44 protein-coding genes and 1 pseudogene (2 of these 45 cut by a window edge) are annotated in these 57,671 nt (G+C 40.9%); 26 read left to right on the top strand and 19 right to left on the bottom strand.

The features are described 5' to 3' along the window. Both V7L31_RS19450 and mtnA read left to right on the top strand, forming a co-directional pair. Positions 1–740 carry the 3' portion of a cytochrome P450 gene (locus tag V7L31_RS19450; protein WP_334697752.1) on the top strand. The gene continues 601 nt to the left of window position 1, outside the view, so the window shows 740 of its 1,341 coding nt (coding positions 602–1,341); its start codon lies off the left edge, out of view; its stop codon occupies positions 738–740. 187 nt (positions 741–927) lie between these two features. Next, complete coding sequence (gene mtnA, locus V7L31_RS19445; RefSeq protein WP_334697751.1) at positions 928–1,989, top strand: S-methyl-5-thioribose-1-phosphate isomerase; 1,062 nt, start codon at positions 928–930, stop codon at positions 1,987–1,989. Positions 1,990–2,213: 224 nt separating this feature from the next. Here mtnA and V7L31_RS19440 read toward each other — a convergent pair whose 3' ends face one another. Continuing rightward, positions 2,214–3,635, bottom strand: coding sequence for an NADP-dependent isocitrate dehydrogenase (locus V7L31_RS19440; RefSeq protein WP_334697750.1), 1,422 nt, complete (start codon positions 3,633–3,635; stop codon positions 2,214–2,216). A 274-nt stretch (positions 3,636–3,909) separates the two neighbouring features. Here V7L31_RS19440 and V7L31_RS19435 point away from each other — a divergent pair, with 274 nt between their 5' ends. The 7 genes and pseudogenes from V7L31_RS19435 to V7L31_RS19405 all read left to right on the top strand — a co-directional run bounded on the left by V7L31_RS19435 (position 3,910) and on the right by V7L31_RS19405 (position 8,538). Continuing rightward, complete coding sequence (locus V7L31_RS19435) at positions 3,910–4,638, top strand: GUN4 domain-containing protein (protein WP_334697749.1); 729 nt, start codon at positions 3,910–3,912, stop codon at positions 4,636–4,638. Positions 4,639–4,672: 34 nt separating this feature from the next. Next, positions 4,673–4,921: pseudogene (locus V7L31_RS19430) on the top strand (BrnT family toxin); the annotation flags it as partial. Positions 4,922–4,928: 7 nt separating this feature from the next. Next, positions 4,929–5,174 (top strand): hypothetical protein, encoded by a 246-nt coding sequence (locus V7L31_RS19425; RefSeq protein ID WP_334697748.1) that lies wholly within the window; start codon positions 4,929–4,931, stop codon positions 5,172–5,174. Between the two features lie 51 nt (positions 5,175–5,225). Next, positions 5,226–6,377 carry an ABC transporter ATP-binding protein gene (locus V7L31_RS19420; RefSeq protein WP_334697747.1) on the top strand — a complete coding sequence of 384 codons (1,152 nt, stop codon included), beginning with the start codon at positions 5,226–5,228 and terminating at the stop codon, positions 6,375–6,377. A 32-nt stretch (positions 6,378–6,409) separates the two neighbouring features. Then, positions 6,410–6,559: a hypothetical protein gene (locus V7L31_RS19415; protein WP_334697746.1), complete on the top strand. Its 150-nt coding sequence runs from the start codon at positions 6,410–6,412 to the stop codon at positions 6,557–6,559. Between the two features lie 154 nt (positions 6,560–6,713). Further along, the gene (locus V7L31_RS19410) at positions 6,714–7,337 is read left to right on the top strand and encodes a Uma2 family endonuclease (protein ID WP_334697745.1); all 624 of its coding nucleotides are present in this window, start codon (positions 6,714–6,716) and stop codon (positions 7,335–7,337) included. Between the two features lie 445 nt (positions 7,338–7,782). After that, positions 7,783–8,538: a superoxide dismutase gene (locus V7L31_RS19405; protein WP_334697744.1), complete on the top strand. Its 756-nt coding sequence runs from the start codon at positions 7,783–7,785 to the stop codon at positions 8,536–8,538. A 158-nt stretch (positions 8,539–8,696) separates the two neighbouring features. On the opposite strand, the gene rsmG is transcribed toward V7L31_RS19405, so the two are convergent. Both rsmG and V7L31_RS19395 read right to left on the bottom strand, forming a co-directional pair. Next, positions 8,697–9,431 carry a 16S rRNA (guanine(527)-N(7))-methyltransferase RsmG gene (gene rsmG / locus V7L31_RS19400; RefSeq protein WP_334697743.1) on the bottom strand — a complete coding sequence of 245 codons (735 nt, stop codon included), beginning with the start codon at positions 9,429–9,431 and terminating at the stop codon, positions 8,697–8,699. Between the two features lie 90 nt (positions 9,432–9,521). After that, complete coding sequence (locus V7L31_RS19395) at positions 9,522–10,196, bottom strand: ABC transporter ATP-binding protein (RefSeq protein ID WP_334697742.1); 675 nt, start codon at positions 10,194–10,196, stop codon at positions 9,522–9,524. A 293-nt stretch (positions 10,197–10,489) separates the two neighbouring features. Between V7L31_RS19395 and V7L31_RS19390 the strand changes: the two genes are divergently transcribed. From V7L31_RS19390 to V7L31_RS19380, 3 genes are all read left to right on the top strand, one after another. Next, a complete protein-coding gene (locus tag V7L31_RS19390; protein ID WP_334697741.1) occupies positions 10,490–11,449 on the top strand; it encodes a Sll0314/Alr1548 family TPR repeat-containing protein in 960 nt (319 codons plus the stop codon). A 100-nt stretch (positions 11,450–11,549) separates the two neighbouring features. Continuing rightward, complete coding sequence (locus tag V7L31_RS19385; RefSeq protein WP_334697740.1) at positions 11,550–12,002, top strand: DUF3531 family protein; 453 nt, start codon at positions 11,550–11,552, stop codon at positions 12,000–12,002. Positions 12,003–12,010: 8 nt separating this feature from the next. After that, positions 12,011–12,442, top strand: a complete 432-nt coding sequence (locus V7L31_RS19380) for an NUDIX hydrolase (protein WP_334697739.1) — start codon at positions 12,011–12,013, stop codon at positions 12,440–12,442. A 151-nt stretch (positions 12,443–12,593) separates the two neighbouring features. Here V7L31_RS19380 and V7L31_RS32660 read toward each other — a convergent pair whose 3' ends face one another. The 4 genes from V7L31_RS32660 to mfd all read right to left on the bottom strand — a co-directional run bounded on the left by V7L31_RS32660 (position 12,594) and on the right by mfd (position 17,138). Next, positions 12,594–12,788 (bottom strand): hypothetical protein, encoded by a 195-nt coding sequence (locus tag V7L31_RS32660; protein WP_442944459.1) that lies wholly within the window; start codon positions 12,786–12,788, stop codon positions 12,594–12,596. Positions 12,789–12,985: 197 nt separating this feature from the next. After that, positions 12,986–13,231 (bottom strand): type II toxin-antitoxin system RelE family toxin, encoded by a 246-nt coding sequence (locus V7L31_RS19370; RefSeq protein ID WP_334697829.1) that lies wholly within the window; start codon positions 13,229–13,231, stop codon positions 12,986–12,988. A gap of 14 nt (positions 13,232–13,245) precedes the next feature. Continuing rightward, positions 13,246–13,458 carry a hypothetical protein gene (locus V7L31_RS19365; protein ID WP_334697738.1) on the bottom strand — a complete coding sequence of 71 codons (213 nt, stop codon included), beginning with the start codon at positions 13,456–13,458 and terminating at the stop codon, positions 13,246–13,248. A gap of 119 nt (positions 13,459–13,577) precedes the next feature. Further along, positions 13,578–17,138: a transcription-repair coupling factor gene (mfd, locus tag V7L31_RS19360; protein WP_334697737.1), complete on the bottom strand. Its 3,561-nt coding sequence runs from the start codon at positions 17,136–17,138 to the stop codon at positions 13,578–13,580. A 240-nt stretch (positions 17,139–17,378) separates the two neighbouring features. Between mfd and V7L31_RS19355 the strand changes: the two genes are divergently transcribed. Next, a complete protein-coding gene (locus tag V7L31_RS19355) occupies positions 17,379–18,707 on the top strand; it encodes a hemolysin family protein (protein ID WP_334697736.1) in 1,329 nt (442 codons plus the stop codon). A 112-nt stretch (positions 18,708–18,819) separates the two neighbouring features. Here V7L31_RS19355 and V7L31_RS19350 read toward each other — a convergent pair whose 3' ends face one another. After that, positions 18,820–20,001, bottom strand: a complete 1,182-nt coding sequence (locus tag V7L31_RS19350) for an aldo/keto reductase (protein ID WP_334697735.1) — start codon at positions 19,999–20,001, stop codon at positions 18,820–18,822. Between the two features lie 401 nt (positions 20,002–20,402). Beyond that, positions 20,403–26,327 carry an amino acid adenylation domain-containing protein gene (locus V7L31_RS19345; RefSeq protein ID WP_334697734.1) on the bottom strand — a complete coding sequence of 1,975 codons (5,925 nt, stop codon included), beginning with the start codon at positions 26,325–26,327 and terminating at the stop codon, positions 20,403–20,405. A 1,424-nt stretch (positions 26,328–27,751) separates the two neighbouring features. Here V7L31_RS19345 and V7L31_RS19340 point away from each other — a divergent pair. The 7 genes from V7L31_RS19340 (at position 27,752) to V7L31_RS19310 (ending at position 39,645) form a co-directional block, all read left to right on the top strand. Continuing rightward, entirely contained in the window at positions 27,752–29,191 is a 1,440-nt protein-coding gene (locus tag V7L31_RS19340; RefSeq protein WP_334697733.1) for a sugar transferase, read from the top strand. A gap of 368 nt (positions 29,192–29,559) precedes the next feature. Beyond that, entirely contained in the window at positions 29,560–30,993 is a 1,434-nt protein-coding gene (locus V7L31_RS19335) for an oligosaccharide flippase family protein (protein ID WP_334697732.1), read from the top strand. 63 nt (positions 30,994–31,056) lie between these two features. Beyond that, entirely contained in the window at positions 31,057–32,055 is a 999-nt protein-coding gene (locus V7L31_RS19330; protein ID WP_334697731.1) for a glycosyltransferase family 2 protein, read from the top strand. A 452-nt stretch (positions 32,056–32,507) separates the two neighbouring features. Next, a complete protein-coding gene (locus tag V7L31_RS19325; RefSeq protein ID WP_334697730.1) occupies positions 32,508–33,764 on the top strand; it encodes an O-antigen ligase family protein in 1,257 nt (418 codons plus the stop codon). A 514-nt stretch (positions 33,765–34,278) separates the two neighbouring features. Next, the gene (locus V7L31_RS19320) at positions 34,279–35,580 is read left to right on the top strand and encodes a UDP-glucose/GDP-mannose dehydrogenase family protein (protein WP_334697729.1); all 1,302 of its coding nucleotides are present in this window, start codon (positions 34,279–34,281) and stop codon (positions 35,578–35,580) included. Continuing rightward, the gene (locus V7L31_RS19315; protein ID WP_334697728.1) at positions 35,564–36,775 is read left to right on the top strand and encodes a glycosyltransferase family 4 protein; all 1,212 of its coding nucleotides are present in this window, start codon (positions 35,564–35,566) and stop codon (positions 36,773–36,775) included. Before V7L31_RS19320 ends, V7L31_RS19315 begins: the two co-directional genes overlap by 17 nt. Before the next feature lie 623 nt (positions 36,776–37,398). Next, positions 37,399–39,645 carry a GumC family protein gene (locus tag V7L31_RS19310; protein WP_334697727.1) on the top strand — a complete coding sequence of 749 codons (2,247 nt, stop codon included), beginning with the start codon at positions 37,399–37,401 and terminating at the stop codon, positions 39,643–39,645. Between the two features lie 273 nt (positions 39,646–39,918). Here V7L31_RS19310 and V7L31_RS19305 read toward each other — a convergent pair whose 3' ends face one another. The 5 genes from V7L31_RS19305 to fabI all read right to left on the bottom strand — a co-directional run bounded on the left by V7L31_RS19305 (position 39,919) and on the right by fabI (position 46,946). Further along, on the bottom strand, positions 39,919–41,349 hold the full coding sequence (locus V7L31_RS19305) for a choice-of-anchor Q domain-containing protein (RefSeq protein ID WP_334697726.1): 1,431 nt from the start codon (positions 41,347–41,349) through the stop codon (positions 39,919–39,921). An 855-nt stretch (positions 41,350–42,204) separates the two neighbouring features. Then, positions 42,205–43,677: an SLBB domain-containing protein gene (locus V7L31_RS19300; protein ID WP_334697725.1), complete on the bottom strand. Its 1,473-nt coding sequence runs from the start codon at positions 43,675–43,677 to the stop codon at positions 42,205–42,207. Positions 43,678–44,192: 515 nt separating this feature from the next. Beyond that, entirely contained in the window at positions 44,193–45,176 is a 984-nt protein-coding gene (locus V7L31_RS19295) for an ABC transporter ATP-binding protein (RefSeq protein ID WP_334697724.1), read from the bottom strand. Positions 45,177–45,360: 184 nt separating this feature from the next. Then, entirely contained in the window at positions 45,361–46,002 is a 642-nt protein-coding gene (gene hisB, locus V7L31_RS19290) for an imidazoleglycerol-phosphate dehydratase HisB (protein WP_334697723.1), read from the bottom strand. A gap of 167 nt (positions 46,003–46,169) precedes the next feature. Next, a complete protein-coding gene (gene fabI, locus V7L31_RS19285) occupies positions 46,170–46,946 on the bottom strand; it encodes an enoyl-ACP reductase FabI (protein WP_289795800.1) in 777 nt (258 codons plus the stop codon). Positions 46,947–47,325: 379 nt separating this feature from the next. On the opposite strand from fabI, the gene ntcA reads away from it, so the two are divergent. The 3 genes from ntcA to V7L31_RS19270 all read left to right on the top strand — a co-directional run bounded on the left by ntcA (position 47,326) and on the right by V7L31_RS19270 (position 50,550). After that, the gene (gene ntcA, locus V7L31_RS19280) at positions 47,326–47,997 is read left to right on the top strand and encodes a global nitrogen regulator NtcA (RefSeq protein WP_292854711.1); all 672 of its coding nucleotides are present in this window, start codon (positions 47,326–47,328) and stop codon (positions 47,995–47,997) included. Positions 47,998–48,446: 449 nt separating this feature from the next. Next, entirely contained in the window at positions 48,447–49,937 is a 1,491-nt protein-coding gene (locus tag V7L31_RS19275; RefSeq protein ID WP_334697722.1) for a DUF3084 domain-containing protein, read from the top strand. Positions 49,938–50,097: 160 nt separating this feature from the next. After that, positions 50,098–50,550 carry a resolvase gene (locus V7L31_RS19270; protein ID WP_334697721.1) on the top strand — a complete coding sequence of 151 codons (453 nt, stop codon included), beginning with the start codon at positions 50,098–50,100 and terminating at the stop codon, positions 50,548–50,550. Between the two features lie 104 nt (positions 50,551–50,654). On the opposite strand, the gene V7L31_RS19265 is transcribed toward V7L31_RS19270, so the two are convergent. Then, the gene (locus V7L31_RS19265) at positions 50,655–50,918 is read right to left on the bottom strand and encodes a DUF3146 family protein (protein WP_179067550.1); all 264 of its coding nucleotides are present in this window, start codon (positions 50,916–50,918) and stop codon (positions 50,655–50,657) included. 337 nt (positions 50,919–51,255) lie between these two features. Next, positions 51,256–51,807, bottom strand: coding sequence for a hypothetical protein (locus V7L31_RS19260; RefSeq protein ID WP_334697720.1), 552 nt, complete (start codon positions 51,805–51,807; stop codon positions 51,256–51,258). Positions 51,808–52,163: 356 nt separating this feature from the next. Here V7L31_RS19260 and V7L31_RS19255 point away from each other — a divergent pair, with 356 nt between their 5' ends. Continuing rightward, positions 52,164–53,030, top strand: coding sequence for an aldo/keto reductase (locus V7L31_RS19255; protein WP_334697719.1), 867 nt, complete (start codon positions 52,164–52,166; stop codon positions 53,028–53,030). Positions 53,031–53,135: 105 nt separating this feature from the next. Continuing rightward, positions 53,136–53,675, top strand: coding sequence for a GNAT family N-acetyltransferase (locus tag V7L31_RS19250; RefSeq protein ID WP_334697718.1), 540 nt, complete (start codon positions 53,136–53,138; stop codon positions 53,673–53,675). 8 nt (positions 53,676–53,683) lie between these two features. Here V7L31_RS19250 and V7L31_RS19245 read toward each other — a convergent pair whose 3' ends face one another. Continuing rightward, positions 53,684–54,031, bottom strand: a complete 348-nt coding sequence (locus V7L31_RS19245) for a hypothetical protein (RefSeq protein ID WP_334697717.1) — start codon at positions 54,029–54,031, stop codon at positions 53,684–53,686. 2 nt (positions 54,032–54,033) lie between these two features. Continuing rightward, a complete protein-coding gene (locus V7L31_RS19240; RefSeq protein WP_334697716.1) occupies positions 54,034–55,437 on the bottom strand; it encodes an amidase in 1,404 nt (467 codons plus the stop codon). 208 nt (positions 55,438–55,645) lie between these two features. Between V7L31_RS19240 and V7L31_RS19235 the strand changes: the two genes are divergently transcribed. After that, positions 55,646–57,151, top strand: a complete 1,506-nt coding sequence (locus tag V7L31_RS19235; RefSeq protein ID WP_334697715.1) for a hypothetical protein — start codon at positions 55,646–55,648, stop codon at positions 57,149–57,151. An 84-nt stretch (positions 57,152–57,235) separates the two neighbouring features. On the opposite strand, the gene map is transcribed toward V7L31_RS19235, so the two are convergent. Further along, on the bottom strand, positions 57,236–57,671 hold the 3' portion of the coding sequence (gene map / locus V7L31_RS19230) for a type I methionyl aminopeptidase (RefSeq protein ID WP_334697714.1). Its footprint extends 392 nt past the window's final position; 436 of the gene's 828 nt are visible here — the last part of the coding sequence; its start codon lies beyond the right edge, outside the window; its stop codon occupies positions 57,236–57,238.

Raw genomic sequence — 57,671 nt, 5'->3', positions numbered from 1 at the left:
CTATTGCCCAAATGGATGAAGCTATTTATAAACTGATTCAAGAACGTCGCAATAGTGCAGAAAAAAGCAATGATTTGTTGACAATGTTAATGGAAGCAAAAGACGAACAAACTCTTCAGCAGATGGATGATAAATTGCTGCGGGATGAAGTCGCTACTTTAATGTTGGCAGGGCATGAAACTACTGCAAATACTTTATCCTGGACGTGGTTGCTCTTGGCGCAAAATCCCGAAGTGCGTGAAAAATTACAATCAGAGTTAAATCAAGTCCTGCAAGGAAAATTACCAATACTGGAAAACCTTGGACAGTTAGTTTATACACAGCAAATTATCAAAGAATCAATGCGGTTATATCCTCCAGTACCTCTGATGGGGCGAGAAGCAGCAGTAGATACGCAGATTGGTGATTATGAAATTCCCCAAGGTATGGCAATCATGATTAGCCAATGGGTAATGCACCGTCATCCCAAGTATTTTGAGAATCCTGAAGCTTTTCAACCAGAAAGATGGACACAGGAATTTGAAAAGCAACTACCGAAAGGAGTATATTTTCCCTTTGGAGATGGGCCAAGAATTTGTATTGGTAAAGGTTTTGCTCAGATGGAAGCGGCTTTATTATTAGCAACTATCGCTCAAAGTTTCCAAATGGATTTAGTACCAGGATACCCAATCGTGCCACAGCCTTCAATTACCTTACGTCCAGAAAACGGACTAAAGGTACAACTCAAACAGGTTGCTTAAGAAGTCAGGAGAAATCCCCATAAATAAATTTAGGCGTTCCGTAAGCGTCAGCCAAAGGGAAATTTAACAAGGACGCTGTATTTTAAGACGTATGACTCAAAATACGAAGTCTGTTTACTTGCCCCTAAATTTATTTATAGGGATAATTAATTTTTAATTTTTAATTTTTAATTCGGAGCAAAGCAACGTGACACTTTCCACAAACCAGGTTTATCCCGTTATTTGGCACAACGATTCGGTGTCACTAATTGACCAAACGCGCTTACCTAACGAATATACCTTTGTGGAAATTCACCGCAGTGAAGATATGGCGCGGGCGATTAAAACGATGATTGTCCGAGGTGCGCCGGCAATTGGTGTGGCTGCTGGTTATGGTATGTATCTTGGCGCGAGGGAAATTGAGACTAGCGATCGCACCGAATTTTTGCAACACTTAGATCGAGTAGCCCAGTTGTTGCGTTCTACTCGTCCAACGGCGGTAAATTTATTTTGGGCAATTAGCCGGATGATCAAAGCCGCCAAAGAAACCCTGGGAACAGTAGAAGAGATTAAGCAAACACTTTTGCAAACTGCCCAAGCAATTAATATTGAAGATTTGCAAACCTGTCAAGCGATCGGCGACAATGGTTTGACAGTGTTGCCTACTACCCCAGAAAAGCTGACGATCCTTACTCACTGCAACGCTGGGGCGCTAGCTACTGCTGGATATGGCACTGCTTTAGGTGTTGTACGTTCCGCTTGGAGGGAAGGACGTTTAGAACGTCTATTTGCCGACGAAACCCGTCCCCGCTTACAAGGTGCAAAACTCACCACTTGGGAATGTGTGCAAGAAGGTATTCCTGTGACATTAATTACTGATAATATGGCAGCCCATTGCATGAAACAGGGTTTGATTCATGCTGTAGTTGTGGGTGCTGACCGAATTGCCGCTAATGGCGACACTGCTAATAAAATTGGTACTTATAGTGTGGCGATCGCAGCTAAAGCTCATAATATCCCTTTCTTTGTCGCTGCACCCCTTTCTACCGTCGATTTTGAATTAACCGATGGTAGCAAAATTCCCATTGAAGAACGTGAACCAACAGAAATTTATCAAGTTGGCGATACTATTCTGACACCTGCGGGTGTAGATTTTTACAACCCAGCTTTTGATGTGACTCCAGCTGAGTTGATTACAGCCATCATTACAGAGAATGGAGCGATCGCACCTCATCATTTAGCAAAATCACAGCTAAAGCAAGTAGTGTGAGTTCGACGAACCTCTCCCTGCCTTAAATTAAAATTCAAGTCTTTCCCTCTCCGACTCGGAGAGGGAAAGATTTTGCGTAGTAAAACCAGAGAGAGGTCTTTTTACTCGACTAATTAGCCCTAGTAGTCCGTCAAGAAAGAATTGAGGGATGAATTACCTGTAGAGACGGCGATTTATCGCGTCTCTCTAACCGTCAAAATAAATTTGACAGACTACTAGTAGACTTAACCAAAATGCTGAACAATCGCGTCGGCAAATTCAGAACATTTTAAGGGTTCAACTGGCGGTTCTAGCAATCGGGCTAAATCGTAAGTGACTTGACTATTTGCGATCGCATCGCTTAAACCTTTCTTAATTAGGTCTGCGGCTTCTTGCCAACCCAAAAATTCCAGCATCATCACACCAGATAAAATCACTGAACCAGGATTAATCCGATCCAATCCGGCGTGTTTGGGTGCAGTGCCGTGGGTAGCCTCAAATATCGCACTAGAATCGCCAATATTTGCCCCTGGCCCCATTCCCAATCCCCCAACAATAGCAGCAGCAGCATCAGACAAGTAATCGCCGTTCAAGTTCATCGTCGCCAAAATCGAATACTCATCCGGTCTGGTTTGGATTTGTTGAAAAATACTGTCAGCAATCCGGTCATTCACCAAAACTTTCTCTTTCCATTTACCGTCGCCGTGGGTTGACCAAATTGTGTTAAGAACAGTTTCAACTTCCTTGACAATTTGCGCTTTCTTCTCTTCGGTGAGACTATCAAACCCAGGATCAATCTCGTGGGCGTTTTCTTCTAAGGAAATATTGGGATTTTTCTCTTTGTTACTCAAAATCCAAGATTCTCGTTCTGTAACAGTTTCTTGGCGAAATTCACTGGTTGCTAGTTCATAACCCCAGTCGCGGAAAGCGCCTTCGGTGTACTTCATGATGTTGCCCTTATGCACCAAAGTCACTTGTCGCTTATTTTTTGGCAATAGCAAAGCGTGTTTAATAGCACGTCTAACTAGGCGCTGGGAACCAGTTTTGCTGATGGGTTTGATGCCAATGCCAGAATCAAGAGGAATACGTTTTTTCCCGTGTTCTGGGGTAGCGGGGATTAGTTCTTCATTGAGAATTTTAATTAAGCGATCGCCGATTTCGCTACCTTGTCGCCACTCAATCCCTAAATATATATCTTCTGTATTTTCCCGATAAACAATTACATCCAACTTTTCGGGATTTTTGTGGGGTGAGGGCGTACCTGCATAATAACGGCAAGGACGCACGCAGGCATATAAGTCAAAAATTTGTCGCAGCGCCACATTTAAAGAACGAAATCCCCCACCAATGGGAGTAGTCAAAGGCCCTTTAATAGCTACACCATATTCTTCAATTGCCGTGAGAGTATCTTGAGGCAAATACTGATAAGTACCGTATAAATCACAAGCTTCGTCTCCAGCGTAAACCTTAAACCAGCTAATTTGACGCTGACCCTTATATGCTTTGGCTACCGCAGTATCGAGAACTTTTTGGGTAGCAGGCCAGATGTCTATACCTGTGCCGTCGCCGCGAATAAAGGGGATAATTGGATTGTCCGGTACGATTGGTTCACCATTTTTGAAGGTGATTTTTGCTCCGGCTGCGGGGGGGGTAATCTTTTCGTACATCGTTCACACACTCCTAATCGATACGCTGCTATTCAAAAAATCTTTATGTGGCAGACTTGTATATTTTGCTATGTTTTTTGTTCGCCAAGCCGTAAGGCACAGATTTTCCCCCTATTTCCCTTGTACATTATTTGGGGATTAAGTGTGGGATTCAGTGAAGCGATCGCAATTTTGTACGATCAAAAATAGTAAACTACTTTTCGCTATCAGTGCTTCACTTTAAAGAAGCCCAATAGCTTACCGCTCTTTCACTGACCGCTAAAACGAGAATGGCATGACAGACCCAATGATTTTATCAGACCCGGCAAATGACATCGACTCCCTGCGACGACCGTTAATCGCTGGGTCTGAAAAAGTCCAACAACAGATAATCCCACAATTAGCTGAGTTGGGTAATGAGGGATTAGACGTGTTGATGGAATTTTTACTGAAACGACGTGATAACCCAGCAACTTGGATTGATGGCAAAGCTTACCAAGTCCTCTATAACTCTGATGCACCTCAAGTCCAAGAATTTCTGCGCTCCTCTTTTCCTGAGGGAATTGTACCTCTAAAATCAGAGTGCGGGATTAACTATAATTCTTTGCAACAGCTACTTGCTGCTCAAGACTTTCAAGCAGCTGATCGCGTCACCATCGAAAAAATGTGTGAACTATCAGGGCCAACGGCTGTACAACGAAAATGGTTGTACTTTACTGAGGTAGCAAAGACCTCGGCTGTTGACTTGCAAACCATTAATAACCTCTGGTTAGTCCACTCGGAAGGTAAATTTGGTTTTTCAGTGCAGCGAGAAATCTGGTTGAGTTTGGGTAAAAATTGGGAGAATTTCTGGCCGAAAATTGGCTGGAAAGCAGGTAATACCTGGACGCGATACCCTAACGAGTTTACCTGGGATTTGAGCGCCCCTAGAGGTCACTTACCCCTCTCTAATCAACTCCGGGGAGTACGAGTCTTTGCTTCTTTACTCTCTCACCCTGCTTGGTTGAAGAATCCAGAAAAATGATTATAATTTCATGAAGTTTTAGTGGGATGAAAACAAAGCGACAATAAATCTTTTAAAGCATCAGGTTTCTTTTGAAGAAGCCAAAACTGTTTTCGACGATCCGCTCTATGTTGACTTCTATGATCCAGACCACTCTGATGCTGAGGAGCGTTACCTTATTATTGGAGAGTCAAGTCGGGGACGCTTACTAATAATTTCGTATACGGAGAGAGGAAATTCGATTCGTTTCATTAGCGCAAGAGAAGTAACGCGATCCGAGCGAGAAGCATATAAAAAAGGGTAAGCCAGAAATGGAAGACGAACTGCGATCAGAGTATGACTTAAATAGTCTAAGAGTGAGAAAGCTCGGCCCTGAACGAAAGAGCTTCGGTGAAACAACAATTCGTTTAGAACCTGACGTAGCAGAGGTTTTTCCCAATGCCGATACGGTCAATGAGGCTCTAAGATTTCTGATTAGAATTGTACAAGAAAAAAAAGTTTCTACACATATAAAACAGCCTCATAGTTTATTAGAGGAGGTGGGTAAAAACTCCTAATATTGAGTTGAAAATGCCGCAGATTCCAAACTGAAAATATTAAATTAGATAATGGCAAATGTTCGTCTAGAAGATATTAAGCGTAGATTTAACAATGTCACCGCTATTGAGGATATTACCTTTGAAATTCCTGATGGCGAATTTTGGGTTTTAGTCGGGCCATCGGGTTGTGGTAAGTCTACAATTTTGCGAACGATCGCAGGTTTAGAAACCGCTACATCTGGCAAACTCTTTATTGGCGATCGCTTGGTGAATAATATCCCCGCCAGACAACGGGATGTGGCGATGGTGTTCCAAAACTACGCTCTCTATCCTCACATGAGCGTGGCCCAAAACATCGGCTTTGGCTTGCAAATGCGGAAGGTTGACCGAAAAATCATTCAAGAACGGGTGATGAATGTGGCGCGATCGCTTTCTCTGGATCACCTGCTGGATCGTAAGCCCAAACAACTTTCCGGGGGACAACAACAACGGGTAGCATTAGGAAGAGCGATCGCTCGTGAACCCCAAGTGTTTTTACTTGATGAACCTTTATCTAATTTAGATGCCCAATTGCGCGATGATACCAGGGCAGAATTGAAACAGTTACATCAAGAATTAGGCATTACAACTATTTACGTCACTCACGATCAAGTTGAAGCGATGACTTTGGCTGATAAAATTGTCGTGCTAAATCGCGGACGGATTCAACAAATCGGCGATCCCCAAACTATTTATGCAAGTCCTGCTAATCAGATGGTGGCAACTTTTTTAGGCAGTCCGCCAATGAATATTCTGCCTGCAATCTATCAAGACAATGGTTTTGATGTCAGTGGACAGTTATTAGTAATTCCAGCGGATGTGAAGGAAAAATTAAATTTGCGTCAGGGATATAGTTTTGATTTGGGGATTCGTCCAGAGCATATTTTTATTAACGAATCGCCCTCCGGGTTCACAGTCGCCTACGGTGGGAAACCCGCCTACAGCGCTGATTCACCAAAACGCCAAGAAGGAAATGAGAGTCAGCTGATTGTGGAAGTGAAGGTGGTGGAACCTTTGGGAAGGGAAACTTTGATTCGTGCTGGTTTACCTGGTTCGGCGGTGGTATTGAATATTCAGGTAGGTGGGGATGTGCGTCCGCGTCCAGGCGATCGCCTTTCTCTACAACTAGATTTAAATTACTTGTTTGTGTTTGATCCCAAAACTGGGGACAGAATATTATAAGCGCTTCGGAGTGTAAAATATAATTGTTTTGTGTGCGATTGTTGTACTTGGTGGCGAGGGATAGGTTAGCGATCGCATCCAGAATCATCACCACACCGCCATTAATCCAAGTTTTGACCGTAACTCTGACCTTGCGTGGTGCGATGCCTGCGGCGGGCGTAGCCATCGCGGTCATTTGTTAATCAAATAGCGAAAATTTGCTGTATCTTTTGCTGAGTAAGAACCTTGGCTAGTCCATGCCGATTTACTTTCACCTTTGGCCGCTATACCCCGTTAACTCTTAATTTTCAGGTTACAGCAGTGAGAAGTTTTTATATCCATAATCAGGATGAAATAATGATTCAATCACTACAAAAACTATTTACATTTGATGAATATATTGAGTTTTTAGAAACACAACCGGAAAACATTCGTTATGAATTACATGATGGAGATATTATTCAAATGCCGCCACCATCAGGGAAACACGAGCAAATAATAGCATTTTTAACAATGATGTTAGGGTATGAGTGTCTTCGCCTTAAACTTTATTACGGCATACCTAAAACCGCCACAGTGAAGCCAGAAAATAGAATGTCAGGGTACTATCCTGATGTTTTATTAATGAATTTTTCTAACTTGGATAATGAACCATTATGGGAGAAACAATCTATCCTTAGTAAACCGGCTTCAATTCCATTAGTGATTGAAGTAGTCAGTACTAACTGGAGAGATGATTATCATAAAAAGTTTGCCGATTATGAAGAAATGGGTATTCAAGAATATTGGATTGTGGATTATGCTGCTTTGGGTAGCAAGGAATTGATAGGCGACCCCAAACAGCCAACAATCACAATTTACTCTTTAAGTGATGAGGGTGAATATCGTGGTAAACAGTTTAGAGGAGACGACCGTATAGAGTCGCCAACATTTCCAAATTTAAATCTAACTGTTGAACAAATATTTTCAGTGCGTTATTGATGAATTAGACCGTAACCGCCACAGGCAACGTACTGAGAAGCGCTCTAAAAATCCTGTTGAGGGTAAACAACAGCCTAAACCTATCTCAATGTCTCACCCGTCCCTAGCCACATATCACAAGCTACAGGACATGCTAAAAGAGGCTGGACTATACGAAGAACTCGATTAACCACCCAATACCCCATAATTCCCTTAACACCCCGTAGCGCCTCTTGTGGCGACGGGGTTTATTTTTGGTGGTTGGGTGCGAACCTATAATTAGTTGTAAAAAGATAGTTTAAGTAAAAATACATAACGTTTTGAATATTAGTACTTAATATTACAAGTCTAAAAAAAGTTTCTTATACTGCCAGCAATAATCGCCAATCCCCAATTTTTTTGTAGCCATAATCTAAGAAAATAAAAACTGCAATAGAGACTTAATCGATTCGCGGCAAAAACTTATATGACTATTAATCGACGCCATTTCTTGTTCATATTCACAGTAGGTGCGGGTGCTTTTGCATTAGATGCTTGTGCATTAGCAGAAAAATCTTCTGAGGGTAATACTGTAACTCCCGACGCAACACCAAATACAACAGGTGCTATCCAACTGCCCTCTTTAGCTTACGCCTACGAAGCACTGGAACCGCACATCGATGCCAAAACAATGCAGTTTCACCACGATAAACACCACGCAACCTATGTGAAAAACCTGAATGCAGCCTTAGACAAACACCCAGAACTCAAGGGTAAAACTGTTGAAGAACTGTTGCAAAAACTTGACAAAGTACCACAAGATATTCGCAAAACAGTACGTAATAATGGGGGTGGTCATGTCAACCACTCAATGTTCTGGAAAATTATGAAGCCAAAAGGTGGGGGAGAACCAACGGGAGATATAGCCTCTGCTATTAATAAAAACTTTGGCTCTTTTGCAGCTTTCAAAAAACAGTTTAACGAAGCTGGCGCTGGTCGTTTTGGTAGTGGTTGGGTTTGGCTAGTGCGTAACAAAGATGGCAAGTTGGAAGTGACAACTACAGCTAATCAAGATAGTCCTTTAAGTGAAGGCAAATATCCTATCCTGGGTAATGACGTATGGGAACACGCCTATTATCTCAATTACCAGAATCGCCGCGCCGATTATTTAGATGCTTGGTGGAACGTGGTTAATTGGGATGAGATTAACAAGCGGTTTGCAGCCGCAAGTAAATTTGCTTAAACATTGAGACAAGGAGAAAAGCAGGAAGAGAGAGAAAAATAAAAACTTGATCTTCCGCTCCTGTCCAAATAATTTGTGTTTTCGAGACGCGATAAATCGCCCTCTCTACAAGTGTTTTGGTCTTGTCTGAACTGTATTGCTTTATAATTACGAATTAGTTAAAGAGGCTTTTGGGTAGGTACACCAATAGCACGGGGAAACTGAACTGGTGTGGTGGCTACCTTACGCAAATAGACACAATGGCGGATGCTGTGACTCAGGGGTGTTGTAAATTGTTCGATTGATTCAATCACGCCACCCAACTGCTTCACAGCATTCTGCAAAGCAGTTGTTTCATCTTCTGTCCAATTACCGCGATAAATTATGGCTAAACCTCCCTGTTTGAGCAGTGGTAGAGTATATTCTGCACAGACCGAGGCTGCACCGACAGCACGAATCAATGCAATATCGTAAGCTAATCGATGCTGGGGATAATGACCGATTTCTTCAGCTCTACCAACCAGAGTTTTAGCATTGCCAAGGGCAAGTTCAGTTAATATATTGTCGATAAAAGCAATTTTTTTTCCAGTGGAATCGAGAAGAGTAATTGTGGAATTAGGTACAGTAATTGTCACTGGAATACCTGGAAAACCTGCGCCTGTTCCAATATCAATGAGAGTGGGGGAAGCAGTAAAGAAATTTGCTGATAACAGGGGTGCAATTCCTCGCAGAGAATCCCAGAGATGTTTTTCCCAAAATTCTTGGGGATCAGTGATGCGAGTTAAATTTAGTTGGCGATTACCTTCTAGAATTAACTCATAAAGCTTTTGAAATTGCGCTTGCTGTTGGACAGTTGGTTGCCAATTGAGAGTTTGCTGCCAGATTTCTGCCATCTCAGGCAATAAGTTTGTCATTAGTCATTAGTCATTAGTCATTGGTTATTAGTCATTGAGCATGGGGCATTTATTCTTTCTTCCTCCACTCCCCACTCCCTACTCCCTCTTTCATACTGTTGGTAAAGGTTCTTTAGCTTTGGCTGCTAGTGTTTTTGGGTCTACTGATTCTAGTTCACCGTGGTTGAGTGTCCAGCATCGGTCTGCGATCGCTAGCAAATCCCCAGCATCGTGTGTCACTATCAACAGTGTCCAATCTTGTTTCAGTTTCGCTAATAAATTTACCAGTTGCCGACGCATTGACCAATCTAAGCCAGCTGTGGGTTCATCTAATAACAGTAAATTTGGCTGGCGAATCAATTGCACTGCCAAAGCTAAACGTCGTTGCTGTCCGCCACTCAAAGCATGAGGGGCAACGGAAAGCGATAAATGCTCTAATCCCACCTCACTCAACGCTTGTCTGACTCGTTCTGACCCTAACTCAGGATGTCCTAAACGCAATTCTTCTAAAATCGAACCGCCGCAAAAGTGCCGCTCTGGAAACTGAAATACCAACCCAGCCAATTGTTGTAGCTGTTCGGCTATTAGTTCTTGTTCCCGCCAAAAGAGTGCGCCAGTTGTGGGTTCGGCTAGTCCCGACAAAATTTCTAGTAAGGTACTTTTACCTGAACCACTTGGGCCAATAATCAAACCTAGCTGCTGGGGTGCTAATTCCAAGTTGATCGATTTGAGAATCGCTGTTGGGCACGCTGTAGGATGATAATTTACATTTCGGAGATAGAGCATTTGTTAAGATTACCAAAAAGTCAGCAAATTACTGATTAACTACACTGAGAGTATCTAGAAAATTCTGGAAAAATTTATCGCGAATTATCTGCCTTAACACCTTAATATCGCAGCAAGAATCATTTACATTTTCTCTATTGTGGCAGACTCACTCTGAAACAGTGCTGAGTAAGGTTAGCGCTAGTGGGGCGTTTAACCTGTGCTGAGTAAAAAAGTAAAATTAAACTTAACCATTTTTTGTATTCTAAGTAACACATACAACTATTTCAACCGCAATTATTCTGAGGGTTAAAATGACTAAAAGGTGTTCTTCTCCTAGATTAATAGTGTCTGCTCAACTCACTACCCTTGTTCAGACTGCTTTTGCAGCGGCGATCGCCTTTGGCGTTGCCCCTTGGGCAATCGCATTTAATTTTTGGGTAAGTCCTTCTCTAGCTGGCGATCCCTTTCGCGATCGCGAACCTCATCAAATTGGCGACCAAACAGAAGCAGCTTTTAAAGCGATTTTCCAACAAGGTAATTATCCAGCAGCAGATCGTTATCTACAACAAGCAATATCCAAAGAGCCAAACGAACCTCTAGCTTATGCCATAAAGGCATCTTTAGCATACGGAAATAAGGATTGGGCTAAACTCGATACCTACAGCCAGAAAACTCTAGAAACTGGACAAAAACTGATTTCTAGCGATCCGTTGCGTGGTAATTTATACACTGCTGTTGGTCATTTTTTGGAGGGTGCAGTAGTTATCACCCGTGAGGGTACAGTCAAGGGTGTACCGCAAGCATTTAGTCGGTTGCGACAAGTTTATGAATATTTAGATAAAGCCGAGGCAATTTCTGCCAACGATCCAGAACTGAATTTAATCAAGGGTTATATGGATTTATTATTGGCGGTTAATTTGCCTTTTGCTAGCCCAGATCAGGCAATTCGACGTTTAGAACAAAATGCTGCTCCCCAGTATCTAGTAGATCGGGGTGTTGCTCTTGCTTACCGGGATTTAAAAAGGTATCCACAAGCACTAGAGTATGTCAACCGAGCAATTAAAACCACATCCGATAATCCAGAAATTTATTATCTCAAAGCCCAAATCCTGAAAGAATTGGGGCAAAAAGAAAAAAGCCAGCAGATAATCCAGGAAGCGATCGCAAATTTTGACAAAGCACTGACTAAAAAATCCCAACTCCCAGGCGATTTAGTCAAACAAATTGAGAGTGAACGCAAAAATGCTATTAGCCTTAAAAGTCCTGGGTAATTGGGCATTAGTTATTCTCCCTCATTTCCCTACTTCCCATTCCCTATGCTCTACTTTGATATGCTTATTTGCAGAACATTAATTGAGATATTAGACCAAAATGGATATTCAGTTTCGCGAAATTAATCCTTTTGATGTGTGGATTTGGCTAAAATTCAGCACAAATCCTTCTGCGCGTGAAAAGCAGTATGTAGAAGAAGTTTTCAATTCCTGGTTTTATCTAGGTAAATTGGGTGCATTTAATGCAGAGAATCTTCAGGTGCAGGACACTGGACTCGATATCAGCTACATGAATTATGATGAACAAGGCTATGACAAAAGTCTACTAGCACTGATGCACAACATTGGTGAGTTTGAATATGAGGGACAGTGGGGGCGTTGTTGGTTTGACTTAGGAACCAGTGATGCGATCGCATTGGATATTTTAATCAACGCCCTCACACAGCTAAGTCAGGAATATGTCACCATTGAAGAATTGTACATCGGTGGCGAAAATCCCGATTGGCCTGTTGAGGACAGTGAAAGTCGTCCTCAGTCTATCTACGATAATTAGTTACAAAAATGAATAAAGCAGGTGAAATTCGGGTAATCGCTTTGGGGCTAATTCGGAATGGCGAACGCATATTTCTTTCTGAAGGCTACGATCCCGCAAAACAAGAAAGATTTTATCGGGCTTTAGGCGGTGGTGTTGAATTTGGCGAAACCAGCCGCGCCGCCTTAGAACGGGAGTTTCAAGAGGAAATTCAGGCAGACTTAACGAATATTAAATATCTCGGTTGTATAGAGAACCTGTTTATATTTAATGGCAGGCAAGGTCATGAAATTATTCAGCTTTATCAATGTGACTTTGTTGATCCTAAATTTTATCAACTGGAAAGTTTAATTTTTTCAGAATCACCACATCATAAACATAAAGCGTTATGGATAGATATCTCTCGCTTGAAATCAGGAGAATTCAAATTAGTACCTGAAGTCTTTTTTGAATATTTATAAAGAATATGGAATTTTACTAAGATTACTTTGCTGCTAATTATGTTACCGCACTCAGCAAAGACACAATATAGTGGTTGAGACTAACGCCTTCCCGTTCAGAAGTCTCAGTTATCAGCAAACCCTTGACGAAACTGAGCGGTTATACGTGACTTCACAATGTATCTGAATCTAACTCCTGGGTTTTACCTGCACGGTATTCAGCCATTGCCTCAGTTGCAAGTTTGGTAAGCATATCTGGAGAACGGGCAAAAGCTTCATCCCAACGGCGTTCATCTTCTAGTTCTTCCGCATCTTGTTCACAGATTCCAAGTGGGTTCCTCAATTGGCGTAATTTGGTAGGGTCGATTTTGCCAGGATCTAGAAAGGTAACGAGGACTTGGGAGCGATCGCTAATATCTTGCGGTAGCTGGGTGAGGTGAATTTGTCCATCCTGATAAATGCCTTCGATAGTTTTTATCATGAGTTGAAGTTGGGTTGGTATTTCCTTTAATTCTACTAACTAGACTCAAAGGGCTGGGTATGAAATTATTGCCTGCTCAAGCGTCAATCATCTTTATAAACTTCTCTACGATGCCCTACTCTGACAACAGTTACGACTAGGACATCATCATAAATATGATACAAAATCCGATAATCTCCTACCCTTATACGATAACGATTTTCACCATTTTTTAATTTGCCGATACCATCAGGGCGAGGATCAAGAGCTAATTGTTGAATTTTGCTCTCTAGCCTTTCTTGAATATCTACTGGTAATTTTTTGAGTTGTTTAGATGCACTTTTGGAAATTTATACTCCGTAGCTCATGCAGTTTTTTGCTGATGTTCTGACCAAGTTAAAGTATCATTTTCTGCGATATCTTTTAACCCCTCCTCAAAGTCTATTTCGTCGGACTCATCTTCCTGCTTACGGATTTTTAACAGTGATAAAATCTCTTGCAATGTATCCTCATAAGCCAGTTCTAATTGTTCATTAATAGCCTTGATTAACGCTTGCTTTTTAGTTGTAGTTTCCATGTTTCCACTCTTTTCAACTGCTCGTCATTGTCCATGCTTTGAACACCTTATTTTACTCTAAAATACTTCTCAGTAAGTCTGAGATATATTTTCACTTGATGACTATCTCTTTATCCCAATCAAACACTAGCTGCCTCTGGAATTGCACCTTGCATTCTCCCAAAAGCATCAATCAAATTTTGCAATTGTTGATCTGCTTTAAAAACTCCTAACCCACGCACTGTCACTTTCCCTGGAGAATACACAAACCGCGTCTTGAGATTGTCTGGTAAATTCGCCGCTAACAAATTCCAAGCTGGTTCCTCCATTGGCGTTTCTAAAACGACGTGCTGCTTTTGTTCTGGTTTAATGCGGCTAAATCCGAGTTTTTTCGCTAGCTGTTTGAGTTCCATGACTCGCAAAAGTTGATTTGCAGGGATTGGTAAAGTACCATAGCGATCGCTCCACTCGGCTGCAATTAGCTTTAATTCTGATTTAGATTTGGCTGTAGCTACCGCTCGGTAAGCACTCATCTTTTGATCCAAATCGGTAATGTAATCTGCTGGGATAAATGCCGTCAGGTTGAGATCAATTTGGGTATCCTCCACTTTTGGAATTTCTTGTCCTCGGATTTCCCGAATTGCTTCTTCCAGCATTTCCATGTATAAATCAAAGCCGATGGCATCCATTTGACCGGATTGTTCAGCACCTAGCAAGTTACCCACGCCTCTGATTTCCATGTCGCGCATCGCTAGTTGATACCCAGAACCTAACTGAGTAAATTCCTGAATCGCTCGTAATCGTTGCCGTGCTGCGTCAGATAATGCCCGTTGCTTCGGATAAAATAACCAAGCATGAGCTTGGATACCTGCACGTCCCACACGACCGCGTAATTGATACAACTGTGCTAATCCAAAGCGGTGAGCATCTTCAATCAAAATCGTGTTGACTCGCGGAATATCTAAGCCAGATTCAATAATTGTTGTACAAACCAGGATATCTGCATCGCCATTGCTGAAAGTGAGCATGGTTGATTCTAACTCGCTTTCATCCATTTGACCGTGAGCGATCGCAAACCTAGCTCCCGGTATTACTTCTCGTAAATTGGCTGTTGTCTCTTCAATGCCGTCTACTCGTGGAACTACATAAAATACCTGTCCACCTCTGTCTAATTCTTGACGAATTGCAGTGCGGATACTTTCGGAATTTATCGGTGAAAGATGAGTTTTAATTGGTCGTCTCGTTGGGGGTGGTGTGGTAATCAAACTCATTTCCCGAATTCCCGACAAGGACATATACAAAGTTCGGGGAATGGGAGTAGCGGAGAGGGTAAGCACGTCCACTTGAGTTTTCAAGCTTTTAATTTTCTCTTTTTGGTTCACCCCAAATCGCTGTTCTTCATCTACTACCAACAGCCCTAAATCTTTGAATGTCACACCTTTACCTAAAAGTTGGTGTGTACCAACTACTACATCTAATTCACCCGTTGCCAATCGCTTTTGAATCTCGCGGCGTTCTTCAGCCGAACGGAAACGGTTGAGCAAACCGACATTTACCGGGTAGGGAGCAAAACGTTCTTTGAGTGTATGGTAATGCTGCTGTGTTAAAATTGTCGTTGGCGCAAGGAGTGCCACTTGTTTACCGGCGGTGACTGCTTTAAAAACAGCACGAATCGCCACTTCCGTCTTTCCAAAACCGACATCGCCACAAACTAAGCGATCCATTGGGCGATCGCTTTCCATGTCGCGTTTTACATCTTGCACAGCTTTAAGCTGATCCGTCGTGGGTTGGTAGGGGAAAGAATCTTCCAATTCCTCTTGCCAAGGCATATCACCTGGGAAGCTAAAACCTTGTTGTTGTGATCGCGCTGCATACAGTTTCAACAAGTCCACCGCCAATTTTTTAATCGCTTTGCGGACTTTATTCTTAGTATTTTCCCAAGCTTTACCGGTCATCCTGTTGAGTTCCGGTGCTTTATCACCTCCGGCGCGGAACCGCGATAAAGCCCCTACTTGATCGGCTGCAACTCTAAGTAAGCCGTCAGCATATTGCACTACCAAATAATCACGGGTTTCGTCATTAATCGTCAAACTTTCCAGCTTGACAAATTTACCAACACCATGATTTCTGTGAACTACATAATCACCTGGACGTAGTTTATTGGGATCGACTTGTTTAGAGGTAGCTTTGTGGCGCTTGCGGATATAGCCGGGAGTCGCCAAGGAATGCTGCCCAAAAAATTCCCGATCTGTAACGATTACTATTCGGTACGTAGGCAGGATAAAACCTTCGAGTTCGGCAAGCCCAGAATATTTGAGGGCTATGGGAATATGGTTGATTTGCAGCTTATCGATCGCTTGGTAATCGCGGGGATTGGGGATAAACTGAGCCGGACAATCATGTTCTTGCAACAGTGAGACAGAACGGGAAGGTTGAGCAGAAAGCAGCCAGATTGAGAAATTGCGATCGCGTTCTTGGCGGATGGTTTCAGCTAGTTTAGCAAACTGATGTGGCGTAGCTGGAACAGGACGGCTGGCAAGATTGATCCCGCTATTTTCCTCTGACAGTTCAGATAAATATAATGTTTTAAATTTGGCAACATCAGCCAGACAGTCATCAAATGAACGGTGGATTTTCGGCAATGAATGGGGAGTAGGGGAAGAATCTACCCCATTCCCCATTCCCCATTGTTCCTGGGCATTTTCTACCCAGCGATCGCTATGAGCATGACACTGTTCTGGCTCATCAATGGCAATCAAGGTATTTTCTGCTAAGTAGTTTAGCAGAGATGCTGGTTGCTCAAATGCTAACCCCAAAAAACGCCGACTACCTTCAATCAGCGATGAGTGCTGAGTGTTGGGTGCTGAGTTAAATTCTGACTCAGCACTCAGCACTGCGAACTCAGCACTATTTTTCAGTGCTGCCATGACCACAGGAGTAAAGCTAGTGGGGGTAAGAATTATCTGATCAACTTTGTCGAGGGCGGAACGTTGGGTTGTGGGGTCAAATTCCCGCATTTGCTCGATTTCATCGCCAAACCATTCCAACCGGACTGGAAACTCAGAGGAAACCGGGAATACATCTACAATATCGCCCCGTCGGCTCCATTGTCCTTCCATTTCCACCAAAGGCACTCTTTCGTACCCCAAAATAGTTATTTTCTCACTGAAGCTATTCAGGTCTAATTCCATCCCTTTTTTCAAGGTAAGACAGAATTGTTGAAAAGCTGCTGGTGGTGGTAAATGAGGTTGCAGCGCCCCTTGAGTAGCCACAATCGCTAAATTTGTCCTTTGTCCCTTGTCCTTTGTCATTTGTTCTTGGTTTGTTTCTAATGACAACTGACTAATGACTAATGACTCTTGATTTTTGAGTAAATCTGCCAATACCTGCATTTGCCCCCAACTCATCTCAGTTTCCGGGTCAAAAGGTTCGTAGGGAGAAGCCTCGGAGGTGGGGTAAAAATGTACTGTTTGCCATCCCATTGCCTCCAGTTGTGCGTAAACACGTCCAGCTTCCTCCAGAGTGGCACAAACCACGAACAAATCCTTACTCTGAGCTTGCGCTAATGCTGAAGCTACTAGAGTTTTGGGCAGCCGGGAAATGCCATTTAACCGCAATTCTTGTTGTCGATTCAGCTTAGAAATAAATTCAGTAGTGAGCGACGATCGGCCTAAGGCACGCACAATAGAAGAAAATGACATAAGTACTACTAGCGATGGGAGTCTTTGTGGGTCAGCAAATTTTGAGGCAGTTTATGTCAACCATTTTAAAAGTGTTAACAGCTTTCTTATCCCTTCGGTGGAAGAATAATGCACAGCGACTAATAAACTTAAGAACTATAACTATTACTTTGTGTATAGTCAAAGCATTTATCGAAGCACCTTTAATACTAGATACTAGGGATTGAGCTACGTTCGCTCTGATAAACCGCAATTTTAAACATGTCTTCCATAACTTTTGAAATTTTAATCATTTTGGTGCTAATTATTGCCAATGGCGTGTTTTCTATGTCTGAGATGGCAATTGTCTCAGCACGGAAAGTTAGACTACAGCAGCTTGCCAATCAAGGAGATATCAAGGCAAAGGCAGCATTGAAACTAGCTGAGTCTCCAAATCATTTCCTGTCAACCGTTCAAGTGGGTATTTCCCTGATCGGTATCCTGACTGGTGCTTTTGGAGGAGCAACAATTGCTAGCCGAGTGGCCATGTATGTGCGACTTATCCCCTTATTAGCACCTTATAGTGAACCGATATCCTTTGGAATAGTGGTTTTGCTGATTACCTATTTCTCACTCATTGTTGGCGAATTGGTACCGAAGCGTCTGGCGTTAAATAACCCAGAAAGGATTGCCTCGATTGTAGCGATTCCGATGCAAGCCTTGGCGGCGATCGCTTCTCCTGTAGTCTTTCTCTTAAGTGCTTCTACAGATTTGATCCTGCGAGTGCTGGGAATTACAGCTTCTACTGAGCCGCAAGTTACCGAAGAAGAAATTAAAATCTTAATTGAGCAAGGAACTGAGGCGGGAACTTTTGAGGAAGCTGAACAGGATATGGTAGAGCGAGTCTTTCGTTTAGGCGATCGCCCTGTCAGCTACTTAATGACACCCCGTCCCGATATTGTCTGGCTAGATTTAGACGACTCTCCCGAAGAAAATCGCCAAAAAATGGTTGATAGTGCCTATTCTCGGTATCCAGTTTGTCAGGGAGGACTTGACAATGTGCTGGGTGTTATCCCTGTCACCGACTTATTAGCTAGGAGTTTCCGAGGGGAACCTCTAGACTTGACAATCGGATTGCGACAGCCCGTATTTGTGCCAGAAAGCACCCGTGGTTTAAAAGTTTTGGAATTATTCAAACAAACCATTACTCACATGGCGCTAGTAGTGGATGAATACGGTGTGATTCAAGGATTAGTCACTCTCAACGACATTATGAGTGAAATTGTCGGTGATGTTCCTTCTACTGATGGACAGGATCAACCACAAGCTGTGCAACGTGAAGACGGTTCCTGGCTTTTAGATGGGATGTTGCCTGTAGAGGAGTTTTTGGAACTTTTCGGTATGGAAGAATGGGAATCAGAGGAACGCGGCAGTTATCAGACATTAGGTGGTTTTGTGATCACCCATTTAGGTCGTATTCCTGCCGCCGCAGACCATTTTGAATGGCAAAGTATGCGAATTGAAGTGATGGATATGGATGGTAATCGTGTTGATAAGGTGCTAGTCGTACCTAAGGCAGTTAAATCAGCAGATACGAAAAAATCTGATTAGGACTGGGGATTGGGGAAAATAGTTCCTCTTTTCCGTTAGCTATCCGCTAACGGCACTTTTCAGAGGCATTGGGCATTGGACATTAATGCCCAATGCCTATTTATGCGATTTATCAAGTGCGAGATAGACGTTTAACCGCTTCACCCGCCAACAACTGATGAGCTTGTTCTAGAAATTGGGGGATTTTGTCGGCGTGGGGATTGCGGGCGATAGATTGCCGTAAGTCTAACTCGTCTAGCCGATCGGCTTTATTGCCAGGGAACCAGTGGCCACCATTGCCAAGGAGGTTGTAGCGCATTTTAGCGTACTCTACCAGATCGTAGGCGATCGCTAAATTCCGCAGCCACAAAATCACCCGAATATTTATCTCACCAGGGGTTTTGTCAAAGGTTGGTAGATTTGTTTCCCAGGATTTTACCCAATCTTCTCCCAAAGTCGCGATCGCTTCTGATTCCAACCTTGCTAAAATTGGTGGCAAAATTTCTGATGCCCGATCGATTAATTCTAAAGTCTTCAGGTGTTCATCAAAATCTTGTGGTTTTGCTGCTCCTATACTTAGGGTATGAACCTCCTGATGACTCAAACAAAATAAATCATTAAACACCATTGGACTCAACGGGGCACAAAGATTTAGTAATTTTTCTGGAGGTTCATACAACAAACCGCCTTTATTAGATGGACTAATAATAAACACCCCCATATCGTGGCGTTTAGCTGCTTCAATTGCTGCCCAATTCCATTGATTAATGTAGTACCAATGCAAGTTTACATAATCAAATTGATTGGTATTAATTGTCTGCACAATCATCTCTGTTGAGCCGTGTGTGGAAAAGCCAATAAATCTAACTTTTCCCTCTGCTTGCAACTGCTGCGCTACTTCCAAACAACCACCAGGACGGATGCTATCATTTAACGACTCAGGATGATTGATACCGTGCAACCCTAAAAGGTCAACATAATCTAGTTGGAGATTTCGCAATGATTGTTCAAATGTCTCGCGGAATTCTTTCGCATCTGCCTTTGGGCTGATTTTGGTTTGAACAATCAACTTTTCGCGGGGAAACTTGGGTAATATTCTCCCCAATTGCATTTCGGAAGTACCATAGCCACGAGCAGTTTCAATATGATTAATTCCAACCTCAACCGCCCTTTTAATCGTCGCTTCTAGATTCGCCTGGTTATCAGCAGGAATTTCATGATTGGGAACATCCTCCCATTTGAACTGATATCTCATGCCACCGCAGGAAAACACTGGCATCTGTAATTCGGTGCGTCCAAATCGTCTATATAACATCAGTGGATTGTGGATTGTTTAGCAACTTAAAATTTGAAACTGACAGTCATTCGAGTTTTCAGTGCCACAATCATTTCCTCTGTTCAATTTGTGACACTAGCAAGATTCACCCCATTATTAAATCGGTCAAGCCTTTTGGTTATTAGAGTGTAACCAGTATTCCAGTTCCAGAGAGTAATTATCTCACCCCATTGCACAATACGGTTCAGATAAGCTTTTTTCTCCCCCCTGCATCCCCTGTCTGCCTCAACGGATAAATTTTTTAACCTAAGCGTATTGCCCTATAGCAATTTTATCTGATTTATAAAAATTGCAAAGCTGGGATGCTCGACTTCTCTAAAAAGTTGAGCATCCCAGCAGTTTTGAGTTGTGAGGAGGTAGTCGGTTGTCAGATACCCTTCTTAATTCTTTGGGGACTGTGCCTGGGTTAAGCAATTTTTCAATATTTCAGCTAACACTTGTACGTTGGGTTCATTAAGTAGGTCAAGATGAGATCCAGGAACATAATGGATATCTAATCCTCCAGCTACCAGTTCGCCCCAGCCAAATTGTGGGTCGTATTGTGTACCTATGGCTTCGTCCCGATTTTCATCTTCTGTTCGCAAGAGGATAGCTTGACCAGCATAAGGTGAAAATATATATTCACTGCCTGCTTGCATATTAGCATCTACGCTTTTTAAATGTTTGTCAGTTTCAGGTAAATTAAGTACCTCTTCTAAGTAACGGTTATATGTATTTTGGAGATGCTGCTTACGCCAATAACTCCATCTCACAATTTTTTGCCAAAGGTAGATCGGCCCTTGTTTAACTATATTATTTAAATGCAAAAAGACTCGTTTGAGAAATGGCGATCGCCAGCTATAACCTAAACGACAACTATCAAACAGAACTAGAATACCAACTTGTTCGCCTTGCTCTTGGAGTTGTTGAGCCATCTCGAAGGCAACTACACCTCCAAAAGAGTAACCTCCCAGAAAATAAGGCCCATTGGGCTGAAGAGTCTTGATTTCTTGAATATAGTGAGTTGCCATGTCTTCAACTCGTGTATGGAAAGGCTGTTTTCCATCTAGTCCTTGTGGCTGTAGTCCGTAAAATGGTTGCTCTGAACCCAGATGCAGTGCCAGTTCACGGAAACACAAGACTTCCCCACCCAGTCCGTGAATGCAGTAAAAAGGTGGCTTGGAACCATTGGGTTGAATTTCTACTAGAGATGACCAGCTAGATTTTGATTTGTCTAAGGTATTTACTAAAGCCTTGTTTGTGACTGCTATTTCTTCTTGGGAGATTACTTTTGCTAGAGCCTCTACAGTACTTGACTGGAACAGAATGGCAAGAGGCAGATTTTTACTAAACGTTTTCTCAATTTGCCAAAACAGTTTTACTGCTAGTATGGAATGTCCTCCAAGCTCAAAGAAGTTATCTTTGACACCGATAGGCTGGACACCTAAAATTTGTTCCCAAATTTTGGTTAGTTGCAATTCTAATTCATCACGGGGAGCAACGTAGGTGTTTTCAGAATCAAGCCTGGTTGAGTCTGGTGCTGGTAAAGCGCTGCGGTCGATTTTGCCGTTGGGGGTTAGGGGTAAGGTTTCTAGTAAAACGAAAGCACTAGGAACCATATATTCTGGTAGTTGCTCTTTGAGGAAATGGCGCAGCTCGTCTATATTTGGTGTTTGTTCTGGGTGAGGAACGATGTAGGCGACTAGTCGCTGGTTTTGGGGGTGATCGACTCTCGCTGTTACGACGGTTTGCTGTATGCTTGGGTGCTGTGCTAGTAAAGCTTCGATTTCTCCAAGTTCGATCCGAAAACCACGAATTTTTACCTGATGATCGATTCTACCGATATATTCAATATTGCCATCGTGAAGGTAACGGGCTAAGTCTCCAGTTTTGTAAAGTTTTTCGCCTTCATTAAAGGGATGGGAAATAAATCGCTCGGCTGTTAAGTCTGGACGGTTCAGGTAGCCTTTGGCAACTCCAATACCACCAATATAAAGTTCGCCGATCGCACCCAATGGAACTGGTTGGAGATGGGAGTCGAGGATATAAAGTTGAGTGTTGGCGATCGCTCTGCCAATCGGTACACTTTTTAAGGTACTCTCTCTTTGACACTGCCAAAAGGTGACATCAATTGCGGCTTCGGTAGGACCATAGAGGTTATGTAGTTCACATCCCATCGGCTCAAAAAACCGCTCCTGGAGGTCAACTGGTAAGGCTTCTCCACTACAAAACACCCGTTTTAGAGATTTGCAACCTTCTAGTCCCTTAGTTTCTAGAAATATCTGCAACATGGAGGGTACAAAGTGCAGTGTTGTAATTTCCTCTTGGGCGATGGTGTTGATTAAGTAAGTCGCATCTCGCTGTCCACCAGGTTTAGCCATCACTAAACGCGCCCCTGTCAATAGGGGCCAGAAAAACTCCCAAACTGAAACGTCAAAACTGAAAGGCGTTTTTTGCAGAATGCGATCGCTTTCAGTTAGCTTGTAAGCATCCTGCATCCACAGTAAGCGATTGCAAATTCCCCGATGGGTGTTCATCGCGCCCTTGGGTTTGCCAGTAGAACCGGAGGTGTAAATTACATAAGCTAAATCTAGAGGCTGGACGCTGGAATTAGGATTGCAATTGCTTTGTTGTGAGATTGTTTCCCAATCGCTATCCAGACAAACTTTCTGGCTAGTTGTAGGCAGACGATCGACTAAATCCTTTTGGGTTAACAGCACCGCAGGTTGACAATCGCCTAGCATATATGCTAGACGTTCTTGAGGATATTCGGGATCAAGAGGTACATAAGCGCCGCCAGCTTTGAGAATCCCTAACAGCCCGACAACCATTTCTAAGGAACGCTCAACACAAATGGCTACTAATACATTTGGCTGGACTCCACAAGTTTGCAAGTAGTGTGCTAGTTGGTTGGCACGACTATTTAATTCAGTGTAGGTAAGGTGCTTATCTGCAAATTTTACAGCGATCGCATCTGGTGTTTTCTCTACCTGCGCTTCTAATAAGTGGTGCAGACATTCAGATAAATCGTAGTCAGTTTGGGTATCATTCCACTCTACTAGTAGCTGATGCTGTTCGGCTGCTGTTAACAGAGGCAAATCGGCAATATTCTGTTCTGTGTTGGCGACGATGCCTTCAAGTAAAGTTTGGAAATGCCCTACCATTCTAGCGATCGTTGTCGCATCAAATAAATCTGTGTTGTATTCAATTCCACCTTTGATCCCCTCGGAAGTTTCTTCTAAATCGAGGGTAAGCTCAAACTTTGCTGCACCGCTATGAACTTCTAGTGGAGTAATGTTCAATCCTGGAAGTTCCCAAAGTTCCCTTGGGGTATTGTGGAAGGCAAACATTACCTGAAACAAAGGTGAGTGGCTCAGATTTCGTTCTGGCTGTAGTGCTTCTACTAGCTTCTCAAAAGGTAGGTGTTGGTGCGAGTATGCTCCTAGTGTTACTTCTCGAACTTGACTAAGTAACTGCCGGAAACTTGGGTTGCCGGAAAGGTTAGTGCGTATGGCTAGGGTATTGACAAAGAACCCAATCAACCCTTCGGTTTCAACTTGGTTGCGACCAGCAATGGGAGAACCGATGAGAATATCTTCTTGCCCAGTGTAACGGTGCAGTGTTGTCCCAAAGGCCGCCAGCAATGTCATGAATAAAGTGACACCTTCCCGACGAGAGAGTTCTTTGAGCGCTGCACTCAAGGACTGGGGTAAAATCAGGGATTGCACTGCTCCCTGGTAAGTTTGGATTGGTGGTCGTGGTCGGTCGGTTGGTAATTCTAATACTGTTTTGGCATCTGCTAACTGGGTTTTCCAGTAGTTGATTTGGTCTGAGAGTATTTCACCCGATAGCCATTGGTGTTGCCAAACAGCAAAATCAGCATACTGGATAGGCAATTTTACCAGGGGCGAAGGCTTACCGCTCAAAAAAGCTTGATAAACGGCTGCTAACTGCTGCCAAAGAATGCCTATTGACCAGCCATCTGAGGCGATGTGGTGCATGACCAACAGAAGTATATGCTCCTCTTGGTCTATTTGGAGCAAGGTAGCTCGCAGCATCAAGTCAGTTTCTAAGTCGAAGGGGCGTTGTGCCTCTTGCTTAAGCAAATATTCTACTTGCTCTTGTGTTACCTTAATTACCTTAAGTTCCACTGACTGAGGTGTGCGAATTACTTGTATGGGGCTACCATCAAGTGATGTAATAAAGTTGGTTCGCAGTGCCTCGTGATGGATAGCGATCGCATCTAGTGACTGTTGCAATACTCCCGTATTTAAGTTACCCTTTAGCCTCTGTGCATTGGAAACGATATATGCGCGGCTGTCGGGTTGCAACTGTTGCAAAAACCACACTCGCTGCTGGGCGAAGGATAAAGGGGCTGACTCTCGGTTGGCTATTTGGGGAATAGTCTGATTTTGAAGATTATTTTTTTGAGTCTGGTTTTGGGCTATTGCTTCCGCTAAAGTAGCGATCGTTGGATTTTCAAATAAGAGTTGCAACGGTATTTCTATTTGAAAGGCTTGGCGAACTCTAGACATCACTTGAGTGGCCAGCAGTGAATGACCTCCCAATTCAAAAAAATTGTCGTATATGCCTACTTGTTCCCGACGCAAAACTTTCGCCCAGATGGTAGCTAAGACCTCTTCTGTGGAATTCTGAGGTGAAACAAAGTTAGTTGACAGCCTAATATCAGATGTATCCGGTGCAGGCAAGGCGCGGCGGTCTATTTTACCGTTAGGATTTAGTGGTAGGGTGTCCAAAAATACAAAGAAACTAGGCACCATATATTCAGGTAGCTGTCCTTGCAAAAAGCGCCGCAATTCTACCTGACTAGGGATTTGCTCTGGACTGGCAACAATATATGCCACAAGTTGCTTATCCCCATTCACATCCTCTCTAGCTATAACTAAAGTCTGCGTCAGTGCCGGATGTTGACCTAATATAGTTTCAATTTCTCCTAATTCAATTCGGAAGCCACGTATTTTAACTTGGTGGTCAATGCGACCAAGAAACTCGATATTACCATCACTCAAATAACGTGCCAAATCCCCAGTTTTGTAGAGGCATGCCGCAGGTTCAGAGCTAAAAGGGTTGAGAATAAACTTATCTATGGTTAATTCTGGACGGTTGAGATAGCCTCGCGCTAGACCAATACCGCCAATATGCAGTTCGCCTGATTCCCCAACAGCTACAGGTTGCAAGTTTTCATCGAGGATGTGAATCTCTGCATTCGTAATGGGGCGACCAATGGGAGCAATTGCATAATTAGTTCCGCGCTGGCAAGTCCAGAAAGTGGTATCAATAGAAGCTTCCGTTGGCCCATAACAATTATGCAGAACATTATCCAAATTCAGTTGGGCGAAAAAGCGTTCTAGGAGTTCGCCAGGTAAAGCTTCACCACCACAAACAATATGTCTGAGGAATCGACAATTCTCAATTCCCTTCTCTTCTAATAAGACACGCAGTATAGAGGGTACTAAGGCCAGGACAGTAATTTGCTGCTCAGTAATCACCTTTACAAGGTAGGCAGTGTCCTGATGTCCAGCAGGGCGAGCCATGAACAATTGCCCTCCAAAGCACAATGGCCAAAATATCTGCCACACGGAGGGGTCGAAACTAAAAGAAATAGTCAGTAAAACTTTGTCTGCCTGAGTCAATCCAAAGGTTGTTTGCTTCCAGTGAAGTTGATTGCAGATACCACGGTGAGGAATCATTACACCCTTGGGCTGCCCTGTAGAGCCAGATGTGTAGATGACGTAGATGAGATTATCAGCCGTCGTCTCATTGACAGGATTTTCTTGACTGTTTTGGATATTCCCTTGCCAGTTTGAGTCCAGACAAACCACTTGTGCCTGATGCGGTGGTAAATTATTGAGAAATTTTTCTTGGGTTAACAACACTGGTGTCTGCGTGTCTTCCAAGATAAAGGCTAAACGTTCTGAGGGATATGCTGGGTCTAAAGGTACATAAGCGCCTCCAGCTTTGAGAATACCCAGCAGACCTACGATCATCTCCAAGGAGCGCTCCACGCAAATGCCTACAAGTACTTCAGGGCCAACGCCTAAAGCACGTAAGTGGTGCGCTAGTTGATTTGCCTGTTGATTTAATTGCCGATAAGTAAGTTGTGTATTTTCACATACTACAGCAATTGCTTGGGGCGATCGCTCTACCTGCACCTCAAACATTTGGTGAATGCAGAGATCCTGAAGATGAGCTACTTGGGTATCATTCCATTCTTGTAAAACTTGAGTGCTGATGATCTTAGTTTTTGTTAAGGTATTTAACGGAATATTTTGCTTATAATCTGATATCTGGTTATTTATCTGCATTTTCTATATATCAACTCCATCAGGAAATGGCATTTTTTATTTATTGTATAGTTGTCCTTATAGAAAATTGTATTTAGCTCTGCAAATTAACATCCTCAAAGAGCAAGTTTTATCTGTAATAAACAAAACATAGTTAACCTTAAAACGTTATGCTACAATACTTTGACTTCCACCAAGAACAAGAATTATCGGTTGCAATACCCAGGTTAATAAGTATACATCCTCAAATAAAATTCCTAATTTTGCATTATCAAACTGCTGACTTACAGCCAGAGAATAGCAATTTGTCTACAGCTTTATTACTTAAGTTAACAAGTTTTTTCCATGATTTTCATTAGTTTAAATTAGGTATACAACCAACAAGACTCTATCCTTTTCTATGAAAAATCGCTGAAGAAAAAATTAATTATTACCAAATCTTCATTGTGTTTGTTCCTATGTAAAAGTTATATAAAGTTATGATTATAATTTTGCTTAAGCAATTAAGTAAGCAGCTAATAGGTATAATAGACTAGAGACACCAAAAACATGACATAGCTACTGGCATCGGGGATTAGGTATCAGTAATTCTTTACTTAGCACCCAGCAAGAAGTCCATTCTTGAAGCAAATCTAAAACTTAATCTAGGGACAAGAAAATGTATCAAAAACGACTCTTCCTCAGGATGTAAAATAACTACAAGGTATATATGACAACGCTCATAGATATCATAGTTCAGTTATGCGTTAGAATTTTTTTCACTAATCTGTTACCACAAATTATCTAGAGATCTTCATGAAGATACCCCAACTTCAACTACAATATTCACATCATGTAAATTTTTGTTACAAAAGTCAACTTTTTGATCCATTTCGTTGTACGTTATCCATGTGAGTTTTGTAAATCAGTAATTATGCGTAAGCAAACAAGAAAATTTCTAAGCAAAACCGAATTAGTCTAGCTAAACATGCTACAGTGATTGTGTAAAGAGATATGAATTGTATCTCTAATAAAAACATTAATCTGCAATAAAAGTCTAGTAAGCAAGTTCAACTATTTATTACACGCCTTAAAAATTCTAACTAATATTTCTACCTGACTTGCTTGATTACTAAGTTTATGTCAGGAGTTTTATTTAACCTATAGTTAAATAAATTCAAAGTTTTTTTCTTGCCATTAAATCTCAATATTTACGGGCTAAACCAAGCGCTAATTATCAAAAAACACTAATTATCAAAAAAAGTTAAGCATTCGGGTAGTAAGCCACAAGAAGAAAGACCAACCCTGAAATACGCTTTTGATCAAAAAATTAAAGTTATTCTGAAGAAAACCGTTAATTGTAAACTATAAATGACACATTTCTTTGAGAGAAAAATATGAGATGCCCCACCTAATATAGGTTTCCATTAAATTTTAGATTTTAACTACACCAAGTTTTATTAAGTATGAGTAACCAAAGCATTGTAACAAATAAATTGAGTGAAGTGCCTTTAGATTTGCGTGCATCTGCATTTGTAACGGTACGTAAAGGTTCATGGTGGTTAAGATTAACAACATTATTTTTGGTAGACTATACTCTTTTATCATTAGCTTGGATTTTAGCTGGATATCAATATTATGAGCATTTGACTTGGTATATACCAAGTCAATATTTACCAATCTTAATAACTATTGGGATTCAAATAGGCTCATTAGCTGTCCAAGGTATTTATCGAGAAGGTCAAAAACGCTATGACTACTTGAATATTATCAAATCGCTAACTTTTGCTCATGGATTAATACTCCTTGTTTGTTTTTTGTATAAACCAGTAGTTGATATTACACAACCAAGATTAATATTATTATCTTGGTTGCTAAGTATACTATTTATTTGCACTGGTAGATATACTGTAAATTTCACTCTTGAATATCTCCGCAAGCAGAAAAAAATAGTTCGTTCTTCTGTATTTATTATTTGTGATCCTCAAGATCGTGAGCAGATTACTAGCTTTATCAAAAAGGAGAAACATTACATAATATCTGGAGCTGCAAACGCTAATTCATTAGACAGATATCAGCGTCAAAAAACATTGAATCAACTTAATCAATTAGGTGTAACAGAAGTTTTTATATCTTGGGATGCTCTAAAAAATAGAATGTTTTTGTGCTGGTTATTTCAAGCATCTGGCATCCAAGTACATATTTTACCGATGGAATTAAAACCAATTTATAGAAACGTAGAATTTAACAAAATTGGCGGAATGCCTTGCCTGAGTTTAGATTGTCCAATACTTACAGGAAAAGACTTTTGGATAAAGCGTAGTTGTGATTTTTGTTTCGCGACTTTATTTGTAATGTTATCATTACCTGTCTACATAGCCATAGCTATAGCTATAAAATTGGACTCTCCCGGCACAGTGTTTTATAGACAAACACGTATAGGTTTACATGGGCAACAGTTTAAAGTATGGAAATTCAGAACTATGAGGTCTGATGCGGAAAAATTACAGAAAGAATTAGAAGCTTTAAATGAAACCAAAGATGGGATTATCTTTAAAATTAAAGATGATCCTCGTATTACCAGTGTTGGTAAATTTCTCCGTCGTTACAGCTTGGATGAGTTACCCCAACTTTTTAATGTTATTCTTGGAGAAATGAGTATAGTAGGGCCTCGACCTTTACCTACAAGAGATGTAGATAAGTTTGCTGAACATCATTTTATTAGACATGAAGTTTTACCTGGCATTACAGGTCTTTGGCAAGTCTCAGGTCGCTCGGATATCTTAGATTTTGAACAAGTTATTAATCTCGATCTTAACTACATTGAAAATTGGTCTCTTGGATTAGATTTTGAAATTCTGCTCAAAACAGTGATGGTAGTTTTAAAAAAAGAAGGTGCTTACTAAGCTGATTAAAAACAAATCATAGTAAACAGCAATAATTATATAGTCGTTTACATATTGAAATAACTATTGTTGTTTACCGTAAAGTTAATTTTTTAACTCATTAAATTTATATTTTTCTACTTTCAGTAGTTAAATATTTGGTTAAGAGTAATAAAAGCTTTTGTATAAATATTTTTAATTTAAGAAAATATTGTGAACAGTACCGTATTCAATGTTTCAATTTATGATAATTCCAAAAAAATGATTGTATGAATTATAAGCATAAAAAAAGCTATAAAAGCTTCTAAAGCTTTATCCGAAAAAGTAAGTCATTATGTTATGAATATGGTGATTTAAAACTAACTAGATAAGCTGATTAATAATTAAGAATGTCAGAAAAGTATAAACTAATAAGTAATTCCCTTTCAATGATAGTCAATCGGCTAACACAAAGCATTACAGCCTTTGTATTAACCGCTGCTATTGCTCGTACTTTAGGAGCTGAGGCTTTAGGTCAGTATCTACTAGCATATAGCTACTATTTTATTTTTGTGGGCATTGCTTCACAGGGGCTAAAGACATTGTTTACCAGAGAACTAGCCAATGAATCACAAAAAACATCAGTTTATTTAATTAGTGGTACCTGCTTACAATTAATATTTACTTTTCTTAGTTATGCGGCATTGGTTATTGTAGTGTTTTTACTTCCCTATAGTTCCAAAACCTCTACAATTTGCTACATTATGGGATTAACCATCATTCCATTTGGACTCTCCAACGTAACGGAGGCAATTTTCCAAGCTAAAGAAAAGATGCATTTGATTGCTATTGCTACAGTCCCAGTGTATGTCTTACGCGTACTAATAATGATCTGGGCAATGCAACTGAATTATGGAATTGAATATCTGGGAGGGATACTGTTTTTTTCGGAAACATTAATTTTGATCGTTGAATGGATTCTGATTACACGGTTCGTCAAAATACAGTGGCAGATTGATAGAATTTTTATATGGAAGATAATTAAGGGCGCACGGACATTTTTTGCTATTGAAGCAATATCTGTAGTAAGTAGTAGAATTCAAATATTGATTCTTTCATTGATAGGAAATGAGTTTTTAGTAGGTCTTTTTGGTGGAATATTACAACTGCTACAACCTTTTTTAATTATTGCAAACAGTATAACTGTAGCAATGTTTCCCAGACTCTCAAAAGTAGTAGACCAAGGGCGACAAAAGCAACAGCAAATCACTGAAAGCTTTATTGAAATTCTACTAATTATGGGGTTACCCTTATTCCTTGGATTGTTATTTTTTGGCAAAGATTTACTTGTTTTTATTTATGACTCTAGCTTTGCTCAAGGAAGTTTAGCTCTTAGTATCAGTGCTGCATCACTTCTTTTACTGCCATTCACACGCACACTCTGTTATCTACTTGTAGCCAATCATTTTGAGATAGTCAATCTACGTGAAGTGGTTATTACAACTACATTAGGAAGCTTGGCAGGTGTGGCATTAGTTTCGCAATATCAGCTACTAGGTGCAGCTATAATGGCATTACTAATGACTATTATTGCCTTCAGTCAGTATGTTTACTTCAGCTATACTCTCTTATTTCCATTAAATTTATGGAGAATTATTCGCCGTCCTGCTGTAATTAGCACTTTAATGCTATCTGTATTTTTAATTTTAAAGAAAGTTAACTTAGATTTTTCATTAACTCTTATTATTTCGACTTCTTCCTATATTCTATTTGTTAGTTTTCTCAGTATTTATACTTTAGGCGGAATTGATTTTGTCTTGGAAAAATTTGTAAGAAAGGGATGACACTTCAATCACTAAGCTTGCTTCCAAAATAGCAAAATTTCCAAAACTAAGATAACTAGAGCAATGAATAATGAATATTTTCAATCAGAAAAACCAAGAAACCAAAAATTAACAATGGTAAATGAAAATAACCAAATAATAGTCAGTGTTGTAATTCCTACACGCAATAGACCACAAATTGTTGCTAGGGGTGTCACAAGTGCATTAGCTCAAACGCTGCAATCAATTGAAGTAATTGTGATTGTAGACGGTCCCGATCAGGAAACAGTCAACGTATTGTCTCAGATAACTGATCCAAGATTGAGAGTGATAGAATTATCAAAAAATGTTGGACCATCAGGGGCTAGAAATACTGGAGTGAGAGAAGCTAAAGGCACTTGGATAGCCTTTTTAGATGATGACGATGAATGGCTTCCACAAAAATTAGAGCGTCAACTTGAGGTAGGAAATAGTTCCCATTATGATTTTCCAGTTATCGCTAGTCGTTTCATTGCCCATACTCCAAAAGGTGACTTGATTTGTCCTAGAAGGTTACCTAACCACTCTGAACCTTTAAGTGAATATCTTTTTGCGCGTAACTCCTTTTTTAAAGGAGAAGGCTGCATACAAACATCAACTATTTTTGTGAAGAAAGAGTTAGTACAAAAAATTCCTCTAGAAGAAAAGTTTTACAGACATGAGGATTGGGAGTGGTTACTTAGGGTTAGTGCTATCGAGGGTGTAGGAATAGAGTTCGTACCTGAGCCTATGGCAATCTGGCATTCAGACATGGGAATCAAACGTTTAAGTAACATTAACGAATGGCAATATTCCTTGGATTGGATTCGTTCTACTCGCAATTTAGTAACACCAAAGGCTTATTCAGGCTTTATTACAACAATTATTACTCCTTCTGCCTCCTTAGTCGGTGACTGGAAAGCCTTCTTTCCTTTGTTGGGGGAATCTATACGATGGGGCAATCCCCGACCCATTGATATATTCTTGTACTTAACTATGTGGCTATTCCCTCAGCAACTCAGGCAGCAAATTCGCTCTTTTTTCCTCAAGAAGCCCAAAATATAGGAGATTGTTTAAAAAAATAAAGCAGAAGATAAGAATAATGACAAAAACCTTAAAGCATAAATTTAAAGTCTCCAAAAAAAATAATTATAGAGATGAGTATAGCCATATACAAAGCCTCTTTGCTTAAATTTCCAGTTTTTAAATGTATATTATCTCTGTCTTCAATCTTGATAAAGAATAAATACCAATCTTAAAAATACAGCGAACTCGTAAAAAGTGAATGCCTTGAACGAGTTAGTTGTCTATAAACAAAGAGGGTATTAGTTCCACTTAGTTATGTCTGCCTTATAGCTAATGCTATAATTTACTTATTAAGTGATAGCGTGCAACATTATAGTATTAGCTTTATGTCAGAAAGATTCTAATTGTTGAAATATTGCCTGTCTGGACGGCAATATTTTTCACGAAAATATAAATAGGAAAAATTAATGTTCTAGTCAATTTATGAAAATATGAAAAAACTGCTAATTTTTGCTGAATATGGATTTACTATTCTATCGTTGCTGATGTATTCAGGTGCTATCTTCACTCTTATCCTTTCAGGAGGAGCACTACAGCAGGAACAGGCACAATATGATAGCTCCTCAATTCGGATTATTTATGCCTTAATCTACGCAGTTACATTTTTACTACTAGTTTTGCGTTGGAAGAAAACTCTATATATATTGAGTAAAGGACTTTGGGTTTATCCAATATTTATATTGGCAGTTGTTTCTATTCTTTGGTCTGCTGAACCCTCAACAACATTAAAAAATAGTTTTACTCTCATTACTTCCAGCTTATTTGGCGTTTATTTTGCCTCGCGATACAGCTTTAAACAGCAATTCCATCTATTAGCTTGGGTTTTTGGAATTATTATAATACTAAGTATTTTTTTTGCTATAGCTTTACCTCAGTATGGGATACAGTCTGACGCAGGAAAGTGGCGTGGAGTATTCACTCATAAAAATGGTCTAGGGGCAAGAATGGTTATTAGTAGTATAGTTTTTTTAATCCTTGGTTATCAAAGTAGAAAATATAGTTGGCTTTTCTGGGGTGGGTTTAGCTTTTCAGTACTGCTATTAATGCTTTCTGGGTCAACTTCATCACTAGTAAATCTAGTAATTTTAATATTTGCATTTTTCGCTTTTCAAGTTTGGCGATGGTCGTACTCTATCATGATACCAACCCTAATAATAATGGCAATCATAAGTCAAATTTTATATTTTTGGTTGTCTAATGGTGCTGATGTCGTGTTTAGTTCACTTGGTAAAGATTCAACACTAACTGGTCGAACAGAACTGTGGCCACTAGTGATGGATATGATTTGGAAACGTCCTTGGCTTGGTTATGGTTATGGTGGATTCTGGCAAGGATGGGATGGTGAGTCTGCCTATATTTGGCTAAATGCAGGATGGCTGGCACCTCATGCCCACAATGGTTACCTTGCTATTTGCCTTGATTTAGGTTTTTTAGGATTGGGGGTATTCTTATTAGGATTTTCGCGTACTTATTTGCAAGGATTGACTTGGGTGCGTGGTAGTAAAACGGCGTTAGATATATGGCCACTTATACATATCACATATATAGCCTTAGCTAGCCTTACTGAATCTGCTTTACTGGAATCTAATAGTTTGACTTGGATTCTCTATGTAGCATTATCTTTCTCAGTGAGAATGACACATAAAACAAGAATAATAAATGCAAAAAAAACAATTGTTACAGCATAAAATTTATCAATTGTAAAAGCATTCTAAAGTAATTGTTTCTGTGGTCGTAATGGAGAACATACTAAAATGTTAGAAGCAGTGGCTTGGGAGCTAGCAGTAATTTTAAGCCAATAGGAGGTATAACTGAGATAGTTACTCAATCTGAAAGATGGATTAATCATTAGCATAAGGAATATTGAGAAATTATCAAATGCTGTTAAATCTTTAATTGAAAATAAGAATTTGAGGCTTTCTCTAGGAGCTAAGGCAAGAACAAGTGTTTTCCCTCTAGATATCATCAAAAAACATTGGGTTTATTTTATGCTTCTATAGGACTCCGATTTGATTTCTGAAAACACACTGAGACTGAAAAGCCTGTTTTATACGGGTTTTATCTGAAATCTTATTCCAAAATCAGATATGAGTCCTATATATCATTCAGTGTTGAATTAAGATGCTACGGAAAAGCAATCTTAGAGCTTGATTGTTTTGTAATGTATGAAACGTATAACAACTTTACTCTTACTTTATAGATATGAAAATTAGCATTTTTGGTTTGGGATATGTCGGTGCTGTAACAGCAGCTTGCTTGGCACGAGACGGTCACGAAGTCATTGGTGTAGATGTCAATCCCGAAAAAGTGGATTTGATCGCCAAGGGAGAGTCGCCTATTGTAGAGCCAGGGCTAAGTCAGTTGCTAGTTGATGGAGTTGCAGCTAAGTTAATCACAGCTACTACAGATACGGAAGCGGCGGTACTAGGATCAGATGTTTCGCTGATTAGCGTCGGCACACCTCCAATGGAAAGAGGAGAACCCGATCTTACTTATGTTTGGAATGTGTGCAAGCAGATTGGGAAAGCCGCCATCCAAAAAAATGAAACCCATGTGGTTGTGTTGCGTAGCACTGTTCCCCCAGGAACATTGGAAAAGTGTCAAAATCTGTTAGATACTATCACAGGTGATAATTCTATTCATCTAGCATTTAACCCAGAGTTTTTACGCGAAGGTTCGGCTATCAAAGATTACGATCAACCACCGTATACGATTATCGGTACTGAATCTCCTGTGGCAGAAGCAGCAGTACGACAGATGTATGCCAGAGTAGATGCACCATTCACCGTAGTCCAGCCATCGGTAGCGGAAATGGTTAAATATGTAGCCAATTGCTGGCACGCTACCAAAGTGGGATTTGCTAATGAAATCGGACGAGTCGCTAAAGCTTTTGGTGTAGATGGACGGGAAGTAATGAACATCATCGTGCAGGACACGAAGTTAAATATTTCCCCTGTTTATATGCGTCCTGGATTTGCCTACGGTGGTTCCTGTCTGCCTAAAGATTTGAGTTCTTTGCTTTACCATGCAAGGAATATGGATGTACCAGTACCATTACTAAATGCCCTCCCAACTACTAACAGCCTTCAAGTAGATTTGGCTGCCCAGCAGGTGTTACGTCTTGGTGTCAGACAGGTTGCTGTTTTGGGATTGGCATTCAAACCAGGTACAGATGATTTAAGAGAAAGTCCAGCGGTACTGTTAGTCAAGCGGTTGATTGGGGAAGGCTGCCAGGTGAAAATATACGACCCTGCTGTATATGAAGCTCGATTGATGGGAACCAACCTTGCCTATATCCAGAGTAACATCCCCCATTTTGAGGCTTTCCTAGTACCAAATTCCCAACAAGCTTTAGAGGGAGCAGAACTGGCAATAGTTACACATGCTACACCAGAATTTCACCAAGTACTACTTGAGGCTCCCAAAGAAATGCAAATTTTGGATCTGGCGGGAGTCTTTAATCAAACAAGTAAGGAGTTAGGTTATCATGGCATCGCTTGGTAGGGTACTGATTATTGTCGAGAACCTCCCCCTTCCCTTTGATCGGCGAGTATGGATGGAAGCCTCTACCCTGATAAAAGCTGGGTATGAAGTTTCGGTGATTTGTCCCAAAGGTAAAGGATTTGAACAAGAATATGAGGTAATCGATCAGGTTCACATTTATCGTCACGAAATGCCTCCTGATATCAGTTCGGTATCAGGTTATTTAAAGGAGTATGGTACAGCGCTTTTTTGGGAGTTTCGCCTTGCCCATCGGGTGTGGCAAGAGCGAGGTTTTGATATTGTCCACATTTGCAATCCTCCAGATTTACTATTTTTGGTGGCGGGATGGTTTAAGTTGTTTAAAGGTGTAAAAGTAATATTTGACCACCATGATATCAATCTGGAGATGTACGAAGCCAAGTATGGACGAAGAGATATCTTCTACTATGGACTTTCTCTGGTTGAACGATTGACCTTTGCAACAGCAGATGTAGTTATCTCAACTAATGAGTCTTATCTTTCAGTAGCACTTACCCGTGGGCGCAAAAGTCCAGAGGATGTCTTTGTTGTTCGCAGTGGCCCTGATCTTTCTCGTTTTCAACCCGTACCGCCCAACCCAGTCTACCGTAAAGGTCGGAAGTATTTGGTGGGATATGTTGGCGTTATGGGAGAACCTGAGGGAATCGATTATCTGCTGCAATCAGTGCGCTATATTGTCTATGAAAAAAAACGCCAGGATATTCACTTTATGCTCATTGGTAGCGGGCCGATGTTTGAGAAGCTTCAGGCACTCTCCGAAGAGTTAGAAGTTAATGAGTTTGTAGAATTTACGGGGCGTATTCCTGATAATGAGCTTCTGGCAAGACTTTCTAGCTGTGATATATGTGCCAATCCCGATAAAAAAATGCCCTACAACGACCGTTCGACAATGAACAAGATCATGGAGTATATGGCAATGGGAAAACCCATTGTTCAGTTTGATCTTTTGGAAGGAAGGCGATCGGCAGAGGGAGCATCTGTTTATGCCAAAGGCAACGACGTAGTGGATTTTGCCGAAAAAATTCTTGAACTTCTAGAAGACACTGAGCGACGACAAAAAATGGGAGAGCTAGGTAGACAAAGAATGGAGGAAAAATTAGAGTGGCGACATCAAATACCTAAGCTCTTAGAGGCTTATGATAAAGTTTGGCAACGAAAATATCGTAAAAATTTATAGTTGGGATGAGTAGTAAGGAAGAGGGTTATAGCCTGGTTTATCTTCCTTCATATATATAATTTATTTTATTATGCTAACTTAGCTTAGACAGCAAATTTTTGTACTGGGATTTATTTTGGATTAGGAGGTTTGAGAAATATGGACGTTATAAGAAGAGGTAGAGACGTATGTACGTCGAATTATATAAATACTTTGATATTTAAAATGAACCTGATACTAAATAGTTGATCATTTATATGTGTCAATCTTTTAGGACAATCTTGTATCAAATCCACTATTGAATTAACTATATTTTACCACTTTCAGATAAATCGACGCATTTTTGAGGATACAGCCAACGAAGATTAAAGGTTTCACCCGACTTTGATGACAGATGGTTAATTGAAGCATAAATGCAGTATGAACTGTTAACAATCTGTGTTTTTAACAATGCTCCTCTTTGCTCCTAAGTATTGGCTGTTAGATTCTTAAAACCAAAACCTTTAAATGATTTCAGGTTTTTTTGCTTAAATAGTCTATATTATATGTCATATTGTAAAATAGTATCACTAGGTGTGCTTTGTAGCTAATCTGAGTAGATCAATATTGAGTTTATCGTTTAAAACCTGTACTTTGGAAGATTTATGTCAGAAAAATCTATGGAATCTAGAGAATCTATTGATTTAGACCTTAATCATTACTTATCGATATTGAAACGATGGTGGTTACCTGGTACTGCGATATTTGTCGCTACAGTTATGCTGAGTGCTGTAGCTATACAATTTATGAGGCCATCCTATGAAGCAGAAGGAAAACTGTTATTCAAAATTCCCTCTTTTAAAGTAGCAGGAACTAGTCTTTCGCCTGGCACCTCTGAAGGGGGAGACTCAGGAGATTTGAAACCCCTGGTAGCAACTCAAAATCCTATAAGCAGTCAGATAGAAGTTATTTCTTCCCCTACTTTATTGCAGCGAACAATAGACAAACTACAACTCAAAGACAATGAAGGTAAACCTCTGGAAATACAAGCACTACAAAAATCTCTGACCCTCAAAATTGTGGGTGGGACAGATGTATTGCGAATTAGCTATAGCAGCCGTGACCCTGAAGAAGCAGCGGCAGTGGTCAACACAATTATGAATTTATATTTAGAAAATGATATTTTGACAAATCGCTCTGAGGCAGGAGCAACTCGTCAATTTATGGCCAAACAACTTCCAAAAACTCAAGCCGCTGTTAATAATGCGGAAGTAGCGCTACGTATATTTAAACAAAAGCATCAGATTGCAGATTTATCAGAGGAGACAAAGTCAGCTGTTGCGACTATTGGAAATTTAGACAATGAGATGAATACTGTTAAGGCTCAATTGGATGAAGTAAATGCCCAAACCAATGAACTGCGACAGAAAGTAGAGCTAAATTCTCGGGAAGCGATCGCAGCGAGCGCCCTCAGTCAGTCACCCGCAGTACAGGGAGTCCTTATACAACTTCAAGAGACTGAGCGGCAGTTAGCAATTGAACGCAGCCGTTTCCTAGATGACAACCCCGTAGTTGTTAACCTAGAAGCAAAAAGAGCTAGTTTAAAATCTCTCCTGCAACAGCAAATTGGTCAGACTGTTGGCAGTCAAACACAAGTTCCCCAGGGTCAATTACAGATTGGAGAACTTAGACAAAGTCTGATACAAAATTTTCTCCAGTCAGAAATACAGCGCTTGGGTTTAACTCAAAGACTCTCCTCTCTATATAATTCCCGTGCTAGCTACGAACAGCGGATGAAACTCATACCTCAGTTGGCACAAAATCAGCGGGAGTTAGAACGAAAAGTTGAAGTCGCAGAATCTACCTATCAAACTCTATTGAAAAAGGTTCAAGAATTACAGTTAGTTGAGAATACAAATACAGCCACTTCCCGAATTATTGCTCAGGCTTTAGTTCCCAAAGACCCAGTATTAACTAAAAAAATAATTGTTTTGGTGCTAGGAGTGATGTTCGGTTTATTTTTTGCCACTACAACCGTACTCTTCCTCGCTATGAGAGATAAATCTCTAAAAACACTTAAAGAAGTTAGAGATGTATTTCGATATACCTTACTGGGAATTATTCCTTTATCTGTTAAAAAGGTTCGCTCCCGTTATTCAAATGCAGAATTAACATCTCAAAAAATTGCCGTCAGAGATACTCCCTACTCTTTAACGAGCGAAATGTATCGGATGATTCAAGCCAATCTGAAATTCCTGAGTTCAGATAAGGTACTCAAAACTATCGTTGTAACTAGCGCAGTTCCTAAAGAAGGCAAGTCTACGGTTTCTGCTAATTTGGCAGCGGCGATCGCTCAACTAGGACGCCAAGTTTTACTAATTGATGCAGATATGCGAATTCCTTCTCAGCATCATCTCTGGCAACAAACCAATGCAGTTGGGTTGAGTGAGGTTCTTGTAGGTCAGGCTGAATTTGACATCGCTGTATCTAAGGTAATGGATAACCTTGATGTTTTAACTGCTGGAGTTAGACCTCCCAACCCACTTGCTTTGCTTGACTCGAAACGGATGGCATCACTAATTGAAAATGTCTCATCTCAATACAACTATGATTTTGTCATCATTGATGCTCCTCCCCTACTTTTAGCAGCCGATGCTTTGACTTTAAGCCAAATGGCTGATGGGATTTTGTTAGTAGCTCGACCGGGAGTAATTGATTCTAGTAGTGCATCTGCTGCTCAAGAAATGCTAGAGAGATCCAGTCACAATGTCTTAGGTTTAGTTGTGAACGGTATCATTGATAAAAATGAATCTAGTAGTTATTTCAACCATGCTAAAGAATACTTTACCGATCAAGATTTGAGAAGAGAGGTTAAAAAACAAAGACGTATTCCGAACAAAAGCTCTGTTTGAAGAATTCAGAATCAATTAGTGCGGGATTCAGATCCGCAACTTTCTTATTTCCCACAAAATCTCCGATTTCGTGGGAAGTCTTAAAAGCATTTAATCCTAACTTGATAAATTAGGATTTTATCTTACTAATGAACTGAAGACCATAATTGGTATATTATGTTGATTTAATTAGCCAAAAAATAACAAGCCTGTAGAAACAAGCTTGTTGTTTTGTGTAATAGTAACCCTTAGTTTGATATCACTATGGGCAGATGGCAGGACATGAGGTTGCAGTTACCTGTATTCGTCTGCCCCAATATCATATCCACTACCACTAGGACGAGGATTACCTTCAAAATCAGTTGTCAAACCACTCCAATAATAACCTCTATTGATTGCTGGACTGCTTGATCTGATTCTAAAGTCACCATTTGAGGGATTCACAAACTGTGGATCTCCAATAACATCGTGAGTACCTCTCACAACGACCGCGGCACCATTGGGGTAAAGATTGTAGTCATAGGTAACGTTCCTATTCATCACGTTGCTGTTCGCATTTCTACCAGAAGAAGGATAAATAATGTTGTTGAAAATCTTGATATCAGATGCATAACCACCATAAATGTCCCCCTTATTTCTAAGCTCTGGAGTTTGCTGATTCAAATATGCTGTGTTGTTGATAATATCGATATGCTCGCTTTCATGAGCATGAATACCCGAACCACCATTCCTGTAGCTAATATTGTTTGCAATTAAAGTCCGTCCTTTATATGGACCATTTGTACCACTTTTTGAAATATCTACAATAATGCCATTACCATCTGTGATAGTTCCACGTTGAATCCAGGGAACGTACATACGATTGTTGTATGCTCTGTTGTTGGTTATGAACATCTTGTATCCCTGATTGCCGTCAGAATTCCAATTCTGTAAGAAGGAAATGCCGCTAGTACCATAGACACTGTACCAGGAGTTATTATAGACAGTGTTATTATCCACTTTCACATAATCAGATCCGGCTACTGAAATACCTGCTCCTCCACAGTCATGCACTTTGTTGTTCAGAATATTTATGTGATGAATACCACCACCGCGTCCGTCAATGTTTATGCAGTTTCCGTTTGTAAGCACATTTGATGAGTTACTTTTCTGACTTAATGCATAAGCAAGCGTGACATTAGCATTGTTTCCTATCACCTCTAACCCATTGATCTCAATATATGAAACTCGCTTTCCAAACCCGATACCATTCCATGTATTGTGCCGAATTTTTGGAGAATGGCCAGGATACGCTTTAAATTTAATCCAGGCGTTTGCAGTTCCAGAACGACTAATACTTAGTACAGATCCACGTCCGGGTGCGTTCCTATATTCCCCATTCAGAATTAGTACTGTGTCACCAGGTCTGGTAAGGTCTGCGGCCCTTTGAATTGTCCTAAAAGCAGATGAGGTAGTGAGTCCGCTATTTCTGTCATCTCCAGTAGCACTCACATAGTATGTTGTCGCAGTTGGAACCTGGCTGATCAGCTTGCGGCTAGGTAATGGCATTTGCTGAACAGGGGATGACTGACGAACATCTTTAACTAAAGATTCTGTTATTTTCTGTCCTTGAACCAGACCTGTTAATGCCCAGGGAAGTACAAGAGATGCGCTCAAACTGAGAAAACCTAAACCATGAATCATCATAGGGAAAAATAGGGTATGTTGCAAAAACTCAATTGTCAACGGTCAGTAACTCTAGCCTTAGTCAGTAACTCAGTATTGGATACGGTCGTGTAACTGCTATTTGTAAGTTTATACACGGTTTTCTAGGTTTACACCTGCGGGTTTTCGCGTAAATATGGCTGAACTGCCTTTTTAGCTTGTGTTCCAAAAAAAATCAAGTATCTAGTAAAAGCACTGAAAAATAATGATCAGTATCCAGAATTACTCTATTAATGGGCACTAAGCAACCGTACAAATAGCGTCATTTCCAATTGCACATCATTCTACTGTGTATACGCAGTATCTGTGGTTAAGATAGTATATCTGTCATCAATTACTTAATTTACTTAAATAATTCTTATGATAATGATAATCACTAAATACTAAGAAATCAATTATAGAGCACTTATTCTCGCTTATACCTTATTAAGTATTCTCATTATCATAATCAATTCGGGTATATATAACAAGGTTTGCAAAAGCCTATCAATCCACATTAATAATTTTTAGTGAGATCCTTAGAGTCTACCCAATTTGTCAATGAGTAATATTACTTGATTTTTTATAATGGGATAGAAAAGATAACTTTGGAAGAAGCGATGCATTCTCTGCGAGACGCTACGCATAGCAAAATCCCATCGCGTAGAGAAGGGTATGGCGCAATACAGTTCAGAATGAGCAACAAAATACTTGTAGAGACTGCGATTTATCGCGTCTAGAAAACCCGAAATTTAAGCTTTTTAGCTTTTTTCTCTCTCACGAATGATTAAGTAGGACTATATTAATTCTTGACTATTGAGCTTTGATTCAAAGATAGTGCAATTCTAGGGACGGAGAGGGTTGGTCAACGCCCCCAACTTGCATCTATATCTTAAACTAGAGTCCGAACAAGTTTAGGAGATTAAGGACAATACCTAGAGGCCCAGTTATAGTGTTGATGGTATCACCAGTCTTAGCGGCACCAGATCGGTTAACTACTACAACATCATTATTGCGGAGTATAGGATTAGTTTGCTCATTAATCCCAGCGGAGAAATCCACTTTTACTATACGTTTAGTGACAGAACCATTAGGGTTGAGGCGAATCAAATCGACAGCACTACTACTAGCTCTGGCATCATTAAATCCGCCAGCAGCGAGTATGGCTTGATTTAAAGAGCTATTTGGCTGAACATCTGTTAACCCTGGTTTTTTAACTTCACCTACCACACCAACTTGAATGCGTGTAGGAGACAAAGTAGTTGTAGCTAATTGAGTAGCTTCTGCGGGATTAATTTCAGTTGCCGTCGGAATAACAATCGTATCTCCGTCTTGTACAATGATGTCTTGATTGGCGTCACCGCTTTGCAATAGTTGCCAAAGATTAATATCTATAGCTTGTTCTGAGCCAGTTCTTGTCGGTCGGCGTAGCTTGAGATTACGAACATCAGCCTGTGCTGTAATTCCTCCAGCTAGTTGAATTACCCGCGTCACATTTGGCAGACCTGTAGGACTAGCAGCGCCACTGTTATTAGTTGCGCCCGCCTGGTTATCTGTGTTTCCTGGGGTGACAAGATACGAACCAGGACGGTTAACTTCACCAATAATTGTTACTGTACGGGGTGTAGTTTGGCTAGCAGCAAAGTTGGCTGCAAATAGATTGCGGGATTCTGCTATGTTGAAGTTAGTTGCTGTTGGCACAACTATGGTGTCTCCATCCCGCAAGGTAATATCCTGTGATAACGTGCCTGTTTGAATGAGTTGCTTCAAATTAACGGTGACGGTTTGCTCCGAGGAACGTCCTGTTTTACGCCGTAATTGGACTTGAGTGACATCCGCAGCTAAAGTCACTCCTTGCGCTGTTGTTAATGCGGCTAAAACTGTAGGGTATTGTACGCCTGGATTGTTGCCTGCGCCTCCACTCAAGCTCAGAGTGTAAGCTCCGGGACGTGTCACCTCTCCGGCAACGAAAATATTGATGGGGCGAGGTGATAACAGATTAACTGAGATCAAGGGACGTTTGAGGAAGCGAGCATATCTTCTAGCAATTTCGTCAGAAGCTTGTTCAGTTGTGAGTCCAAGGACTGACACACTACCAATTAAAGGTAGGTTAATTGCTCCACCTGGGGGGACTTGGTATTCACCTGTGTATTCAGGTACTTCAAATACATTTACACGGACGAGATCGCCACCACCTAATAAATAGTTAGTATCTATTTGTGTTTGTTGTATGCTTGGTGATGGTGTAGTTGGTGGTAATGGTTGTCCCTGAGCGAGACTGGCAGATGACACAGCGGCATTGAAAGCAGTTAACAAAGCCATACCCACAGATGGCTTAATTAGAAATTTAGACAAACTTTTGTTAAGCATATTTACCTGAGACTCTGAAACTACAATCAATAAAGTACTGTCTAAACATTTTTATTTTGACTATACCTAAGTATTCAAGTTCCCCAACACTCTTATTTTCCTAGAAAAGTGTGATTTTCCGGAATAAATTTGTTTATTGAATTTGAATTTTTAGTGAAGTTAACTTAAAGTTAATGCTGTTTGAATAGAGCAATTCTCAAAAAGTATAAAGTTTACGCAACTAAAGCCAGTTTATAGAAACAATTATCTTTTCTCCAATCAAGCACTTACAAACAAGATTTATTGCCATAAGGCAATTTTATGACATTGAAACTGTGATTTGAAATCTATTACCAGTAGCCAGGGAGTAGTAAAATTATGAATAACTTCATTAATTAAGTCCAACATATACTTAAAAAGAGGTCGTAATTTTATTTTTTGTGGGTTGGATTGAGTAAAGATCAACTCAAAAAAGTAGAAGTTTGGGTTTAGTTCTTCAAGTCATCCGATAATTTAGTATTTATCAACAAGACCAACTAATTAAGCGAGTTATTTTTTCTTTGGATTTGTTGAATAAAAAATTCTTCTAGGGAGTGACGCGACAAGTTCATGGCAATAATTTTGCCCTCCATAAGATGGAGACTAGCAAGAAAATCATAGTAATCATTTTGTAGTGTACCGTGCCAGGAACCATCAGGCTCAAAGATGAGAGTAGGTATCCATTTTTTGAGAATTTCCCAGTCACCACCTTGACCTTTTATTTGATATGTGTCTTTTCCGCCTAAGAGTTCATGGAGGGAACCAGAGCAAATTAGTTCACCTTGAGTGAGGATGGCAATGCGATCGCAAATCTGTTCGACTTCACTAAGAACATGGCTATTAAAAAAAATCGTCTTACCAGCGGCTTTGAGTGCCAAGATAATTTCCCGCATTTGGTAGCGTCCCACCGGATCAAGCCCAGACATTGGTTCATCGAGAAAAACCAAATCTGGCTCGTTAATTAGCGCCTGTGCCATGCCAACACGCTGTAGCATTCCTTTGGAATAGCGACGCAGCAGCTTTTTACGAGCGTCGGCTTGGGATAAACCGACTAATTCCAGCAGTTGGGGAATGCGTTGGCGTTGGACACTTTGGGGAATTTGGAATAGCCCAGCAGCTAGCTGTAAAAATTCCCAGCCAGTGAGATAGTCATACAAGTAGGGATTTTCTGGTAGATAACCGATATGTTGCTTAACAGTGCGATCGCCTATTGGCTTACCCAACAACGATCCTCGTCCAGAGGTAGGATGAATAATTCCCAGCAACAATTTTAAAAGGGTGGTTTTACCAGCACCATTTGGCCCTAGCAAACCAAAGGTTTCGCCTTTGTAAACCGTTAAAGAACAGGTTTTGAGAGATACGACTTTTTGATTTAGCCAAAAACCAGTGCGATAGACTTTTCGCAATTCAGAAGTTAGGACTACTGGTGGAATGTCTATCGTATTAAGTTGATAATCAGAGTCATCTGCAACAGACTTCATCTCCGTTAAATTACTATTTATCAGCTTGGTATTAATTAGAAGTTACCCATTAGGCTGATAATAACCATCAACTGCTGGTATGTCAATTATTGGGTAGTGGGGAATAGAAAGATGAGGGAGAAATCAATTCAAAATTAAAGAACTTCTGCCTTCTACTCCTCTTTCCCAATGACCAATACCCATTTCATAGAACGCCCTTAGAACTGGGAATTACGTCAGCACGACGGGGGTCTATTTCTACAGCTAGCCGGGTTGCTCTTGCAAAAGCTTTAAATGTCGCTTCAATGATGTGGTGGGAATTAATACCATCCAGTTGCCGGATGTGCAATGTCATTTGGCTATGGTTCACTAAAGCTACAAAAAACTCTCGTACCAGCTGGGTGTCATAGGTTCCTACCCGCTGAGTAGGAATTTGCAAGCCGTAGCTAAGATGAGGCCGTCCAGAAAAATCTAGCGCTACCTGAACTAAGGCTTCATCCAGTGGTGCAAGAAAATTACCAAAGCGGACAATACCTTTTCTGTCGCCTAGTGCTTGGTTCAAGGCTTGGCCTAGAGTAATGCCGACATCTTCGTTGGTGTGATGATCGTCAATTTCCCAGTCTCCCTTGGCTTGGACATCTATATCAATCAGCCCGTGGGAGGCAATTTGATGCAACATGTGATCTAAAAACGGAATGCCTGTTGCTGCTGTGCAAGTTCCTCTACCATCCAGGTTGATGGTAACTTGGACATTAGTTTCACCAGTGGTACGGTGAACAGTGGCAATCCGAGGGGTTTCAGTTAAGCGATCGTAATTTGAATTAAGTTGGCGATTGGTTGTTTGCATAGGGAGTTGGGAGTGGGGACTGGGGAATGGGGACTGGGGAATGGGGACTGGGGAATGGGGACTGGGGAATGGGGAATGGGGACTGGGGAATGGGGAATGGGGACTGGGGAATGGGGACTGGGGACTGAATTCTTCCCAATACCCAATACCCAATCCCCAGTCCCTAACTACATTCCCATAATTTCATATCCTGCATCTACATATAGAATTTGTCCGGTAATGCCGCTGGACAAATCACTACACAAGAAAGCCGCAGCGTTGCCGACTTCTAACTGAGTGACGGTGCGTCGTAGGGGAGCTACTTCTTCTACATGATGAATCATATCCAAAATCCCACCCACTGCTGAAGATGCCAAAGTGCGGATGGGGCCGGCGGAAATGGCATTCACACGGATATTTTGTGGCCCTAGTTCGGCAGCTAGGTAGCGCACACTCATTTCTAAACCTGCTTTGGCAACTCCCATGACGTTGTAGTTGGGGATTGCTCTGACACCACCTAAATATGTCAGGGTGACGATGCTACCTCCCTCTGTCATCAAAGGTTTGGCTGCACCACTTAACTGCACCAGCGAATAGGTACTGATTTCTAAAGCGGTGTTGAAGCCAGAACGAGAAGTTTGGCTAAAATCTCCACTCAAATCGTCTTTGCTGGCAAAGGCTAGGCAATGGATGAGGATATCTAACTTTCCCCACTGTTCGCGGATTGTCTCAAAGGTAGATTTAATTTGGTCTTCATCTTGGACATTACAGGGAAGAAATAAGCTGGGGTTGAGGGGTTCTACCAATTCCGCAACTTTTTTCTCCATTTTGCCACGTTCATCCGGCAGGTAGGTAATACCCAGATTTGCTCCAGCTTTATGCAGTTGTTGAGCGATGCCCCAGGCGATCGAGCGGTTATTGGCAATACCTGTAACAAGAGCATTTTTTCCAGTCAGATTTAGCATATAAATTGTTAATGCGATCGATCATTAGGAGCATACTAGAATCTGAGACTAATTTATCTTTGTTTTATACAGGATTTGCAAAAATGAATATTGGTAAGAGTGTTTGCTGCGTGTAAAAATCTTGATTTTTTATAAAGATATTCTCAAGATATCTTTATTTGTTCTTCAAAAAACCTTTTAAATACAGCTATTGGAACTACTTATCAACAATTAGTAGCTGAAAGGATCAACAATTATGTATCATTATAAACAAAGAGTTATGAAGAGATTAGTTGGAGTATAGGAAAGTACAGAAAGGTTGACGGTGCTTTATTCATTTTTCAGGTGTATTCTTAGGTAATGAGTTTTTGTTTTTCCGGCATTGGGTAGGGGAAGGGAGATGATCGTGACACAAGATAAAGCCCTAGCAAATGTTTTTCGTCAGATGGCGACCGGGGCGTTTCCGCCAGTTGTGGAAACGTTTGAACGCAATAAAACGATCTTTTTTCCTGGCGATCCTGCCGAACGAGTTTATTTTCTTTTGAAAGGTGCTGTTAAACTTTCCAGGGTGTACGAGGCAGGAGAGGAAATAACGGTAGCGCTGCTGCGAGAAAATAGTGTTTTTGGTGTATTGTCATTGCTGACAGGAAATAAATCGGATCGGTTTTACCATGCGGTTGCATTTACTCCTGTGGAATTACTGTCGGCACCAATTGAACAGGTAGAGGTAGCACTCAAGGAAAATCCCGAATTATCAATGTTAATGCTGCGAGGTCTGTCTTCGCGAATTTTACAAACGGAGATGATGATTGAAACTCTCGCTCACCGAGATATGGGTTCTCGATTGGTGAGTTTTTTATTAATTCTTTGTCGAGATTTTGGCGTTCCTTGTGCAGATGGGATCACTATTGATTTGAAGTTATCTCATCAAGCGATCGCAGAAGCAATTGGTTCAACTCGTGTTACCGTTACCAGGCTACTGGGAGATTTGCGCGAGAAAAAGATGATTTCTATCCACAAAAAGAAGATTACTGTGCATAAACCTGTTACCTTAAGTAGGCAATTCACATAAAACAGGAGTCAGAATAAAGAATTCAGAATTCAGAATACTCTACCCATAAAGGGATAGATTTTTCAGGCGAGAATATTTTAATTTTTTCGTCCACCAGGGGCGTTAGCGTAGCGGGACAAAGTACGGTTTTAACCAAGTATTCAGACGCGACGCTCGTTCGCCCTTGGCGCCTCCCTTTGGGAGAAGACTCGCTATCGCGGACTCGCTAACGGTGCGCTATCACCCACTCGTACAGAATTCATACTGAATTCTGACTCCTGAGTTCTGAATTCTTCTTATAAAAACAATTGGAGGAAGGGGAGTCGGCGCGTGTTGTGTTTTGAAAAATGACACTAATAGCTAGAGGTAAATCTAAAATTGAATAATTTCAGCTATTGCCAATTTCCACTTCTTTCCAGACAATGCTTAAAAGTAGTAGGCTGTATCTGGAAGGATTTCGGTAGCTAAAGATGACCACCGGATACATCCTCATCGCTGCAATTTTAATTCTGGGAGGCGTAATTGCAACCGTGGGCGATCGCATCGGCACACGAGTTGGCAAAGCGCGCCTCTCACTTTTTAATCTACGTCCAAAAAACACCGCCGTAGTGGTAACAATTTTTACGGGTGGTTTGATTTCCGCATCAACCTTAGGGATTTTATTTGCTGCCGACGAAGGCTTACGAAAGGGAGTCTTTGAATTAGAGGATATTCAAACAGACCTCAGACAGAAGCGGGAACAGTTAAAAACCGCAGAAACTCAGAAAAGTCAGGTAGAGGGTGAGCTAAACCAGGCTAGAATTGCCCAAGCAAAGGCACAACAAGACTTGCAAGCAATTAACCAATCCTTGCAGGCGGCCAATGCCAAACAGAGGCAAACACAAGCCCAGTTGAACCGCACCATTAGTCAACAAGCTCAAACCCAAACTCAACTCCAACGCACTCAAGGTCAGCTAAATCAGGTTGTAACTCAGTACCAAAAAGCCATAGCTGAATTGCAAAGCGTTTATAACCAGAGAAAGGAGTTACAGGCGGCAGTTGAGTTACTAAAGACAGAACGTCAACGATTGTATGCGGAAGCGAAAAAAGCCATTGACGAAGCCAAAACAGCGATCGCAAAACGCGATCGCGAACTCGCTAACCGTCAAGAAGCTATCCAACAACGCGATCAAAAAATTTCTCAACTGGATCAACTAATTCAAAAGCGTAATGTCGAAATTACCGCGCGAGAGCAAGTGATTGCCAAACGGGAATCGCGCCTCAAAGAATTGGAAGCACAACAAGAGCAACTAGAATTAGAAGTTGCCAGGCTAGAAAAATATTATCAATCCTACCGCGATCTGCGTCTGGGTAAGCTGGCCTTAGTTCGTGGTCAAGTTTTGTCTGCTGGTGTAATTCGTGTTATCCAACCTGCTGCTGCGCGTCAGGCAGTGATACAACTTTTACAAGAAGCCAATCGCAACGCCAGCCTGGAATTAAGCGAACCTGGTGTAAATCCAGCAAATGTCGAGCTACTGCACGTCACTCAGGATAGGATTGAGCAATTAAGCAAACAGATTGGCGATGGTCAAGAATATGTGGTACGAATTTTCTCGGCTGGTAATTATGTCAGAGGGGAAAAGCAGATAGAATTTTTCGCCGATACAGCCAGGAATCAGCTAGTTTTTTCGGAAGGCGCGGTGCTAGCCACGACTACTGCTGATTCCACAACCATGACATCTTATCAGTTACAGCAGCGGCTAGAAATATTGATTTCTGCTTCCCAATTTCGTGCCCGTAACGTGGGAATTGTCGAAAATGTGCAAGTAGATGGGACTTTTCTACGCTTTATCACCCAATTAAGACAGTACAATCAACCATTGGATATCAAAGCGATCGCGGCAGAGGACACTTATACAGCCGGGCCATTGAGAGTAAAATTAGTAGCAATAGTCAACGGAAAAATTATTTTTAGTACTTGAAAAAGAAGTCAGAATTCAGAATTCAGAAGTCAGAATACAATTAGTGGGAGATGAGCGCGGAAAGTAATAAGCGGCGGCTGATGCCGTAGACATCATAATTTTCCAAGACAGACTCGCCACCAATTGATTCTGATTCCTGAATTCTTATTTTTAATTTCTTATGAATTTTCGTGAATTTTCACCAACGCAACCAGTGATTTTGGGGTTTGATCCAGGTCGAGATAAGTGTGGTTTAGCGGTGATGGGACTGGATCGGCAACTGTATTATCATGAGGTGGCGCTAGCAAAAGAAGCGATCGCTACCATTGAGACACTACGTCAAAAATTTCCCATTTCCTTAATGGTGATGGGCGACCAAACGACAGCCAAGCAGTGGAGACAGCAATTATATCAGGAATTGACAGAACCGCTGAGTATTATTTTAGTGGATGAGCGTTATACAACCCTAGAAGCACGCGATCGCTATTGGCAGATGTTTCCACCTACAGGGCTAATAAAGCTATTGCCAAAGGGTCTGAGACAGCCACCAAGACCCATAGATGATATTGTTGCTATTCTCTTAATTGAAAGATACTTAAATCGCCTTACTGAATCAGCAGTCAATCAATTTTAGATTTGGAATTTTGGATTTTGGATTGAAAATCAATTTTAGATTTTAAATTTTAGAAAAATCTAAAATCTAAAATCTAAAATCCAAAATTGAATGGCTTTTAACTTTTAAAGTTGCGCCCGAATAGTAAAAGCATAATCTCCTCCAGGCTCTAGCTGGTAATCTTGTTGCTCCAAGAATCGACCGAGGGGTTCTTTGATTAGGGCACGGCCTTGGGAAGGCTTGACAGCAAGTTCTCCTCGGCGAAAATGCCACTGGAAATGCCACTCAAACTCACCTGCACTCACTTCGCCTTCAAGGAAGCCGTGTTGCCAGGATTGGCGAGTAATTCTGACATGGGCAATGGTTTCTGGCAGACGTTTTGCACTCACAATGCTTTATGTCAACTGGGGAATAACAGCCGCTTATGTATGCTGGCTACTTATTTTATTTAACATATCGCGGAAGTCCCCACCCTCAACTCTTAGTAGTGTAGGGATTGTGAACTGACAAAGCGGGTATTTGTAGTTCACTAAGTTGTGTTCATGAGCCAAACGACTTCAGGATACTGAAGTTGCGGCTATAACCTGGGCGGATTTTATAACCTAATTTGGGGTTTATCAGATTCCGGGTGGAGATGTCAAGCGATCGCCCACGAAAAATTAGAGGTTCCTGAGTTTTTGATATCTCCTCTGAGGGTGCTGAGGCACTTAGGGCGGGTAATTTTTTCTAGTTTCTCAGGAATGAGAGAATCCTAGAAACTGCATATCTGATGCTCTTTTCATCAGTATATTGTGGGTTAATTGGAATTTCCTCGCCAGATTTCAGCATAATTACAGCCCGATAAACTTTGGAGTATTTATATTGCTGTTCTTGGATATCAAAACGCAGAATACTTTCTAGTGGATGTTCGATAATTTGGTTGCCACGCAAACTTTTCCGTTCGATAAAGACCTTATCGATACTCTTATAGAAGGTGCAGGTAGTTGCCGGTGATGTAGCAAAATAAGCAGCGATCGCCATTACAAATAATGTAAATAAACTTGAGAAAAATAGATAATTTCGCTGATTCTGTTGCACTAATAGTGAAACTTGCCCAGAGTTGATAAAATTATTGATTTTTAAAACAATTTCCTCATCTTCTTGATAGCTAATATGCGATAGCAGGGCAAAGTCTCCAAATGGGGTCACAATCATAACTTGATAGCTTTTGCTCCCTTTGCTACCAGTCTTTGTCAGGATGTATGCTTCCTGAAGATCAAATATTTTAAGTTTCTCCATACTTCCCAGCAAATTAAACCGCTTCAATTCACAATTAATTTGGTTTGAAGAAGGTCGAATGCAACTGAGACTAACTGAAGCAGAATCAAAAAATAAGCAGTACATGAAAAAGCTTAAAAAGATAATAAAAATAGACCATCCACTAAACCAATAGCTAAATGGTCGATGCTTTAGCTGCAATTTAGTATGGGTTTCCCCAACAATTTTCATCGATACCTGTGTATAGAATACTTAACACCTGAGTAGAGTATTCCCCTTGTTGCCCATTTACCGATCACCAAGTATAAGTACTAGGGAGGATTTATTATGAATGCCTAACTAATAGATAATTGGGACAGAAAGCTATAGCTAAAAGCATGGAAACCAAACAGCTAGGAAAAACTGGTATCTTTGTAAGTGCGGTCGGTTTGGGCGGTATGCCCATGTCAATTGCTAATCGCCCTCCCGAATCGCAATCAATCGAAGTTATTCATCGGGCGTTGGATTTGGGTATTACATTTATTGACACTGCCGATGCTTACTGCAAAGATGAATCAGAGAAGCATCACAACGAACAGCTAATTCACAAAGCACTTAGTAGTTATAAAGGTGATGTTAGTCAAGTACTTGTGGCAACAAAGGGCGGTTTGATGCGTCCCGATGGCAACTGGACAAGTAACGGCAACCCAGAACATTTACGCCAAACAATTCGCGTCAGTTTTGAGGCTTTGGGTGGTGCTAAACCCATCGATGTTTGGCAATATCATTCTCCCGATCCTAAATACACCATTGAAGAATCCCTTGCACCAGTTAAAGAAGCAGTGGAGGCTGGTTGGATTCGGTTTGTGGGAGTTTCTAACTTTTCCGTTGAACAAATTAAGCGGGCGCGGGATGTGGTGGATATTATCTCAGTGCAGAATCAATATAGCCCCTGGCAACGACAGCCAGAAAATGACGGTGTGTTGAAGTATTGCGAACAACAGGGATTAAGCTTTTTGCCTTGGAGTCCCTTTGGTGGTAGGCGTCGCCATCAGGATTTGCAAGATATTGCTGCGATCGCTCAGTTAGCGAAAGAAAAAGGCGTGTCGGTGTATAATATCGTCTTAGCGTGGTTGCGTTCCAAGTCGCCCGCTATCTTGCCGATTCCTGGTGCTAGCAAGGTTTCCAGTATTGAAGACTCGGTACAAGCTATCAGTGTGAAACTATCTGATGAAGAAGTGCAAAAAATTGATCGGGCAACTTAATCATTCCACTAGCTAACGTAATGTGCTAGAAGTCCTAAGATTTTTGTGCTTTGTTTAGCTGCATAAACTCTTTTATTACCTGCACTCAGCGCACAAAAAAAAGGCATGATCTTAGAAACACACCGCTTGCTAATGCGTGACTTTATAGAGACAGATTGGCAGGCGGTTTTTGCCTATCAATCAGATCCTTTGTACTTGCCTTATAACTATTGGACGCACCGCACACAGAAGGATGTTTGTGAGTTTATCCAGATGTTTATCGATCAGCAAAAAGAGCAACCACGGACAAAATTTCAGTTAGCTATTATCCTCAAAGAAGAAAATCAGCTTATTGGCAATTGTGGTATCCGTGTAAATGACCCAGAAATGCGGGAAGCAAATATCGGCTATGAACTAAACACTCAATATTGGGGACAAGGTTATGCAACAGAAGCAGCACACGCCATTTTAAAGTTCGGCTTTGAAGAAATGGGGATGCACCGGATCTGGTCTTGGTGTGTTGCAGAGAATCTTGCTTCTATAAAAGTATTAGAAAAAATTGGTATGCGTCGTGAAGGTCATCTGCGGGAAAAAGAGTTAATCAAAGGTAGATGGTACGACAACTTTCTTTACGCTATCCTTGACCGCGAATGGAAAGTAAACTAGTACTGCTTCTATGCGTCTCCCCTTGAGAGAAGACTCGCTCTAAGCGTACCCCTACGGGGAAGCAAGCTACGCGCAGCGTCTCTAAGAGTTGCCCTGCCGTTGGCGGAGCCTCTCCAAGAGTTGGCTTTACGCTGCGCTAATAAAATTAAAGACATTTCAGACGGGGATTTAAACCCTTGAATTGATCCACTGATAACAGCATAGAGTTTTGCTGGAAAGCGATCGCCTTCAGGGAGAATAATCTCTCTTTTGCGATAGCTTTGCACCTGAGTGTAAGGCTGCAAACCGATCTTCTCTGCTGTTTCTAAACCCGCAAACACGATAATTTGCGAAAGTTGTTCCAGAGATGCCTGCATGATTAGCCCGATATTGCCAAGGCTGGACGATGATGAATCCAAGGATTAGCCGCTTCTAATTGTGCTGCTAGGCTGATGATTGTGGCTTCAGCGGCAGGTTTACCAATTAGTTGCACACTGATGGGTAAACCCTTACTGTCAAAGCCTACAGGAATTGCGATCGCAGGTTGTCCAGTTGCATTCGCAGGCGGACAAGGGGCAACCCACTCAATAATATTTTGGAATGTCTCTTCTGGACTTAGCGAAGCCCATTCCCCAATGCGGATGGGTGAATGTAGATAAACTGGCAATACCAGCACATCCACGGCATCGAAAAACGCTACAATCTGCCGTGCCACTACTTGCATTTGAGAAACTGCTTGGAGATACTGGGCAACGGAACCTGTGCGTGCAAATAGCCAGCGATTCAATGGTTGCAAGGCTTCAACCGGAAGTCCCGCCGCCGCTACCCCAGCTTGCCAGACAATTTGAAATGGTTCAACTAAAGCACTGAAATCCGGGGATTTCTGTTCAACATGGTGGCCAAGTTGTTCTAATAACTGGACGGTTTGGCGGACACCTTGCTGACAGTTAGCGTCAGCTTCTCCCAAAGGAGAAATGCTAGTGTCAAAGGCAATTCGCAAAGCACCAGGTTTTGTCTGAGTGGCGGCGAGAAATGATGGTTCAGGATCGGGCAACCAGTAAGGATCGCCTGTGACATAGCCAGAGATGGCATCTAAAAGAGCCGCAGCATCAGCGACAGTCCGGGCGATGGGGCCATTTACGGCAATTCCAGCCAGGCGTTCGCCTACGGGTGCTTTACTCACTCTGCCTCTGGATGGTTTGAGTCCTACCAAACCACAACAAGCCGCAGGTCCCCGAATTGAACCACCACCATCAGAACCTTGAGCGATCGCACATAATCCTGCTGCTACGGCGGCGGCGGCACCACCACTGGAACCGCCAGGGGTATATTCTAAATTCCACGGGTTTCTCGCTGGGGGAAAACCCGCAGGTTCACTGTACGGAAATGAACCTAATTCGGAAGTGGCTGTTTTACCGAGAATAGTAAATCCAGCTTGCTTAATCCGTGTTACGACACCATCATCATAGTTAGGAATATTATTTAGTAATGCCGGATTTCCGTAAGTACAGGTAATACCTGCTACAGCATTTAGGTCTTTGATGGAAATCGGCACGCCAAAAAATGGCGGTAATTCTGAGGTAGTTGTCAATAATTCTGTTTTGGCTTTGGCATCTGCGATCGCTAATTCTGCCGTCACCGTAAAATAACTTCCTAATTGAGGATTTAATTGCCCAATCCGTTCTAAATATATTTCTACCAACTCTAGCGGTGATACTTCTCGGCGACGAATTAATTGCGCCAACTCTAGTGCTGGGGTAAATGCTAAATCAACTTCATTCATAGGTTAGTGAATGGGTAATTTTGTCTTTCTCTGGGATTTGTAAACTGAAATTGTTACTTTAGCAGGATTTAGGGGAATTATACATTTTATAGCTACCTAATATTTGCACTCAACTAGGATGCTCAGATGCAACAGGCGTGGTTATATTCTTACTCAAGCCATTTTAATTGTTTCGCATAAACTTTCGACAAATCCCTAAGGGGTATTTATGGCTAACCTAGAAATACTTGTTAGTGAATTGCCAACACTAATTCAGAGTCTAAAACTGACTATTGGCGATTCTAATGAAATCATGGAACAAATTATCATAATTAATAATGCTCAAGAAAAACTACGTAATATTAAAAAATTAATTGTTCAGGAGTTGCAGTTTGATCGTCTCAAAAATTCTGCGATCGCAACACTTCCTAGATTAATTACAGTAGCTACTTTGTTTATACCTCGTCTAGGATTAGTAGATTCAGCCATAATAGAAAAATTTGGAAATTCAGAAACTAAAATTTCATTGACTGATTTACTATCAAAAATTGATAGTTGGATTGAATGGGGTTATTTTTTGCAAGCAATAGCGGCTGATATTCTCAGTGACGTTAAATTAGTAAATCAACTAAATTCTGATATTATTCATCCAAGCATACCCAGTGAATTTAAAACACTTACTGAAAGTTTAAAGATTAGCTTAGATTTGAGAAAATCTAATATTTTACAACATCAAATTCAACAGATTTACAATTTCCAAAAACAACTATTACAGTTACAAGAAAAATTAAATTATATTTTTAATACTATTAAAAACAGTCGCAGCTTATTAAATATTTTATTAGGCGTATCAGCTTTTTATGGTAAATCTGGCTTCGCTTTAGAGTGGTTAGACGACGACCACGAATTAATTATATCGAGTGAAGAGAAATTCCAAGAATTGACAGATATTCTCAATGATTGTGATTTTTTTCAAGAACAAATTTCTACTTTAATAATTCAGGGTGATACTTTAATACAACAGGCTGAAGAAGCCCTAAAAAATATTGAACAAAAAATTAATAAAGAACCAATTATTAGCCAGAAAGTAAAAATAGCTCCAAAGTTTTCAACGCCAAAAATAGTACGTTCAGCTTTGCTCATAGCCTCAAGTTTATTAATTTTAGGTTTTTGTGGTTGGAAAATTCGAGAGCAAAGTCCACAATTACAGCAGATAAGTCTAAGTTTAACTCAAGAAGGAAGTGCGATCGCCCCAGATGCGGGTGCAGCGATCGCTAACTTTAAATCTGCTCAAAAACTTGGTATGGAGGCTGCTTCTCTGGTTCAAAAGCCACCCCATCCTCTCAACGTCTGGCAACAAGCACAAAACAAATGGCATCAGGCAATCATCTTGTTAGATAGCATTCCTCACAAGACATCAGTTTATGAGCAAGCAGAGAAGAAATTGGCTTACTATCAGATTAACTATAAATCTATCAGTCAAAGAGTATTGATTGAAAAGAAAGCTTTAGCAAACTTAGAATCAGCCCAAAAACTAGCAATGGAAGCTAATTTATTTGTCAAAAATTCACCTCATTCACAACTAAGTCGGCAGCAAGCACAAGATAAATGGCAGCAAGCAATAAATTTATTAAAAGCGATTCCAGAGAGTACTTCTGTCTCTGTACAGGCTAAAGAAATGCTTCCTATTTATAAAACTAATTATGCGGCTATCAGTCAAATATACCAATACTAAAATAATTCGTTAAATATTAGATACCCGACTTCTTTAAGAAGTCGGGTATCTGGACACCGTGAATTTTCGCAAATTAGATAACAATTACACCTTAGAACGATCAGTCAAAATCTCATAACCTGTCTCTGTCACCAAAACTGTATGCTCAAACTGAGCCGACAAAGAATTATCCATTGTGACTGCTGTCCAACGGTCAGATAATGTCCGCGTGTGTCTAGAACCTGCATTTAAAATTGGCTCAATTGCCAGCGTCATCCCCGCACGGAGTTTAACATTTGGCATCTCACGGGTACGATAGTTAAATACTGAAGGTTCTTCGTGCAGATTACGACCGACACCGTGTCCAGTGAACTCTTCGACTATACTAAAACCATTGGCTTTCACATGGTCTTCAATTGCTCCAGCTAAGTCAATTAGGTATACACCAGCCTTAACTTGTTCAATGCCTTTATATAAAGCTTCTTCTGCTACGCGAATTAATTTTGCAGCTTCTTGTGTCACTTCACCAACAGCAATTGAA

This window comes from Nostoc sp. (genome assembly GCF_036916655.1).
In the GTDB taxonomy this organism is placed as follows: Bacteria; Cyanobacteriota; Cyanobacteriia; order Cyanobacteriales; family Nostocaceae; genus Nostoc.
Note: the sequence above shows the minus strand (reverse complement) of the source record. Positions and strands in the feature narration are given on the sequence as shown.

Coding starts and splice junctions, on each gene's coding strand:
- V7L31_RS19350 (WP_334697735.1), bottom strand. CDS start 20,001: ATGTTATATAGACGATTTGGACGCACCGAATTACAGATGCCAGTGTTT.
- V7L31_RS19330 (WP_334697731.1), top strand. CDS start 31,057: ATGAATAATGAATATTTTCAATCAGAAAAACCAAGAAACCAAAAATTA.
- V7L31_RS19310 (WP_334697727.1), top strand. CDS start 37,399: ATGTCAGAAAAATCTATGGAATCTAGAGAATCTATTGATTTAGACCTT.
- V7L31_RS19365 (WP_334697738.1), bottom strand. CDS start 13,458: ATGGAAACTACAACTAAAAAGCAAGCGTTAATCAAGGCTATTAATGAA.
- V7L31_RS19295 (WP_334697724.1), bottom strand. CDS start 45,176: ATGAAGTCTGTTGCAGATGACTCTGATTATCAACTTAATACGATAGAC.
- V7L31_RS19250 (WP_334697718.1), top strand. CDS start 53,136: ATGATCTTAGAAACACACCGCTTGCTAATGCGTGACTTTATAGAGACA.
- V7L31_RS19420 (WP_334697747.1), top strand. CDS start 5,226: ATGGCAAATGTTCGTCTAGAAGATATTAAGCGTAGATTTAACAATGTC.
- V7L31_RS19425 (WP_334697748.1), top strand. CDS start 4,929: ATGGAAGACGAACTGCGATCAGAGTATGACTTAAATAGTCTAAGAGTG.
- V7L31_RS19435 (WP_334697749.1), top strand. CDS start 3,910: ATGACAGACCCAATGATTTTATCAGACCCGGCAAATGACATCGACTCC.
- V7L31_RS19385 (WP_334697740.1), top strand. CDS start 11,550: ATGGATATTCAGTTTCGCGAAATTAATCCTTTTGATGTGTGGATTTGG.
- V7L31_RS19440 (WP_334697750.1), bottom strand. CDS start 3,635: ATGTACGAAAAGATTACCCCCCCCGCAGCCGGAGCAAAAATCACCTTC.
- V7L31_RS19355 (WP_334697736.1), top strand. CDS start 17,379: ATGTCTTCCATAACTTTTGAAATTTTAATCATTTTGGTGCTAATTATT.
- mfd (WP_334697737.1), bottom strand. CDS start 17,138: ATGTCATTTTCTTCTATTGTGCGTGCCTTAGGCCGATCGTCGCTCACT.
- V7L31_RS19315 (WP_334697728.1), top strand. CDS start 35,564: ATGGCATCGCTTGGTAGGGTACTGATTATTGTCGAGAACCTCCCCCTT.
- V7L31_RS19325 (WP_334697730.1), top strand. CDS start 32,508: ATGAAAAAACTGCTAATTTTTGCTGAATATGGATTTACTATTCTATCG.
- V7L31_RS19380 (WP_334697739.1), top strand. CDS start 12,011: ATGAATAAAGCAGGTGAAATTCGGGTAATCGCTTTGGGGCTAATTCGG.
- V7L31_RS19405 (WP_334697744.1), top strand. CDS start 7,783: ATGACTATTAATCGACGCCATTTCTTGTTCATATTCACAGTAGGTGCG.
- V7L31_RS19345 (WP_334697734.1), bottom strand. CDS start 26,327: ATGCAGATAAATAACCAGATATCAGATTATAAGCAAAATATTCCGTTA.
- V7L31_RS19340 (WP_334697733.1), top strand. CDS start 27,752: ATGAGTAACCAAAGCATTGTAACAAATAAATTGAGTGAAGTGCCTTTA.
- V7L31_RS19255 (WP_334697719.1), top strand. CDS start 52,164: ATGGAAACCAAACAGCTAGGAAAAACTGGTATCTTTGTAAGTGCGGTC.
- V7L31_RS19395 (WP_334697742.1), bottom strand. CDS start 10,196: ATGCTCTATCTCCGAAATGTAAATTATCATCCTACAGCGTGCCCAACA.
- hisB (WP_334697723.1), bottom strand. CDS start 46,002: ATGCAAACAACCAATCGCCAACTTAATTCAAATTACGATCGCTTAACT.
- V7L31_RS19275 (WP_334697722.1), top strand. CDS start 48,447: ATGACCACCGGATACATCCTCATCGCTGCAATTTTAATTCTGGGAGGC.
- V7L31_RS19320 (WP_334697729.1), top strand. CDS start 34,279: ATGAAAATTAGCATTTTTGGTTTGGGATATGTCGGTGCTGTAACAGCA.
- V7L31_RS19245 (WP_334697717.1), bottom strand. CDS start 54,031: ATGCAGGCATCTCTGGAACAACTTTCGCAAATTATCGTGTTTGCGGGT.
- V7L31_RS19390 (WP_334697741.1), top strand. CDS start 10,490: ATGACTAAAAGGTGTTCTTCTCCTAGATTAATAGTGTCTGCTCAACTC.
- V7L31_RS19235 (WP_334697715.1), top strand. CDS start 55,646: ATGGCTAACCTAGAAATACTTGTTAGTGAATTGCCAACACTAATTCAG.
- V7L31_RS19300 (WP_334697725.1), bottom strand. CDS start 43,677: ATGCTTAACAAAAGTTTGTCTAAATTTCTAATTAAGCCATCTGTGGGT.
- V7L31_RS19260 (WP_334697720.1), bottom strand. CDS start 51,807: ATGGAGAAACTTAAAATATTTGATCTTCAGGAAGCATACATCCTGACA.
- rsmG (WP_334697743.1), bottom strand. CDS start 9,431: ATGACAAACTTATTGCCTGAGATGGCAGAAATCTGGCAGCAAACTCTC.
- V7L31_RS19410 (WP_334697745.1), top strand. CDS start 6,714: ATGATTCAATCACTACAAAAACTATTTACATTTGATGAATATATTGAG.
- V7L31_RS19270 (WP_334697721.1), top strand. CDS start 50,098: ATGAATTTTCGTGAATTTTCACCAACGCAACCAGTGATTTTGGGGTTT.
- V7L31_RS19240 (WP_334697716.1), bottom strand. CDS start 55,437: ATGAATGAAGTTGATTTAGCATTTACCCCAGCACTAGAGTTGGCGCAA.
- fabI (WP_289795800.1), bottom strand. CDS start 46,946: ATGCTAAATCTGACTGGAAAAAATGCTCTTGTTACAGGTATTGCCAAT.
- V7L31_RS19335 (WP_334697732.1), top strand. CDS start 29,560: ATGTCAGAAAAGTATAAACTAATAAGTAATTCCCTTTCAATGATAGTC.
- ntcA (WP_292854711.1), top strand. CDS start 47,326: ATGATCGTGACACAAGATAAAGCCCTAGCAAATGTTTTTCGTCAGATG.